The sequence below is a fragment of the Alitiscatomonas sp. genome, assembly GCF_037242085.1.
Taxonomy (GTDB): Bacteria; Bacillota; Clostridia; order Lachnospirales; family Lachnospiraceae; genus Alitiscatomonas; species Alitiscatomonas aceti.
Map to the genome: position 1 here is coordinate 1 of NZ_JAXXBR010000075.1, position 57,671 is coordinate 57,671.

The window sequence follows — 57,671 nt, forward strand, 5'->3', positions numbered from 1 at the left end:
TCCAAAATCGGTATTTCGTTTTTAATAATAGCCATACTATCTCTCCGTCAAATTCGAGTTTTCTTTTATTTTGCTCTTTTATTGTACCACACCAAATCTAGATATTCTACCAACATTTATCAAAAATCACCAAACCTCCAAACTATCAATAGCATCGCCTGCATTTCGCCATCTAAAGCAAGTCGAGCCTACTCAAGTGGCTCATCTATTGCCAAAGCATTAAGCGAATTTTGTGAGCAAGGAGTAGTTCTTAATCCATCCTCTACCTTATTACAATCAATCCGTAATATGTAATTCTCAAATGTGGTTATATCAATACTGTTCGTTTGAGGGTTATAGTCTGCATATATCAATCTCATCTTATCAATCCTTTCATAGAAATGTATTATAAGCATTTCATCCAGTCCCAACTGTCACTTTTATAATTTGTTATAAGTTGTTACCAGATTTTCTTTCCCTTGTTTTTTCCCTTATCAGAGGTCATAACCAAGGGTAAAACGATATAACACGATACAAGATGTGACGGAGAGGACACCCATAAAAACTTTAGTATTTTCAAGGGTTTGACGAGATTTTTATAACAAGATATAACAGTTATTAAATCCCTAAAAATACCTCAAGTGAGAATTCAAATTTCCTATTGACATTTGGAAAGGAATCGGCTAGTATATTGGCTGTAACTCAACGGCGGCTCCTGGCTGCCGGAAAACAAAATAAAAAAGTTCGTAGAATATTCAGTTTTATCCCTTATTCAGAGTGATGGAGGTACATAGGACCTGTGAAGTCACGGCAACCCCTGTTAATCGCGGTGCGAGAGGGCAGGAAGGTGCCAGCCTGAGCGAGAAATCGAGCAATAAGAGGATTTGATGGAGTAGCTTTGTCAAGTCCGCTTATGAATGTGAGCGGACTTTTTTTATGCGCGGGATACAGAAAGAGGAGCTGGCAGACAGTGCCGGCGTGCCCTGCGCGCCCCTGAAACCAGAGAGGAGAAAAAATGGAAAAGAGACTTTTTACATCTGAGTCCGTAACAGAGGGACATCCGGATAAAATGTGCGACGCGATCTCTGATGCGATCCTGGACGCACTGATGGAGAAGGACCCCATGAGCCGTGTGGCATGTGAGACCTGCGCCACCACAGGCCTTGTGATGGTCATGGGTGAGATCACCACCAACGCATATGTGGACATCCAGAAGATCGTCCGCGAGACGGTCCGCGAGATCGGCTACGACCGGGCCAAATACGGCTTCGACTGCGATACCTGCGGCGTTGTGGTCGCCATCGACGAGCAGTCCACGGATATTGCCATGGGCGTAAACAAAGCCCTGGAAGCCAGAGAGAAGACCATGACCGAGGATGAGCTGGATGCCATCGGCGCCGGAGACCAGGGTATGATGTTCGGCTTTGCCAGCAACGAGACAGAGGAATATATGCCCTATCCGATCTCCCTGGCCCATAAGCTGACAAGGCAGCTTACCAAGGTGAGAAAGGACGGCACACTTAAATATTTAAGACCCGACGGAAAGAGCCAGGTGACGGTGGAGTACGACGAAAACGGAAAGCCGTACCGTCTGGACGCTGTTGTTTTATCCACCCAGCACGATGATGCTGTGACTCAGGAGCAGATCCATGAGGACATTAAGAAGTATGTGTTCGATCCGGTGCTTCCGGCAGGAATGGTGGACGAAAACACGAAGTTTTATATCAATCCCACAGGCCGTTTCGTGATCGGAGGACCCCACGGCGACAGCGGACTGACTGGAAGAAAGATCATTGTTGACACCTACGGCGGATATGCCCGTCACGGCGGCGGCGCATTCTCCGGTAAGGACTGCACCAAGGTGGACCGTTCCGCAGCTTATGCGGCCCGTTATGTGGCCAAGAACATGGTTGCTGCCGGACTTGCCGATAAGTGTGAGGTCCAGCTTTCCTACGCCATCGGCGTGGCCCATCCCACTTCCATCGAGGTGGATACCTTTGGAACCGGAAAGCTTTCCGATGACAGGCTCGTGGAGATCATCCGCGAACACTTTGACCTCCGCCCGGCCGGGATCATTAAGATGTTAGATCTCCGCCGCCCCATCTACAAGCAGACTGCGGCTTACGGCCATTTCGGAAGGACCGATGTGGATCTGCCGTGGGAGAAGTTAGACAAGGTGGATGTGCTGAAGAAATATCTGTAAGAACAGAATATAGAAGAAAAAGGCTTCTGGAGCCAGCCCCACAGCGGCGTTTGCCGGGGCTGGCTCTCTGTTTTATCTGGGTGCCCCCGCCCATTTCCCTGCCCAGGAAAAAAGCTGCTCCGACATGGCATCAAAGGCAACCGGTCTTCCGCCCTTCAGTTCCATAAAGGTCTGGAGAACGGCGCTTTCCTCTGGGGGCAGGACAGATACCAGATCCGCCATATGCCGTACATAAACTCCGGTCCTCTGGAAGTGGACCGCCTGGAGGACAAAGGAGGCAGATTTATAGAGTCCCTTTAAAATATCCTCACTTTTTTCATAGAGCATATTGTGGACACAGCCGTGGTAGACGCCGCAGGCGCCGGACTTTATGGCCCGGGCTATATCGGCGCTGGTGACAGAGGAGAGCACCTGGTCCAGGCTTCCTCTTATGGGGGTGGTGTCGCGGCAGAACTGGAAAAGCTCCGAGGGCTCCCAGTTTTCCAGCTCCTGTCTTCCGGACAGGAAGCCGCAGATAAGCTCCCGGCAGGGAAGGGTATCCAGCATGGCGTCATAGGTATGGATATCGCTGGCGGAGAGCTGGTCCAGGATCACCACCATATCAATGTCGCTGGCTTCTGTGGCCTCCCCGCGGCCGTAGCTCCCCTGGAGTCCGGCAAACCAGACGCGGTCCGGAAAGGCCTGATCCAGGGCAGCCATATATTTTTTAATAAATTCAGTTATTTCAATCATTTCCGTTAATTCTCTCTTTTCAATTCCGGGAGCCTTTCCCATTCCTTCTGGTAGGCCACGTCTCCATTCTTTATGACAGTCTCCACCAGGTTGATCCCCGTATGGTAGGGCATAAAGTGGATGGACGGGTATTTTAAGATGACCACATCGGCTTTTTTGCCCTTTTCCAGGCTTCCGATGCAATCAGCGCGCCCAAGGGCTGCGGCCCCGTTGATGGTGAGGGCAGTGATCACCTCCTCAATGGACATATTCATATAGATGCAGCCCAGGGCTATGAGAAGGGGGATGCTGTTGGTAAAGCAGCTTCCGGGGTTCAGATCCGAAGCCAGGGCCACGGCACAGCCGGAATCGATCATCTTTCTCGCCGGGGCGAAGGGCTCTTTTAAGCAGAAAGCGGTGGCCGGCAGCAGCGTACTGATGACGCCCGCCTTTGCCATCTGGCGGATCCCCTCGTCGGAGGCCTTTAAAAGGTGGTCAGCGGAATACGCGCCTGTGCGGGCGGCCAGCTCTGCGCCTCCCAGAGAGTTCATTTCATCGGCATGGACCTTCAGCTTGAAGCCCATTTCCTTTGCCCTGGTCAGATAGTATTCAGAATCTTCAATGCCGAACACGCCCTTTTCGCAGAAGATATCGGCAAACTCTGCCAGTCCCTCCTCCTTGACCACAGGCATTACGTCCTGTAAGAGCATATCGATGAATTCCCGCTCCTTTCCCTTATACTGGGGCAGGACGCTGTGGGGGCCCAGGAAGGTAGTCACGATATCCACCGGATGGGAGGCGTCCAGCTCCTTCATGGCCCGGAGCTGCTTTAATTCCGTATTCCGGTCCATGCCGTAGCCGCTTTTTCCCTCAACGGTGGTCACGCCGAACTCCAGCATCCGGTTCATCCGTTCTCTTCCGACAGAAACCAGCTCCTGGATGGAGGCGTCCCTGGTGGGGCCGACGGTGGCGTTGATGCCGCCTCCCCGCTCCATGATGGACATATAGGTGTCGCCCTTTAAGCGCCAGGAAAACTCCTCGGCCCGGTAGCCGCCGAAGATAAAGTGGGTGTGGGAATCCACGAAGCCAGGAAGAACGGTCTTTCCGGAGGCGTCCAGGACCGTATAGCCAGAGGCAGTTTCCGTACATGCGTCAGCCTGACCGGAGCCCTCTTCAAAGCCTGCCAGGAGATCCAGCTCCTCGGTGGTGCCGACGGCAAAGATCCGGTCGTCATGGATCAGAACGCCTCCGTTTTTTATAAGACCGATATCGGCCATTTCCGCGCCTTTTTTGGGAGCGGAGCCCCGGCAGGTCACCAGCTCGGAGGCGCGGCGGATATAAAGTTTTTTCATATAGTCTCCTACTTTCTCTGCAAAGGAACCGCCGGATGCGTTTCCAGGCGGTTCCGGCCTGGGCAGAAGGCTGCTCAGGCCGGGGCAGTATGGTTTATTTACATGCGTTGTTAAATACGCGCTCGATCAGCTCATCGTCGGCGATATAGGGCATCGTGATGGCGTCAGAGCCGGCAAATTTCTTATTATATTCGGCAACGGTCGCAATGGAGTGCTCGTTTCTTGCCCAGCTTCTTCTGGAAACGCCCACCATGGTATCCCACGGGATGGCTTCGCGGATGATCTGGTCCGTGAGCTCGGAGCCGTCTAAGACAAGGCCGAAGCCGCCGTTGATGGCCTTTCCGATGCCGGTGCCGCCGCCGTTGTGGAGAGCCACAAGGGTCATGCCGCGGGCTGCGTTTCCTGCATAGCAGTGGGTCGCCATGTCGGCCGTGAAGTTGGAGCCGTCATAGATATTGGAGGTCTCGCGGTACGGGGAATCCGTTCCGCCGGTATCGTGGTGGTCGCGGCCCAGCATCACCGGTCCGATCTCTCCATTTCTTACCATTTCATTGAATTTTAAAGCGATGTCGCGTCTTCCCAGAGCGTCCTGGTAGAGGATCCGGCACTGGGTCCCCACCACCAGCTGGTTCTTTTCAGCATCACGGATCCAGATCCAGTTGTCCCGGTCCTGGAAGCGGCGGTTGGGATCGATGATCTCCATGGCCGCATGGTCGGTCTTAATAAGGTCCTCATGCTTTCCGGACAGGCAGCACCAGCGGAACGGGCCGTAGCCGTAGTCGAATAACTCCGGTCCCAGGATGTCCTCCACATAGGACGGGAAGATGAAGCCCTCAGAGGTATCCACGCCGTTTTTGGAGATCTCCTTGTTTCCGGCGTCAAATACAGCCTTCATGAAGGCATTGCCGTAATCAAAGAAATAGGAGCCTCTTTCCACCAGAGTCCGGATCATATGGAAGTGGGTGGTCAGGGAACGGTTGACCAGCTCACAGAATTTTTCATGATCATGGTCCAGCATCTCAGTTCTTTCCTCAAAGGTCAGGCCCTGGGGGCAGTAGCCGCCGTCGTAGGGAACGTGACAGGAGGTCTGGTCGGAGAGCAGGTCGATATGGATGTTGTTGTTTACAGCATATTCCAGCAGGTCCACGATATTTCCGTGGAAGGCGATGGACATGGGCTCTTTCTTGTCCATATAGGTCCGGGCTGTACGGAAGGCCTCCTCCGGAGACTCGCAGATCATTTTTACCCAGCCCTGGCTGTGGCGGGTCTCGATCCGGGAGGAATCCACCTCGGCGATGATGCCCACGCCTCCGGCGATCTCGATGGCCTTGGGCTGTGCGCCGCTCATGCCGCCCAGTCCGCTGGTGACGAATAAGTGGCCGGCCAGGTTTCCTTCTGCGGGAACGCCTAAGAACTTACGGCCTGCGTTTAAGATGGTATTGAAGGTACCGTGGACGATGCCCTGGGGGCCGATGTACATCCAGCCTCCGGCTGTCATCTGGCCGTAGGAGGAGCAGCCCATGGCCGTTGCCTTTGCCCAGGTCTCTGGATTATCGCCCTCGCCCACCATAAGGCCGTTGGTGATGACCACTCTGGGGGCCTGCTTATGGGAGTGGAAAAGGCCCAGGGGATGGCCGGACATCACCACAAGGGTCTGCTCGTCGGTGAGGACCTCCAGATATTTTTTCAGGAGCTGGTACTGCATCCAGTTCTGGCATACCTGTCCGGTCTCGCCGTAGGTCACAAGCTCATAAGGATAAAGGGCCACATCATGGTTTAAGTTGTTGTCGATCATTACCTGGAAGGCCTTGCCCTGGACGCAGTTTCCCTTATATTCGTCGATGGGCTTTCCGTAGATCCTTTCCTTTGGCATAAAACGGTATCCGTAGATCCGGCCGCGGGTCAGGAGCTCTTCCATAAATTCGGGGGCCAGAGCCTCGTGGAGCTCCTCGGGCACATAGCGGAGGGCGTTTTTCACTGCCAGCTTCTTTTCATGGTCGGAGAGGGTCAGGTCGCGCATGGGGGCACGGCGGATCCCTTCCTTAAATACAGGATACTCCGGAAGCACCGGATCCAGCTTGATGGTCATGGCAGCGCCGATTTCTTTGTTGGTCATATGCATTCTCATCCTTTCTCTTTATAACAGAAACGTCTTAGTCTTTCTAAAATCTGCGGAACTATTCAGTTACTTAGAGTATATCACCAGAGAGTCAAAAAAACGTCAATAAGCTGGAATAGTTGACAGTTTTTTGGACGTTTTGTATACTTAAAGGCAGAAGAAACCAGCATCCGTGAGGGAACTGCGGCAGTACGGCCGCAAGGGAAAGTGAGGGGATACGGTGAAAAAAATTGAAATACGCCTGTTCGGGACTCCGGCCATCCTGGCAGACGGGGAACCGGTGGGCTTTCCATATAAAAAGGTGGAGGGCTTTCTTTATTATCTCTGTGTGAAAAAGCAGATCACCAGAGAGGAGGCCATCTGTCTTTTATGGGGGGATGAGGATGAGGCCAGCGGAAGGAAAAAGCTCCGGGACGCCATCTACCAGGTACGGAAAAAGCTGGATAAGGACATTATCCTGACTGCGGGCCATACGGGGATCGCCCTGAATCCGGCCTGTCCCGTGTCCATTGACTGGGATCATGTAAAAAAGGGCCATCTGGGAGAGCAAAAGCCGTTCCTGGAATATTTTTACATAAAAAAATGTCTGGAATTTGAAGAGTGGGTCGGCGGGATCCGGGCCATGCAGAGCGAGGAGTCTGTAAAAAATGCCTCTGGGAAATTCCGGGAGGCCAGAGAGAAGGGAGACATGGAGGCGGTCCAGAAATACGGCTCCCTTCTTATAAAAGAGGATCCATATGATGAAGAGATCTATTATGAGCTGATGAGCATTTATGCAGAACATGGCGATTATATCATGGCCATCCGCCTGTACTATGATCTGGAAAAGTGCCTGAAGGAGGAGATGGGGGTGGAGCCGTCCCGGAAGATCCGGGAGCTGTTCCAGCGGGTGTTCCATGTGAAGGAGCATATGAAGGCCGTGGGAGGCCCGGCGGACCTGCCCTTTGTGGGGAGGAAAAAGGAATTATTTTCTGTCAGTGAATTTCTGGAATGGGATCCCTCCGATCCGGTGAACTGCCTGGTGGTGGTGGGAGAGGAGGGAGTCGGAAAAACGGCGTTTCTGGAAAACAGCCTCCGGCTGGCCGCCTCCAGGCAGATGGTGACCTTAAAAAGCTCCTGCTACCGCCAGGGAACGGATTTTTTCCTGAACCCCTGGAGCGATATTTTACAGGAGCTGCGCCAGATCCAGGAAAACGGAGGCCCGGGATTTTTAAAGACCGGGGATGAGGAGCGCCTGTCCATGATCCTTAAGCTGGAAAACGCCGGAGGACCCGACAGCCGCCGTCTCACCTATTCCATGATCGAGCGGGAGATCATGGAACTGTTTTCCGGCCTTGCCCGCCGCTTCCGGGTCCTGCTGGCCTTTGACGATGTCCAGTGGATGGACCGGATGAGCCTCCAGCTTTTAAACCGGCTTCTGGGAAGCGCCTCCGGGGCCGGGACAGCAGTATTGTGTACTTGCAGCAAAAATGGGGAAATGGATGTGATGACATCTCTGGAGCCCCTGGTGCGGGAGGACAGGATCACCGTGGTCCGCCTGGAGCCATTTACAGAGGAAGAGACAGAGGAGATCCTGCGGCGGGAGCTTCCCCAGGTGGCAAAGGAGGCGGGAAAGTGCCGGTCCATCTATAAGACCACCGAGGGGAACGCCTTTTTCCTTCGGGAGATGATCAATCTGATCCGGAAAAAGGGCTTTACCCTGGAAAAATCCGCCAAGACCAATCTGGCCATCCAGACCCGGCTGTCGTCGGTGGGAGCCAGGGAGCGGGAGATCCTGGAATGTATGTCCGTGTTCCCGGAAAAGATCGGCATCGAGGAGCTGGAATATCTGATGAAGGGGACGGACCGGCTGACGCTCTTAAAGCGTCTGGAGAGGCTTTCCGAGGCCTTTCTGATCCAGGAGGTGCTGGTGGGCTGGAACGTGTATTATAAGTTCAGCCACCGCCTGTTCCAGGAATATGTGTATGAAAAGCAGAGTAATGGCAAGACCCTCCAGTACCACCGGATGCTGGCGGAATATTATGGGAGCCAGCCGGACCGGGGCTTCCGGACCCTGGCCCTGGCAGCCTACCACTATGATAAGTGCCATGACCAGGTCCAGGCGTACCGCTATCAGATCTACTATCTGAAGGAATTTTACACGGTCATCAACGAGAATTTCCCGGTGCTCCACAGCCCGATGCCGGAGCAGGGAGACGATTTCGGCGTCATGACCGGGGCGGAGCGGATGCTGGAGCTGGCGGAGCAGGTCATTGGATTAAAGGACGATTCCCCCATGATCCGGCAGATGAAAATGGAAATGCGCTATATCAAGGGACGGTATGAGATCGCCATGGGCGAGTATGACCGGGGAAATTCTGACATTAACTGCAGCATGGCCCTGGCCCTGGGGCTGGGGGACGACGAGGTTTACCTGGCATGCTTAAAACAGCAGATCTTCTGCGGGATCCAGACCGGGAACACAGAGCTGGTGGAGGAGCTGGTGGAGCACGGGCTCCGGTGCCGGGGCGGAGAGAAAAAGGACGAGTATGCCACCCTCATGCGCTTAAAGGGGCTCTGCTATATGCAGAAGGGAAAGTACGATGTGGCGGAGACCATGCTGCTCCAGGCCTTGTCCCTGTTTGAGGAGCTGGACCATGAGATCTACGGCGCGGGCGTGGCGGCCTGCTACAATTATCTGGGAGATGTATACAGGAAGCAGGATCATCTGGACGAGGCCATGGCCTATTATGGCCGCGCCCTGGCGGTGGGCGAGAGCCTGTCCTTTATGAACGGCCTGGGCCAGATCTACTCCAGCATGGGCCAGGTCCACTGTCTCAGAGGCCAGTATAAGGAGGCCATGGCGCTTCTGGAAAAGGCTGTGGAATGCCTGGAACGGAACGGCTACCGCTGGGGCCTGGAACGGGCCGAGGGCTGGCTCGCTCTCACCTGCATAAAGACGGGCGACCTAAAGAGCGCCAGGGAGCATTACAGGAAGGGGAGGGAGATCTCCGATAAGATCCGGAATCCGGAGACGGAACGGCTGCTTTCCGAGGTAGAGAAACGATTGGAGAATCGTCTGACATATTAGCATGATAAAGCGAAAGAGTTTGACGCTTTTTGGACGTTTTTTGTGTATAATGGATCCATATCCGACTGGAACTGGTAAAAATTTCAGCAAAATCACATAAGGAGAGGTAGCATATGCAGAAAGTTGTAATCACAGGCCATGACCTGACCGTGGACCAGATCATCGCCGTATGCCGCGAAGGCGCAGAAGTCGTTTTATCGGATGAGAGCAGAGAAAAGATCCTGGCCTCCAGACAGGTGGTCAACGAGCTGGTGGAGGAGAGAAAGGTCGTATACGGGATCACCACTGGCTTCGGTAAGTTCAGCGATGTGGTCATTTCCCAGGATGAGTGTAAGCTGCTGCAGAAGAACCTGATCATCACCCATGCGGTAGGCGCGGGAGATCCCTTTAAAGAGGACATTGCCAGAGGGATCCTGTTACTTCGTGTCAACAGCCTTTCCAACGGCTTTTCCGGCATCTGCCTGGAGACCGTGGAGACCATGATCGCCATGTTAAATAAGGGTGTGACTCCGTTTATCCCGGAAAAGGGCTCCCTGGGCGCATCCGGAGATCTGGCTCCCCTGTCCCATATGGTCCTTCCCATGATCGGTCTTGGAATGGCCTGGTATAAGGGCGAGCTGCTTCCGGGCGCTGAGGCCATGGAGCGGGCCGGGATCCCGGTGATCGAGCTGTCTGCCAAAGAGGGGCTTGCCTTAAATAACGGGACCCAGGCCATGACCTCTGTGGGTGCCCATGCTCTTCATGACGCCATTACGCTCTTAAAGACCGCCGACATCGCCGCTGCCTTATCCTTTGAGGCCCAGAACGGCGTTGTGGACGCCCTGGATGCAAGAGTCCACCAGGTACGTCCCCATGCAGGCCAGATGGCCACAGCCAGGAACTTATTAAAGCTCCTGGAGGGAAGCAGGAACGCCAGCCGCCAGGGAGAGATCCGCGTACAGGACGCTTATTCCCTGCGCTGCTGTCCGCAGATCCACGGAGCCAGCAAGGATGCGGTCAACTATGTGGGCGGCCGTGTGGACATTGAGATCAACGCCGTTACGGATAACCCGCTGATCTTCAGGGAAGACAGAAGCGGGATCTCTGGAGGAAACTTCCACGGACAGCCCATGGCTTTAAGCTTTGACTTCTTAAAGATCGCAGAATCCGAGCTGGCCGACGTTTCCGAGCGCCGGATCGAACGTCTGGTGAACCCGGCGTACAGCGGCCTTCCTGCATTCCTGACACCCAACGGCGGCGTAAACTCCGGCTTTATGATCGTCCAGTATTCGGCTGCCGCCCTGGTTTCTGAAAATAAAGTCCTGGCCCATCCGGCCAGCGTGGACAGCATCCCGTCTTCCGCAGGCCAGGAAGACCATGTGAGCATGGGGACCATCGCCGCAAGGCAGGCCGGCGAGATCGGCCGCAATGTGCGTCGTGTACTGGCCATGGAGCTGATGGTAGCCTGCCAGGGCATCGACATGAGAGGAAATAAGGGACTTGGAAAGGGGACCCAGGCGGCCTATGATCTTGTCCGCAAATGCGTGGCCCGTCTGGATGAGGACCGGGAGCTTTATGAGGACATCAACTACTGCGAAAAGATCATCGAGGACGGCTCTCTGGTCCGTGCCGTTGAGGAAGCCCTGGGAGCAGAGATCGAGTATTAAATATGAACATGGAGATAAAAAAGATCGGAAGAGATGCATGCCGCGTCTCTTCCTGGTCCGGCGGGACCACCACCGAGCTTTCCATCGCGCCGGAAAACGGGAATTACCAGAGCCGGGACTTTCTGTGGCGCTTAAGCTCCGCCACCGTGGAGCTGGAGGAGAGCACCTTTACGTCTCTCCCGGATTTTGACCGGATCATCCTAACCCTTGAAGGGGAGATGGACATATGCCACGACGGGGGACCATGGATCCATCTGGAGGAGTTTTCGCCCCATCGGTTTGACGGGGCCAGTGAAACTAAAAGCCAGGGACGGGTGACGGACTTTAATCTGATGTTAAGGAAGGGAGCCTGTACAGGGGACCTGGAGGTCCTTTCCGGTTCTGGAAGTGAACAGACAGAGGATGTGTACAGGACCCTGTTCTTTTACTGCCATGAGGGCCGGATGGAGGTCCTGGTTTCTGGACCGGAGCCAGTGATCCTGGATGAAGGCCAGGGGCTTCTGTTGCGGGGAATGCCGTCCGGGAGCCGGATCGCCTATGAGATGAGGCCAGGGACCCGGGCTGTGAAGGCAGAGATCCATGAAAAACATGAAAATGATAAAAATTAAAACAATCACAATAACAGAAAAACTGGAGGATGGGATCAATGGGAAATAAGTTGATCGAATGCGTACCCAATTATAGTGAAGGCCGCGATCTGGAAAAGATCGAAAAGATCGTAGAGTGCTTCCGTGCAAAAAAAGGCGTGCGGCTTCTGGATTACCAGACCGACCCCAACCACAACCGCCTGGTGGTCACTGTGATCGGTGAGCCAGAGCCTCTCCGCGATGCGGTGGTAGCTTCCTTTGGAAGGGCTGTGGAGCTGATCGATATGACGAAGCATGAGGGCCAGCATCCAAGAATGGGAGCCGTGGACGTGGTTCCGTTCATTCCGTGCCGCAATGCGACCCTGGAGGAGGCCGATGCCCTGGCCAAGGAAGTGGCAAAGACCGTGGGCGAGCAGTACGGGATCCCCTGCTTCTTATACGAGTCTTCCGCGACGGCTCCCCACAGAGCGAACCTGGCCAGCATCCGCAAGGGCCAGTTTGAGGGAATGGCAGAGAAGATGCAGGATACAGAAAAATGGGCTCCGGATTTCGGACCGGCCGCTCCCCATCCCACAGCAGGCGTCAGCGCAGTGGGAGCCAGGATGCCGCTGGTGGCCTATAACGTAAATCTGGGCACCGATAATCTGGAGATCGCAAACCAGATCGCAAGACGCGTAAGGAATATCAACGGCGGCTACCATTACATCAAGGCCATCGGCGTGATGCTGGAGGACAGAAATCTGGCCCAGGTATCCATGAACCTGACTGACTATACAAAGACGGCCGTATACCGTGCCTTCGAGGCTGTGAAAATGGAGGCAAAGCGCTACGGCGTTCCGGTGCTGGAAAGCGAGATCGTGGGACTCCTTCCCATGCAGGCTCTGGTGGACTGCGCCGAGTATTATCTCCAGGTGGCAGGCTTTGATCCGTCCCAGATCATGGAAAACCGTCTTTTAGAGGAGGAATAAACCGTGGCAGACTTAAAAAATTTATCTGTGGAAGAATTTGCGGCAGTGACCGGCTCTGACGCTCCGGCTCCAGGCGGAGGAAGTGTTGCGGCCTTAGCCGGAGGTCTGGGAGCCGCTCTGGCGGAAATGGTGGCGAACCTGACCATCGGGAAAGCGAAATATGCAGATGTGGAAGAGGAGATGAAGGGCCTGGCGGCAGAGGGAGCGGCTCTCAGAAAAGAGCTGATCGATTCCATCCAGAAGGATACGGAATCCTTCACCGCGTATATGAACGCCCTGGGTATGCCGAAAAATACCGATGAAGAAAAGGCGGCCAGAAAAGAGGCCATGCAGAACGGCTTAAAGGAGGCCGCAGAGGTGCCTCTGGCAGTTGCAGAAACGGCCCTTAAGATCTTCCATGTGGCTGGGGCTGTGGTGGAGCGAGGCAATGCCAACGCCGTTACAGACGGTCTGGTGGCTTCCATGATGGCCAGGACCGCGGTCCTCAGCGCCCTCCTTAACGTAAAGATCAACCTGGGCTCCATCAAGGACGAGGAATTTGTGGCCCGTATGGCGGCAAAGGTGGCAGAGCTTGAAAAGGCGGCCATGGACGGTGAAAAGGCGGTCATGGAGCTTTCCGCACTGACCAGGGATCTGGTGTAAAAAATACGAATATTAAAAAAATTGGAGACCCCGGGCGCTTTTTCCGCGTTCCGGGGCCTTCTTTCTGCCATTTTTTATAATAGTTTTATAAATAAGGTGGGAAAGTATGGTATAATAAAAAAAACATGTGAAAAAGGGGGAGCGGCGTTTATGAAGATCCGTACAAAGCTTGCCATCGCATTCCTCACCATCACAGTCGTTCCCATCACGCTGATCTATATGGCCATCATCGGGCTCAACAATTACCAGGCCAGGGTATTCAGCGAGACCTACGGCGTTTCAGAGGATGTGGATCTGTTTTCCGGCGCATCCATCCGGGTCTTCAGCCACTTAACGGAGTCCATCCAGAAGGAGATCGATAAGGTACTGGAGTCGGATACGGGGAAGTTCAGCAATGAGACGTACCTGGCGGATCTGAACGGGAGGCTTTCCATGAAGCACTCGTTCCTGGTGGTGCGGAAGGCGGAGGATCTGCTCTTTGTGGGCGATACAGCCACTGTGGAGGAGCTGAAGCAGGAGTTTTTCGGTTACGAGGACGCAGCAGCCCCGTCGTCCTGGAGAAATTTCCTGGACAAGGATACGGAGCACCTTTTAAAGATCCGGGAGTTCACCTTTCCGGACGGAGATGACGGCGGCGTCTATCTGGTGACCAATGTAATGGATATGGTACCGGAGGCCAAGTCCATGATCTTTGAGATGCTGGTCACCAGCGTAATGATCCTGTTCATCACAGGGGCGGTGCTGACGGTCTGGGTATACCAGTCCATTCTCCGGCCCATTGGAAAGCTCCAGGAAGCCACCAAGAAGATCCGGGATGGAAACCTGGACTTTACCCTGGAGGTGGAGGATGACGATGAGATCGGACAGCTCTGCCAGAATTTTGAGGAAATGCGGATCCGGTTAAAGGAGAGCACGGAGGAAAAGGTCCAGTACGATAAGGAAAGCAAGGAGCTGATCAGCAATATCTCCCATGATCTGAAGACTCCCATCACGGCCATCAAGGGGTATGTGGAGGGGATCATGGACGGCGTGGCCTCATCGCCGGAAAAGCTGGACAAATATATACGTACCATCTACCATAAGGCTAACGACATGGACCGGCTCATCGACGAGCTGACGTTTTATTCCAAGATCGACACCAACAAGATCCCCTATACGTTTTCCAGGATCAATGTGGCCAACTACTTCCGGGACTGCATCGACGAGGTGGGCCTGGAGCTGGAGGCCAGGGGCGTGGAGCTGGGATATTTCAATTATGTGGATGAGGACGTATACGTCATCGCCGATGCCGAGCAGATGAAGCGGGTCATCAACAATATTATTGGAAATTCCTTGAAATACATGGACAAGAAAAAAGGGATCATCAATATCCGGATCCTGGATGTGGGTGATTTCGTCCAGGTGGAGATCGAGGACAACGGAAAGGGCATCGGTCCCAGAGAGCTGCCGTATATCTTTGACCGGTTCTACCGGACGGATTCCTCAAGAAATTCAGCCAAGGGAGGAAGCGGCATCGGACTTTCCATCGTAAAGAAGATCGTGGAGGACCATGGAGGCAGGATCTGGGCCACCAGTAAAGAAGGGATCGGCACAGAGATCCATTTTGTACTGAGGAAGACAAGCGTGTAAAAGGAGAAGGTTATGAGCAGAATTTTGATCGTAGAAGACGAAGAGAGTATTGCGGAGCTGGAGAAGGATTATCTGGAGCTTTCGGGCTTTGAGGTGGAGATCGAGAACGACGGGGAATCCGGGCTTAAGAGAGCCCTGGAGGAGGAATTTGATCTTTTCATCCTGGATCTGATGCTGCCCGGCGTGGACGGCTTTGAGATCTGCAAGAGGATCCGGGAAAATAAGAACACCCCGATCATTATGGTGTCGGCCAAGAAGGACGACATCGACAAGATCCGCGGTCTGGGCCTGGGAGCCGACGATTATATCACAAAGCCCTTCAGCCCCAGCGAGATGGTGGCCCGGGTAAAGGCCCATATGTCCCGGTATGAGCGCCTCATCGGCAGCGGGATGCCGGCCAACGATATCATCGAGATCCGGGGCCTTAAGATCGACAAAACAGCCAGACGGGTCTATGTAAATGGGGAGGAAAAGAATTTTACCACCAAGGAATTTGATCTTCTGACCTTCCTGGCCCAGAATCCCAACCATGTGTTCACCAAGGAGGAGCTGTTCTCCAAGATCTGGGATATGGAGTCCATCGGCGATATCGCCACGGTCACGGTGCATATCAAAAAGATCCGTGAGAAGATCGAGATGAATACAGCCAAGCCCCAGTATATCGAGACGATCTGGGGCGTGGGGTATCGGTTTAAGGTATAAATACAGTTTAAAGACAGGATTTCCTTGTATTTGCAGGGAGATCCTGTTTTATATGGAAAAGTGTTCTGACAGAGCGGAGATTTTCTGCGTGAGCATAAAACAAGTTCATGCAAACTTATTGGAAAATTCACGTTTTCGTGATATGATGGTTTTTATGCAAGGAGGGATTCACTATGGCTATAACCTATAAAAAATTATTTCACCTTCTGATTGATAAAGGTATGACCAATGCCGAGTTGATGGAGAAGGCAGGTTTTAGTGCCAATATTATTACACGTATCAAACGGGACAATTATATTTCACTTGATAGTATTGAGAAGATTTGCAAAACTCTCAACTGTGGCGTTGACGATATTCTGGAATTTATACCTGATAAAAAGGAGAACGGGAACAATGGTTGATATAAAGAAAGAACAAGAGCGTGATGAGCTGCACCGTGCGATATGGGCAATCGCTGATGAGCTCCGTGGCGCCGTGGACGGTTGGGATTTCAAGAACTATGTTCTTGGCACGATGTTTTACAGGTATATTTCCGAAAATCTGACCAATTACATTAACTCCGGAGAACAGGATGCCGGTGATACTGATTTTGATTATGCCAAAATATCCGATGCCGGAGCAGAGGAAGCCCGTGAGGGACTGGTTGAAGAAAAAGGATTTTTCATTCTGCCGTCTGAACTATTCTGCAATGTAAATCTCAAAGCCGACAATGACGAAAATCTGAATGAAACCCTGGAGCGTGTGTTCAACCATATTGAAACATCCGCAAAAGGTTCTTCCTCTGAAAGCAGCTTTGCCGGACTGTTCGACGATTTTGATGTGAACAGCAACAAGCTCGGTTCTACCGTTGCAAAGAGAAACGAGCGCCTTGCAAAACTTCTGCATGGTGTAGCTGATATGAACCTTGGCGATGTGAAAGACCATGATATTGATGCCTTTGGCGATGCTTATGAATATCTGATGACCATGTACGCATCTGGAGCAGGGAAATCCGGCGGTGAGTTCTTTACCCCTGCCGATGTTTCCGAATTGCTTACCAGACTCGGCACGGTGGGCAAAACTGAAATCAACAAAGTTTATGACCCTGCGTGTGGATCTGGCTCGCTGCTTCTGAAAGCGGAAAAGGTTCTCGGCAAGGATGCCGTCAGAAATGGCTTCTACGGACAGGAAATCAACATCACTACTTACAATCTCTGCCGTATCAATATGTTCCTGCATGATGTTGGCTTTGATAAGTTCGATATTGCCTGCGAAGATACTTTGACAGCACCGCAGCATTGGGACGATGAACCGTTTGAGCTGATTGTTTCCAATCCCCCTTATTCTATCAAATGGGCTGGCGATGATAACCCTCTGCTGATCAACGACCCTCGTTTCTCTCCGGCTGGCGTTCTCGCACCGAAGTCCAAAGCCGACCTTGCATTTATCATGCACTCCCTTTCCTGGCTTGCATCCAATGGCACGGCGGCGATTGTCTGCTTCCCCGGTATTATGTACCGTGGTGGTGCGGAGCAGAAAATCAGAAAGTATCTGATTGATAATAACTTCATCGACTGCATCATCCAGTTGCCGGGCAATCTGTTCTTCGGAACTTCCATTGCTACCTGCATTATGGTTCTGAAGAAAGGGAAAGCCGACAACAAAACCCTGTTTATTGATGCTGCGGGCGAGTGCATCAAGGTCACGAACAACAATAAGCTGACACAGGAAAATATTGAAAGAATTGTGGAGACCTTTGCAAATCGAACCGAGGAGCCACATTTCTCCCATCTGGCAGGCTATGGGGAAATCGCAGAAAATGACTATAACCTTTCCGTATCTGCATATGTGGAAGCAGAGGACACCAGTGAGAAAATAGATATTGTAAAGCTCAATGCAGAAATCAAAGAAATTGTAGCTCGTGAGCAGGTGCTCCGTGATGAAATTGATAAGATCATTGCAGAAATCGAGGTGGGCGTATGAGTGGTGAATTTCAGTTTTTAATATACCAGTCTTCCGAGGAAGATGTTTCGGTAAATGCGGTAATTCGTGATGAAACAATTTGGCTGACGCAAAAATCCATGGCGGAATTATTTGATGTAGATGTACCTGCGATTTCCAAGCACCTGACTAATATATATGCTGACGGAGAGTTGATGAAAGATTCAACTATTTCCAAAATGGAAATAGTTCAACAAGAAGGTACCCGCCATGTAAAAAGAGAGCAGAATTTTTATAATCTGGACGCTATTATTTCCGTTGGTTATCGTGTTAATTCCCGTAGGGCAACACAGTTCAGGATTTGGGCAACAAGCGTCTTAAAAGAGTATATGATCAAGGGCTTTGCAATGGACGATGATCGCTTAAAGCAAGGGAAAACAGTGTTTGGCAGGGACTACTTCCGTGAATTGCTGGAAAGAGTCCGTTCTATCCGTGCCAGCGAGCGTCGCATTTGGCAGCAAATCACGGATATTTTTGCTGAATGCAGTATCGACTATGATAAGAATGCACAGATTACCCATGACTTTTATGCAATGGTACAGAATAAATTTCATTATGCTATCGTAGGGCAGACTGCGGCAGAAATTGTGTATACTAAAGCAGACAGGACCAAAGAAAATATGGGACTGACAACATGGAAAAATGCACCGGAAGGTCGTATTTTGAAATCTGATGTAGTGGTTGCGAAAAACTATCTGGAGGAAAAGCAGATTCGCCAGCTGGAACGAGCCGTAACCGGATATTTTGACTATATCGAAGACCTGATAGAGAGAGAAAATACTTTTACCATGGAGGAATTTGCTGCCAGTGTGAATGAATTTCTGGCATTCCGAAGATATGATATTCTGCGTGACAAGGGAAAAATCTCCGGTAAAATGGCAAAAGAAAAGGCTGCTGTTGAATATGCAGAATTTAATAAGACACAAAAAATCACTTCTGATTTTGATAAGGCGGTCAAACGGATGTTGAAGGCAGGTGATCAGGAATGAACAGGCTGGATGAACTGATTCAAGAGTACTGCCCGGATGGGGTGGGATATAAAACGCTTGGCGAAATCGCAACCGATATTTTCCGTGGGTCAGGGATAAAGCGTGACCAGGTTACCGAAGATGGAATTCCTTGTGTTCGTTACGGAGAAATCTACACAACTTACGATTTTCAGTTATTCAGCAAACGAAGATGACCCAGAAGACCTGCCTGCCGGACAGGCAGGTGTTCTGCAGGAAGAAGGCTTTGACACGGAAGCTTTGGATCAGACTTCCAGAGATTTTCTTGAAAGTGTCATTGCGGATTATAATGCTGCGTTTAACACCAACTTTGACACTTCCGCTGATAAGTTTCAGAACTACTACAAGGATTTGTCTATGCGAGTGAAGAACCGTGAAGTGGATTTGCTGATTGTCGTGAATATGTTCCTCACAGGCTTCGATGCCACAACGCTCAACACCTTGTGGGTGGACAAAAATCTGAAAATGCACGGACTGATCCAGGCCTATTCCAGAACCAACCGTATTCTGAACTCGGTCAAGACATATGGCAATATCGTCTGCTTCCGTGATTTACAGAAAGCCACAGATGATGCAATCGCTCTTTTTGGCGACAAGAATGCCAGCGGCATAGTTCTTCTAAAGAGCTTTAGGGATTACTGGAATGGCTATGAGGACAACAACGGTAAGTATCATCCTGGTTATGTTGATTTGCTGGAAAAGCTGGAAACAGAATATCCTCTTGGTACTCAGATCGTTGGAGAGCAGATAGAGAAAGATTTTATCAGACTGTTCGGCTCTATCCTTAGTATGAGAAATATACTTTCGTCCTTTGATCAGTTTGAAGAAATGGACAGTATTGCTGCAAGGGATTTGCAAAATTATCAGAGCATCTACCTTGACCTGTATGATAAGTACCGTAGAAAAGATGAAGCTGAAAAAGAAGATATCACGGATGATATTGAATTTGAAATTGAGCTTATCAAGCAAGTGGAGATCAATATCGACCACATCCTGATGCTGGTTGAAAAATATCACGAGGGCAATTGTGAGGACAAAGAAATTCTCATTTCTATCCGCAAAGCAGTGGATGCAAGCATACAGCTTCGGAGTAAGAAGGAGCTGATTGAAGCCTTTATCAGCCGTGTCAATGTTGATACCCGGGTTACTGCTGACTGGCGTAAATTTATCCTGGAGCAGGAAGAAAATGATTTGACTGAAATTATCACGAACGAAAAACTTAAGGCAGAGGAAACAAGAAGGTTTGTTGATAATGCGTTCCGTGACGGAGCATTGAAGACGACAGGAACGGAGATAGACAAGCTCATGCCCCCTGTTTCACGCTTCGGCGGTGGTGGCAGAGCCAGGAAGAAGCAAGGTGTCATTGAAAAATTGAAAGCTTTCTTTGAAAAATACTTTGGGCTTGGAATTGCAGAGTTCAGAACCAGGGAACAGGAGCAGTCAGTTGTTTATGAAATCGAGCCGGCCTATCAGATAGCAGCCGAAGAGCGTGCACCGTATGGAACGAAAGAAAATTAAACAATAGCTGGCCTGATATGCGGCCAGAAACCCTGTATTCCAATGGAATTTTTCTGTATTTTATGCAAAAATATAAATATCGGTTGAACATTCTGCCTGAAAGAATTATAATAAGAACAGTGAGAATTTTTTGGAAAAGGAAAAGGGGATTATGAAGTACAAAACGCGGTTCTTTCTATTCTTTTTTGTGATGGTACTGTTTAATCTGGCGGCAAATTTCGCCCATCCGGTGACTCCGACGGTGATCCAGGATCTGAATCTCCATGATTACATGTTCGGACTGGCCCTGGCGGCCATGATGCTCACCAACTTCCTTCTGTCGCCCTTCTGGGGAAAGATCAACGAATACATATCCTCCAGAATGTCTCTTCTGATCTGCTGCATGGGCTACGGCGTCGCCCAGATCTGGTTCGCCTACGCCACCACAGAGCTTCAGATCGTCCTGGCCAGGATGTTCGCCGGACTTTTTACCGGCGGTATTTTTGTGAGCTTCCTGACATACATTGTAAATACGGCGGCTCCGGAGGACCAGGGAAAATATCTGACCATCAACGCCACCATAAAAAGCGTGGCCAGCGCCTTCGGCTATATGATCGGCGGCTTCCTGGGGGAATTTTCTGTGAAGCTGGCGTTTCTGGCCCAGGCGGCCCTTCTGATCGCCGTGGCTGTGGGCTTTTATCTGATCTGTCTGCCGGATGGAAAGACCAGCTTAAAGCAGGTGCCGAAAAAGCAGCTGATGAAGGAGGCCAATCCCTTCCAGGCCTTTGCTGACAGCCGTAAATTCATGAGCGTGGCCTTTGCCATGCTGTTTGCAGTGAATATCCTGATCAACTTTGGAAACACGGCTTTTGACCAGGCGTTCAACTACTACTTAAAGGATGTGCTGGGGCTGACCTCGTCCTATAACGGGATCATCAAGGCGGCTGTGGGTCTGGTATCCTTTGTGGCCAATACGACGCTCTGTATCTGGATCATCACAAAGACAAAGATCCGCCGGTCCATGGCAGTGATCATTGCCGTCTGCACAGTATCGGCCCTGGGAACGGCCCTGGTGCCCAATATCGGGATCTTCATCGCCCTGGGCGTGATCGTTTATGCGGGATATTCCGTCAGCGTGCCGGTGCTCCAGAGCATGATCACCGTCCAGTCCAGACCGGAGCAGAAAAACCTGGTCATGGGATTTTTCAACGCCACCCAGTCTCTGGGCAGCATTGCCGGTTCCCTGACAGCCGGATTTATCTATTCGGTCCATGCAAAGCTCCCGTTTTTCTGTACCTTTGTGATCTATGGCTTTGGAATGCTGGCAGCCATTGGATATATGAGATACAGGGGAGGGAAAAACGCGGCAGAGTAAGGACGGACAGCCGCCGATGGAAACGCTGTTGTTCCATATGAAAAGATGCCGCTTGACACATGGCGGCAGAACTGTTATAGTATCATACGAATGAAACTGGGGAAGATTCGGGGAAGGCCTGGATCTTCTCTTTTTTGCTGGCAAAACCGCCCTGGACGGCGGGGAGCCATATATATGGAAGTTAAACAAAGAAAAGGAAATCAGACAATGGAAACAGTAAGATTTGACGAATTAAATTTAGATGAGCGCATTCTGCGCGCAGTGACAGACATGGGCTTCGAGGCTGCCTCCCCGATCCAGGCCCAGTCTATCCCCGTCCAGGCAGAGGGACTCGACATGATCGGCCAGGCCCAGACCGGTACGGGAAAGACGGCGGCCTTCGGCATCCCGCTGCTGGAGAAGATGGATCCGGAAAGCAGAAAGACCCAGGCCATGGTCTTATGCCCCACCAGGGAGCTGGCCATCCAGGTGGCTGAGGAGATCCGCCGCCTGGCGAAATACATGTCCGGGATCAAGGTCCTTCCGGTCTACGGAGGCCAGGAGATCGTAAAACAGATCCGTTCCTTAAAGGGCGGAGTCCAGATCATCGTGGGAACTCCGGGACGCGTCATGGATCACATGAGGAGAAAGACCATCCGCACCGATGAGATCCGGACCGTGGTGCTGGACGAGGCCGACGAGATGTTAAACATGGGCTTTCTGGAGGATATGGAGACCATCTTAAGCGCTCTTCCCGAGGAACGGCAGACGGTGATGTTCTCTGCCACCATGCCCCAGGCCATTGCAGACATTGCAAAGAAGTTCCAGAAGGATCCGGTGATGGTGCGGGTGGTAAAAAAGGAGCTGACCGTTCCCAAGGTGACCCAGTATTATTACGAGGTGAAGCCCAGGAATAAGGTGGAGGTCATGTGCCGTCTGCTGGACCTGTATTCCCCTAAGCTGTCTGTGGCCTTCTGTAATACGAAGAAGCAGGTGGATGAGCTGGTGCAGGCCCTCCAGGGCCGCGGCTATTTCGCCGAGGGCCTTCACGGGGATCTGAAGCAGGAGCAGAGGGACCGTGTCATGGACAGCTTCCGGAACGGAGCCACAGAGATCCTGGTGGCCACGGATGTGGCGGCCCGGGGCATCGATGTGGATGATGTGGAGGCAGTGTTCAACTATGACATCCCCCAGGACGACGAGTATTACGTCCACCGGATCGGCCGGACCGGCCGTGCAGGAAGGGAAGGCCGCGCCTTCAGTCTGGCTGTGGGCAGCGAGGTCTATAAGCTCAGGGATATCCAGCGGTTCTGCAAGACGAAGATCGTGCCCCAGTCCATCCCGTCCTTAAACGATGTGACGGCCATCAAGGCGGAAAAGATCCTGGATGAGGTCCAGGAGATCATGAATGACGGAGAGCTGGAGCGGATGACGGCCATCATTGAAAAGCGTCTTCTGGCTGAGGATTATTCCTCTCTGGAGCTGGCAGCCGCCTTCCTTAAAATGTCCATGGGCGACGATTATGAGGATATTGCCGAGGATGTGAGACCTCTGAGGGATCTGGAGGATCTGGGCAGGAGAGGCGGATCCCGGGGCCGCGACGGCCGGGGCCAGAGAGACGGCCGCGGAAATTACCGGGGAGGCCGGGGAGGACGCTTTGACGATCTGGACGAGTACGAAGGCCGCCGGTCGGGCAGGAGCGGTATGGCAAGCCTCTTTATCAACCTGGGAAAGAACCAGAATGTGAAGCCGGGAGATATCCTGGGAGCCATTGCGGGAGAGACCGGGATCCCGGGCCGTATGGTGGGGAGCATCGACATGTATGATAAATATACCTTTGTGGAGGTTCCCAAAAACCAGGCGGAAATGGTCATGGAGGCCATGAAGCAGGTGAAGATCCGCGGAAAAAATGTCCGGGTGGAGATCGCCAACCGGAAATAGGGTATTTTCTATATTTTGTATAAATTTTCGTTCACAAATATCCTGGAATATGGTAAAATATACATAACTGTCCGGCGGCTTTACAGTTTTGTGCAAAAAAAACCGAACAGGGATTTCGTCCCATGCGGGGGAAATATCTAAAGCAAGATCCGGGAGGAACGATCTATGACTGGAAAATACATGGCTTATGTTGGTTCTTATTCTTATACGGGAAAGGCCAAGGGGATCACGGTCTACGATGTGGACGTGGAAAAGGGGAAATTCATCTACCGCTGCGAGGTGGAGGTGGATAATTCCTCTTACCTGACCGTATCCAGGGATAAAAAAATGCTGTACTCCATTGCCGACGAGGGCGTGGTCTCGTTCCGCATCCTGCAGAACGGCAGCCTGTCCAGGGTGAACAGCGCAAATATCAAGGGAATGCGGGGGTGCCAGATCTCCACAAGCCCCGAAAACGACTATATTTTCGTGTCCGGCTACCACGATGGAAAGGTGACGGTGCTCCGGCTGAACCCGGACGGTTCTGTGGGCCATATCACCGACGGCGTATTCCATAAGGGACTGGGGAGCGTGGCAGAACGGAATTTCCGTCCTCACGTGAGCTGCAGCCGTATGACGCCGGACAAGAAGTTTTTAATGGTGGCGGATCTGGGGATCGACCAGGTCAAGGTGTACCGGTTTGACAGAGGAGAGGGCCGTATTGCCCAGGTGGACACCATAAGGAGTGAGCTGGAGTCGGCGCCCCGTCATTTTGTATTCAGCAGCGACGGAAAATTTTTCTATCTGCTGCATGAATTAAAAAACGTGATCGACGTATATTCATACCAGACCGGAGACAGGACGCCCCAGGTGGAGAAGGTCCAGACCATTGCCACCACCGGCGACGATCCCAACCAGCTTACGGCAGCCTGTGCCATCCGTCTTTCCCCGGATGAGAATTATCTGTTCTGCTCCAACGCCGGGGACAATTCGGTATCCATGTATGAGAGGGACACAGAAACGGGAATGCTCACGCTGAAGTTCTGTCTGCCCATCAGCGGGGAATACCCCAAGGACATTGCCATTTTCCCGGACGGCCAGCATCTGGCAGCCATCAACCACGGGGGAAATATTTCCTTCTTCCATATCGACTATGAGAAGGGGCTTCTGGTTATGAGCGACCGGAGCGTTGCGGTCAATGAGCCCAACTGCTGTGAAATCGTAAAAATAGGTTAGGAGATGTAGATATGGCGGCTGGATCGACCATTGGAACATTATTTAAAGTGACCACCTGGGGAGAATCCCATGGAAAGGCCATCGGCGTGGTGGCCGACGGCTGTCCTGCGGGACTGGCTCTCTGTGAGGCAGATATACAGGCTCTCCTGGACCGGAGAAAACCGGGCCAGAGCAGATTTACCACCCAGCGGTCCGAGGGCGACCAGGTGGAGATCTTATCCGGCGTATTTGAAGGAAAGACCACGGGAACGCCCATTTCCATGATCGTGTGGAACCGGGACCAGCGCTCCAGGGACTATTCGGAGATCGCCGGCTGCTACCGGCCTGGTCATGCGGATTATACCTTCGATGAGAAGTTTGGCTTCCGGGATTACCGGGGCGGCGGCCGGTCCTCCGCCCGGGAGACCATCGGCCGGGTGGCGGCCGGGGCCATTGCAGAAAAATTTTTAAAAGCCCTGAATATTTCTGTCTGCGCCTACACCCGCTCCATCGGTCCTGTGGAGATCTCCTCCGGGCCGCTGGCGCCGGGTGCGGAGGCGCTTAAGACGGCGGCGGAAAACCCCTTATATATGCCGGATCCAGAGGCCGCAGAGCGGGCTGCCCGGTATCTGGAGGAGCGGATGGCAGACCAGGATTCTGCCGGAGGCGTGGTGGAGTGCGTGGTGTCGGGGCTCCCGGCGGGGTTGGGAGAGCCGGTGTTTGAAAAGCTGGACGCGAACCTGGCCAGGGCCATCCTTTCCATCGGAGCCGTAAAGGGCTTTGAAATAGGAGACGGGTTCGCGGCCGCCAGATCCAGGGGATCGGAAAATAACGACGGCTACCGCATGGCGGCAGACGGCTCGGTGGTAAAGACGGCCAACCATTCCGGAGGCGTTCTGGGAGGGATCAGCGACGGCAGCGATCTGGTATTCCGGGCGGCCTTTAAGCCCACACCGTCCATTTCCAGGAGCCAGGAGACCGTAAGCCGCACTGGGGAAAACATAGAGCTTTCCATTAAAGGCCGCCACGATCCTGTGGTGGTGCCGCGGGCAGTGGTGGTGGTGGAGGCCATGGCCGCTCTGACCGTGATGGACATGCTCCTGGTGTCCATGAGCTCCCGGCTGGATATGATCCAGCTGTTCTTCCAGGTGGAGAACGTGGAGGGAACGGACACAGAGGGGAATTGATCCCGGAGGATTGCCGGAAACCCGGAAGACGGGGCTGTCATGAAAACGGCAGAGGCCGGTGAATAAAAGAATGGAGGAAATGAGCATGAAGATCGTCATTGGAAACGACCACTCCGCAGTGGAGTTGAAAAACATCATCAAAGCGCATCTGGAGGAAAAGGGCTATGAGGTCATGAACGTAGGGACCGATACCTCTGATAGCTGCGATTACCCAGTATATGGAGAAAAAGTGGGCCGGGCCGTGGCTTCCGGCGAAGCAGACCTGGGCATTGCCATCTGCGGCACCGGCGTGGGGATCTCCCTGGCTGCCAACAAGGTAAAGGGGATCCGGGCCTGCGTGTGCAGCGAGCCCTATACGGCAAAGCTTTCCAGAATGCACAATAATTCCAACGTTCTGGCCTTTGGGGCGCGGGTAGTCGGAAGCGAGCTGGCAAAAATGATCGTGGATGAGTGGCTGGCCGCTGAGTTTGAAGGCGGACGCCATCAGAGACGGGTCGATATGATCATGGATATAGAAAACCGCTAGAAGGTTGAAAAAGGACTGGAGCCGGGAGGGCGCCAGTCCTTTTTGAGTGAGTATAAAAGGGAGTTATATAAAGGGGAATTATGGGATTTAGAAATCTACCTCTGTTCCATAGTAGGTGCAGACGAAGAGCTTTTCCATCTGCTCCGGTGTGATGGATCTGGGGTTGGAGCCTGTGCAGGCGTCGCCCACGGCGTTTGCTGCGATCTCAGCCACTTTTGACTTGAACTCTGCTTCGTCGATGCCGAATTCTTTTAAAGTGGACGGGATATTTAAAGTCCGGTTGAATTCTTTGATCTTCTCGCAGAGAGCGTTTACCTGGGATTCCTCAGAGGTCCCGCCAAGGCCCACTCTTCTGGCAATGTCTGCATAGCGGCGTTTTGCTTCCGGCTCATGGGCATTGTATTTGATCACATAGGGCAGGTAGATGGCGTTGGCACATCCGTGGGGGATATGGCCTGTGGAGAAGGCTGCGCCTGTCTTGTGGGCCATGGAATGTACGATTCCTAAGAGGGCGTTGGAGAACGCCTGGCCTGCAAGACACTGGGCATAGTGCATCTGCTCTCTGGCATCCTGGTTGCCGTTATAGGAGGCCGGAAGGAAATCCAGCACCATTTCGATGGCCTTGATGGCTAACGGATCCGTAAACGGGGAGTTTAAGGTGGAAACGTAGGCCTCGATGGCATGGGTCAGAGCGTCCATACCGGTGTAAGCTACCTGCTTTGCCGGAAGGGAGGCAACCAGCACGGGATCCAGGATGGCAACGTCCGGTGTGATCTCAAAGTCTGCCAGCGGATACTTGATTCCTTTGGAGTAATCTGTGATAACGGAGAAAGCAGTTACCTCTGTGGCAGTTCCGGATGTGGTGGGAATGGCGCAGAAATGTGCTTTCGTGCGCAGCTTCGGGAAGTTAAAGGGAACGATCAGATCCTCGAAGGTGGTATCCGGATGCTCGTAAAAGGCCCACATTGCCTTGGCAGCATCAATGGGGGAGCCGCCGCCGATGGCTACGATCCAGTCGGGCTCGAATTCCTGCATGGCCTTTGCGCCGCGCATTACGGTCTCTACGGAAGGATCCGGCTCAACGCCTTCAAAGAATCTCACTTCCATGCCGGCTTCTTTTAAGTAGCCCTCAATCTGATCCAGGAAGCCGCCCTTTCTCATGGAGCTGCCGCCGGAAACTACGATGGCTTTTTTTCCGGAAAGGTTCTTTAAGTCCTCTAAAGCGCCTTTTCCGTAGTACATGTCTCTCGGTAATGTAAATCTCATCATAACTGCATACCCTCCTAAAAGATTCGGAAATTCATATGTTTACCTTATAGTTAATATTTTAACGATATTTTTGCCAAATGTCAAGTACCTGGAGAGAAAATGTGAAAAAAATAACATTTGCAAACCACGGACCGCCATGCTATACTGGATAAAACGCAATGGACGTTAAAAACTGAATAAAACAGCGGGTGTCAGACCGGATGTGATCCGGGTCTGGTGAAAAGGGAAACAGGTGTGAATCCTGTACGAACTCGTCACTGTATTTAGGGAGCGGAGGCCATGTTCTGCCACTGGGAAACCGGGAAGGCGGCCGATGCGATGATCTATGAGCCAGGAGACCTGCCCGGCTGTTGTACGGGAACTTGCAGTTCCGGACCACGAGTAACTGGTAGTACGGTGATTTTTGTGCAGGGGCCCCTTTACTTATTTTTAATAAGCAGAGGGCTTTCTTTATGTGCGCGCCTGACCCTGGACCATATGGGCAGCAGGCCTGGGATCCCTGTATTTTCCGGCTCCATTTCCTCCGTCCGGAATACGCCCGGCGCGCGGAAAATAAAAATGGAGGAATGAAGAATGAGGAAAAACAAAATGGCAGGATTGATGGCAGGTGTGCTGGCGGCAGCCCTGTGGATGACCGGGTGTTCCGGAAACGGAGGTACAGAAACGAAGCCGGCGGCGGCAGGCGCGGAGACGGGGACAGAAACGGCAGGAACGTCTGCGGAGAAAGAGGGATCCCAGGCTTCCGGAGAAGAGAACAAGGAAAAGGAGGGGGCTGCATTGACAGAAAATAAGGAAACAGGAAAAAGAGCGATCCTGGTGGTGAGCTTCGGCACCAGCTACAACGAAAGCCGGGAGGCTACCATCGGCGCCATTGAGAAGGCCATCGCAGAGGCATTTCCGGAGACAGAGACACGGCGGGCCTTTACCAGCCAGATCATCATTGATAAATTAAAGGAACGGGACGGCCTGGAGATAGACAATGTAAAGGAAGCCCTGGACCGAGCGGCGGCAGACGGGATCACGGAGCTGGTGGTCCAGCCCACCCATCTGATGGACGGCTTTGAATACATGGATCTGGCAGAGGAGCTGGAGGAGTATGAAGGGAGCTTTGAACAGGTGGTCCTGGCGGATCCGCTGCTGACCAGCGATGCGGATTTTGACGCTGTGGCAAAGGCCATTACAGAGGCCATGGCGGAGTACGACGACGGGAAAACGGCGTTCTGCTATATGGGACACGGAACCGAGGCCGATTCCAACCAGGTATATCCCAGGCTCCAGGAAACCCTTAAGGAGGCAGGATATACGGATTACTTCATCGGCACAGTGGAGGCAGAGCCGTCTCTGGAGGATGTGACCGCTTCTTTAAAGGAAGCCGGCGGTTATAAACGGGTGGTGCTCCGGCCGCTGATGGTGGTGGCAGGCGATCATGCCAATAACGATATGGCCGGTGATGACGAGGACTCCTGGAAATCGGTCCTGAATAAAGAGGGATACGAGACGGAGTGCGTCCTGGAGGGGCTTGGACAGATCCCGGCCATCCGGGAGCTCTATGTACAGCACACGAAGGCTGCCATGGACAGCCTTGCCAGATAGGAAGCGGGGAGAGGCGGATGAAATATGTAAGGAACAGCCTGGCGGCTCTCCTTGCGGCAGCAGCCGGCATGGTCTTCATGCCGGCTGCTGCTTATGGGGCGTCAGAAGGCCGGGAGGCCGCAGAGGCCATTGGACAGGAAAGTGCCGTCCCTGTACCCGGATATGCGCTGAAGGACGGGACGTATCCCATTGAGGCAGAGTCCAGCTCCTCCATGTTCCGGATCGTCCGGGCAGAGCTTACGGTGAAGGATGGGAGTATGAAAGCAGCGGTGACCCTGGGCGGAAAGGGATATCTGAAGCTGTTCATGGGAACGGGAGAGGAGGCTCTGGACGCTGATCCGTCCCAGTACATAGGATTTTCGGAGGACGCAGACGGAGCCTATACGTATGAGCTTCCGGTGGAGGCCCTGGACCAGGGGCTGGAATGCGCGGCCTTCAGTAAAAGAAAGCAGAAATGGTACGACCGGCAGATCGTTTTTAAAGGAGATACCCTTCCAAAGGAAGCCTGGGTCCTTCCGGCAGAGGCCGGACTGGAGGACGGGAGGTACTGGATCGACGCAGCCCTTTCCGGAGGAAGCGGCCGGGCGTCAGTGGAGTCTCCGGCGGAGCTTACAGTAAAGGACGGCCAGGCATCGGTGCGGATCACATGGAGCAGCTCCGCCTATGACTATATGGCGGTATATGGGAAAAAGTACCTTCCGGTCAGCGAGGAGGGCAATTCAGCCTTCCAGATCCCGGTCTATGTGTTTGACGGCCCCATGCATGTGGCCGCGGATACCACAGCCATGGGGGATCCCCATGAGATCCAGTATACCCTGACCTTTGACCGGAGCACAGTGAGAGCCATGAAAAAAACGGCGGGGACCGGTTTCTGGATGGCGGCGGGAGCAGCTTTTCTGGCGGCGGGAGCCAGCGGCTGGTTCTGGATAAGAAAAAAGAGGAGGGCGGCATGAAGAGGAGCTGGAAGGCAGGGATAAAAAAACAGGCGGTCATCCTGGGGATCTGGGCGGCGGCGGGAGCGCTTTTAACGGGCTGTAAAGCGGCCGGAGGATCCGGAACCGGGAACAGGCTCCGTCCCCTGGAGCTTTCTTCCCTGGAATATACAGGGCGGCTGGAGCTGGAGTATGCAGAGCAGTTTGCCGTGGATCTTTACCAGGACGGCTTCCAGGTGCTGACTGTGGCCGACGGGAGCCGTATGCTCCTGGTGCCGGAAGGGAAGGAGGCCCCGGAGGATGTGCCGGAGGAGACGGCTGTGGTATACCAGCCGGTGAAAAATATCTATCTGGCGGCTTCGGCGGCCATGGACATGTTCCGGGCCCTGGACGCTTTGGATACGATCCGGCTTTCCGGGACGGATGCAGACGGCTGGTACATCAAAGAGGCCAGGGAGGCCATGAAAAGCGGGAAGATCCTTTATGCCGGAAAATACAGCGCCCCGGATTATGAGCGGATCCTGGCGGAGGGCTGCGGCCTGGCTGTGGAGAATACCATGATCAGCCATGCGCCGGAGGTAAGGGAAAAGCTGGAAAGCTTCGGGATCCCGGTGGCAGTGGACTATTCCAGCTACGAGACTGAGCCTCTGGGCCGCATGGAATGGATCAAGTTTTACGGAGCCCTCACAGGAAAAGAGGAGCAGGCGTCCGCTGCATTTGACGAACAGAAGGCAGCTATGGAGGCGGCGGCAGGAGGCAGCGAAGAGGCGGCTTCCGGAGACGGCGCAGATGTGGATCCGGCCCGCGGAGCAGAGGGGGGACGTGTTCCGGAGGAGGGCAGAAAAAAGACCGTTGCGTATTTTTATATTACGGCCGCCGGTATGGTCAATGTGAGAAAGTCCTCGGATTATGTGCCGAAGCTCATCGAGCAGGCGGGCGGAGAGTATATTTTTAAGGATCTGGGGACTGGAGAAAGCCGCAGCTCGTCTGTGAACATGCAGCTGGAGGAATTTTATTCCTCAGTAAAGGACGCGGACTTCCTTATTTATAACAGTGCCGTGGACGGCGGGCTGGAAACGGTGGAGGAGCTTTTGGGAAAGAGCGGGCTGCTGGCGGACTTTAAGGCGGTTAAGGAAGGAAATGTGTGGTGTACGGCCAGGGACCTTTATCAGAGCTCCATGGCTCTGGGGACCTTTGCAGAGGACATCCGGGCCATGCTGACGGGCCGGGGGGAAACGGTCTACCTTTACCGGCTCCCGGCCGGAAGAGAGGAGGAGCAGTGAACAGAAAGCGGAACGGGCATTTAAAATATGGACTGGATTTTGCGGCGCTCCTGGCGCTGCTTCTTCTTTTCCTGGGCTGGAGCCTGTGCGCCGGAAGTGTGGAGATCCCGTTGGAGGAGGTGGCGGAAGTATTTGCCTGGAAGCTGGGATGCGCTCCGGCTCCCGGCGCTTCGTCTGCGGCCGGGATCGTCTGGGAGATCCGGTTCCCTCGGGCTCTGGCAGCCATCCTCTTAGGCGGAGCCCTGGGGCTTTCCGGCTATCTTCTCCAGACCTTTTTCCGGAATCCCATTGCAGGTCCCTTTGTTCTGGGGATCTCCTCCGGGGCAAAGCTTCTGGTGGCATGTCTGATGGTGTTCTCTCTGGGCCATGCTGTCCGGGTGACATCTGCGGCCATGATCCTGGCGGCCTTTGCTGGAGCCCTGGCCTCCATGGGACTGGTGCTCCTTATGGCCGGAAGAGTGGAGCAGACGGCGGGGCTGATCCTTGGAGGCACCATGATCGGTTATATCTGCTCGGCAGCTACGGACATCCTGGTGACCTTTGCTGACGATACAGATATCGTAAATCTGCACAACTGGTCCCAGGGCAGCTTTTCAGGCATTTCCTGGGAGAATACGGCAGTCATGTGCCTGGTGGTGCTTCCCGCCTCGGCAGCCGTATTCCTTCTCTCTAAGCCGGTGGCTGCGTACCAGATGGGAGAGGTCTATGCAAAAAGCATGGGGATCCATGTGGGCCGTCTCCGGGCCTGGATGGTGCTCTTATCCAGTCTTTTATCAGCCTGTATCGTGGCCTTTGCCGGTCCGGTGTCCTTTGTGGGGATCGCCGTGCCCCATCTGGTGAGGAGCCTGTTTGGGACCTCCCGGCCTCTGGTGCTGATCCCGGCGTGCTTTCTGGGAGGGGGCGTGTTCTGCCTGTTCAGCGATCTTCTGGCCAGGACTCTTCTGGCGCCGGCAGAGTTCAGCATCAGCACAGTGACCGCGGTGCTGGGAGCTCCGGTGGTGATCGCCGTTATGATGAAGAAATACCAGAGGAGGGGATAAAGGTGGGAAACGGCTGTTTTTATGCGGACCGGCTGGCGGCCGGATATGGGAAAAGGCCAGTAGCGGAGGGACTTTCCTTTCATGCTGGCCGGGGAGAGATCGTGACCCTCATAGGCCCCAACGGAGCCGGAAAGTCCACGATTCTTAAGACGATCTCCGGCGGACTTGCGCCGATGGGAGGGGAGCTGGTGCTGGACGGCGTTCCCATGGAACGGATCCCCAGGAAAGAACGGGCCAGGAAGCTGGCGGTGGTGTTTACGGAAAAACTCCAGGGGGAGCTTATGACCTGCCGGGATGTGACGGCGGCGGGGCGGTATCCCTACACCGGGCGGCTGGGACTTTTATCAGAGAAGGACCAGAGAGCCGTGGATCAGGCCCTGGAGCTGGTCCATGGAACCGACCTGGGGGACCGTCCCTTTGACCGGATCAGCGACGGGCAGCGCCAGCGGATCATGCTGGCCAGGGCGCTCTGCCAGGAGCCGGAGATGATCCTTCTGGACGAGCCCACCTCCCATCTGGATGTGAAGTATAAGCTGGAATTCCTTTCCCTGCTCCGGGAAATGGCCAGGAAAAAGGAGCTTTCAGTGATCATGTCCCTCCACGAGCTGGATCTGGCGGAAAGGATCTCGGACCGGGTGGTGTGCATAAAGGACGGACGCATGGACCGGTGCGGAACGCCGGAGCAGGTCTTTACACCGGGATATGTGGAGGGGCTGTTCGGGATGACTGCCGGGAAATTTGACGCGGCTGGGGGATCTGTGGAGTTTTCTGTTCCTGGAGGCGCTGTAAAGCCGGAGGACCTCCCGGAAAATGCGGTATTTGTGATCGCGGGGAACGGCTCGGGGCGGCAGGTATTCCGGAAGCTCCAGAGAGAGAACGTGCCCTTTGTCACAGGGATCCTGTTTGAAAATGATCTGGATCTCCCGGCGGCGGAGGCCCTGGCTGCCCATGTGGTGAAGGTTCCCCTGGGGCCAGTGCCGGAGGAGGCTGTGAGGGAGGCCAGGGCGTGGATCCGGCGGTGCCAAAGGGTGATCTGCTGCCGGACGGGCTTTGGAGTATGGGAGAAGGAAAACGAAGATCTGTTTAAGTATGCAGAGCGGTCAGGAAAGACCGCAGGAGAATCGTAACAGACAGCCGTGTGGGAAGACGCCCGGCTGGACTGTTACGAATAATAAAAGCGGCTTCCGAATAGAATGGTAACGACCAATTCATAGGGAGCCTTTTTTATGGCAGTGAGAATGAAACGGCCGGGAAAACGCGTCCTGGCGCTTTTGGGGATCCTGGCGGTATTTGCCGCCGGCTGCATTGGCTTTACGGGCTGCCAGGGCGGCAGCGGGGATACGGAAAAGATCCGGGATCTGGAATTTACAGTGACGGGAGAGGGGGAGGTCCCCCAGGCCCTGGCAGAGCTCATCGGAAAAAAGAGGGAGAAGCCCTTTAAGCTTACATATGCGGACGGGCAGGATATGTATATCGTCATCGGGGAGGGCCCCCAGACCGGAGGCGGATACAGCATTACCGTTAAGGAGCTGTATCTGACAGAAAATTCAGTGGTGATACGGACCGAGCTTCTGGGGCCGGAAAAGGGGGAGGCCACGGGAACGGATCCGTCCTATCCGGTGCTGATCGTGAAAACAGAGTTTTTAGAGGAGCCGGTGGTATTCCAGTAGGCGGATGCAGGAAGGTGCCCTTTGCTGTCCCGGCAGCCGGGAAGCTGGGACGCCGGGATGCCTGTCCTCCGGGCCGTACGGAAGCCTTTGGCCGGAAACTGCTTTACCGCGGCCGGATTTTCTGGTAGAATGGGGAAACATACGGATAAAAGAAAACAGGAGAGGTACAGGATGGAGACACGGTACGAGGAGGAGGGCCTTAAGGAAAGGACCAGAGAGATCGAAAAAAGCATTATCAAACGGTTCCGGAAGGAGATCTGGAGGCCCTTTGTGAAGGCACTCAACGAGTATGAGATGATACAGGAGGGCGATCAGATCGCAGTCTGTATTTCCGGCGGAAAGGATTCCATGCTCCTTGCCAAGTGCATGCAGGAGATCTTAAGGCACGGAAAGATGGAATTCGGGTTAAAGTTTCTGGTGATGGATCCGGGCTACCGGGAGGAAAACCGGAAGCTGATCCATGAGAACGCCAGGATCCTGGGGATCCCGATCCACGTGTTCGAGACGGAGATCTTTGACACGGTGGTGGATGTGGAGGACTCCCCCTGCTACCTCTGCGCCAGGATGCGGCGGGGAAACCTGTACGCCAACGCCAGGGAGCTGGGCTGCAATAAGATCGCCCTGGGCCACCATTTTGACGATGTGATCGAGACGATCCTCATGAGCATGCTCTATGGGGCCCAGATCAATACCATGATGCCCAAGCTCCACAGCACCAATTTCCAGGGCATGGAGCTGATCCGCCCCCTGTACCTGGTGAAGGAGGCGGATATCCTGGCATGGAAGGAATATAATCAGCTTCAGTTCTTACAGTGCGCCTGCCGGTTTACGGAGGAGAGCAGCCGGAGACAGAACGAGGAGCTGTCCAAGAGGAAGGAAATGAAGAAGCTGATCGGGGAGTTCCGGAAGACCAGCCCGTATATTGACATGAATATTTTCCACAGCGTGGAAAATGTCAATACAGACGCCTGCATCGGATATATACGCCGGGGAGAGCGCCATCATTTCCTGGAGGAATATTAAGAAGGACGCCATCATACATTTTTGTAAAGCAAAGGCTTTGGAAAGGTGTGGTGGCGTTTTTATGATGGAGCTGGTGAAAAAGCATATCCATATGAACCGGAGAAGCGGCAGCGTTGCGTCCCAGATGACCCTGGACGATGATTTTAACGTGCCGGATACCATGGAGGACGTGGAGCAGCTGATCTTAGAAAGAGGAGAGATCCAGATCGAGTCGGCGAAGAACCAGGGGGAAAAGGTGGAGGTCCGGGGACGGCTGGATTTCCGGGTGCTGTACCGGACGCCCGGCGGACAGGTCATGACCCTGGCCGGAAACCTTCCCTTTGAGGAGCGGGTGAATATGCCGGGTCTCCTGGAGAACGATCATATCCAGGCCGGCTGGGAGTTAGACGATCTGAAGCTGGGGATCATCAATTCCCGGAAGCTGAACGTAAAGGCCCTGGTGACCTTAAAGCTCCAGGCGGAGACCCTTTTCGACGCCGAGGCGGCGGAGGACGCGAGATTTGACGGGGACGTGGAGACCTTAAAGAAAACCATAGCTGTGGCGGCCTTAAGCGCCCGGCGGAAGGATACGTTCCGGGTCCGGGAGGTACTGTCCCTTTCGGGAAATAAGCCGGATATCGACACCCTTCTGTGGCAGGACATACGCCTGCGGGGCGTGAATACGAGGCCCCTGGACGGGAGGATACGCCTGGACGGGGAGCTGATGGTGTTCGCCATTTATTCCGGGGAGGCCGGTCAGGTGCCGGTCCAGTGCCTGGAGGAAACGGTGCCGTTTTCCGGCGAGGTGGAGCTGGAGCCCTCAGTGGAGGAAATGATCCCCTTTATCACGGTGCGTCTGGTACATAAGGAGCTGGAGGTGAATCCGGATTCGGACGGAGAGATGCGGGAGCTGTCCGTGGATGCGGTCATGGAGCTGGATATGCGGCTTTATGAGGAGAAGGAGCTGGAGATCTTAAACGATCTGTACGCCCTGGACCGGGAACTGGATATGGATACAGGAGAGGCGTGCTTTGACCAGATCGCCGCCAGGAACCAGCTGAAGACCAGGCTCCAGGAAAAGGTGGATCTGCCGGTGGGGCAGCGGATCCTGCAGATCTGCCACAGCGACGGAGACGTGAAGCTGGATGAGGTACAGATCCGGGACGGAGAGCTGTCCATGGACGGCGTTCTGGAGGTGCAGCTTCTGTATCTGACTGCCGACGACTCCTCTCCGGTGGGAGCGTCCACAGAGGTGCTGCCGTTCCATATGACGGCCCAGGTACCGGGGATCACAGAGGACAGTGTTTACCAGATGGAGCCGGGACTGGAGCAGATCTCTGCCGTGATGCTGGGCGGCGACAGCGTGGAGATCAAGGCGTCGGTGACCATGGATGTGCTGGTGCTGAACCAGGTCTGCGGCCAGGTGATCCTGAATGTGCGGGAGGAGCCCCTGGATACGGAACGGCTGAAGCAGATCCCGGGGATCGTGGGCTATGTGGTACAGCCGGGGGATTCTTTGTGGAAGATCGCCAGAAAATTCCATACCAGTGTGGATGCGGTCATGGCAGACAACGGGCTTACGGATCCGTCCATCCAGCCTGGAGATAAGCTGATCATCGTGAAGGCGGTGGGGGAACGGGCCTAGGCGGTGCCGGTCTGGCGGGCAGTATCCCCGTCAGGCCGCATATAAGGCGGCAGGGATCTGAAAAATGAAAGAATGTCTGGTTGCATTTCGGGCAAAATACCATATAATAGAGTATAAGCCGGAAGACAAAAGCGGACTCACACAGGAAAACGCATCCGGCCGGTGCTTGATATAGATCCGGAACCAGTGCCCGAAGGGCTGTCCTGGCCGGGGCGGCGATGGCAGCCTTAAGATGCCGTTGCCGTTTACATAACATGAGGACGGATGGATATGAACTACACATATCTGCTGGAATGTGCGGATAAAACCTTTTACTGCGGCTGGACCAACGATCTGGAAAAGCGTGTGAATACCCATAATATGGGACGCGGGGCCAAGTATACGAGGCCCAGAAGGCCGGTGGTCCTGGTCTATTATGAGGCCTTTGAGACCAAAAGGGAGGCCATGAGCCGGGAAGCCGCCATTAAACGGATGACGAGAAAAGAAAAAGAAGCCCTTGTGAGAACACAGGATAAGACAGCAGGAGGAACCAGGTGAAACATAAAACAAAGAAATTACTATGCAGCGTGCTGGCATTCTGCCAGCTTTTTGCCATGACGGCCTTTGCACGGCCCGACTGGCCGTCGGATACGGGGATCCAGGCCGAGGCCGGGGCCCTGATGGACGTGGATTCGGGGACCATGATCTTTGGCCAGAACAGCCATGTGGAATATCCGCCTGCCAGCATCACAAAGCTTCTGACTGCCTTGATCGTCCTGGAGCATGCGGAGCTTTCCGACACGGTGACGTATTCAGAGACCGCCATGAACAGCGTGGAGGCGGACAGCGGCAATAAATACAGCCTGGCCATCGGCGATACAATGACGGTGGAGGACTGCCTGTACGCCCTTCTTCTTTCGTCGGTGAATCAGTCGGCCAACGCCCTGGCAGAGCATGTGGCGGGAAGTATCCCGGCGTTTGTGGATATGATGAACCAGAAGCTGGCGGAGCTGGGCTGCAATGAGAGTCATTTTGAGAATCCGTCGGGTCTCAACGGAGATACCCAGAATGTGTCGGCCTATGATATGGCAAAGATCGCCTGCGCGGCGTTCCAGAATGAAAAGCTCCTGGAGATCAGCTCCTCTGTGTCCCATGAGGTCGGCCCCACCACTAACAATCCCAACGGCTTCACCGTGCGCCAGGAGCACCGTCTGGTGATCACCGAGGATACGGCCAGCGAGTTTTACTGTCCTGAGGCGGTGGCTGGAAAGACCGGGTATCTTTTAAAGGCAGGAAATACGCTGGTGACCTATGGGGAAAAGGATGGAAGACGGCTGGTGTCTGTGATCTTAAAGGGGAGTCCCCGCCAGTATTTCCTGGACGGCAAGGCCCTTTTACAGTTCGGCTTCGACCGCTTTCAGAATGTGGGGATCGCAGAAAACGAGACCCGGTATGTGACCGGGGAGGAGGCCGTGGACATCGGCGGCACGTCCTATAACCCGGCAGATCTGATGGTGGAGGAAGGAAAAGTGGTGACTCTGCCGGAGGAGGCCTCCTTCGGTGATGCAGAGCTTTCCCTGGAAGCCCTTCCGGAAGGAGCGCCTGCCAATGCGGTGGCCCTCCTCCAGTACGTTTATAATGAAAGAAAGGTGGGACAGGCCTACCTCCTGGATAAGACGATCCAGGTACCGGCTGAAACGGAGCCTTCCGGCGGAGACGCCGCAGAGCCTGGAGCAGAGGATGGAAGCGGGGAGACCGGAAGCGCCGCCCAGGAACCGGAGGATACAGAGGAGCCCACAGAGACGGCCTCTGTGGATCCGGAGAAAACAGACGGAAGGTTTTCCATGAAGCTTCCGAAGGCGGTGATCCCTGGTGTGATCCTGGCGGTCCTGGCAGCCCTTGGGGCCGGTCTCTGGATGGTCTGGATCCGGAAGAGAAGGAAAGAAGAGGCGGAGGCAGCCGCCCGGAGACGGGAACGCCGCCGGCAAAGACTGATGGAAGAGGGGCCGGAGGCAGCGGCAGAGTTTAACCGCCTGCTGGAAGAAAAGAAAAACAGGAGCCAGGGCCGGGGACACCGGCGCTAGCTCCCTGGATCAGGCTGCGGCCAGATAGCCATACATCATCATATAGTGACAGAAGCTCCCGCCCATGACGAACAGGTGAAAGATCTCGTGAGACCCGAAATTTTTATGCCTGGAGTTGAAAAGCGGGAGCTTTAATGCATAAATGACGCCTCCGGCGGTGTAGATGATCCCTCCGGCCAGGAGCCAGCCGAAGGCGCCTGGAGTCAGGGAGGACAGGATCTGTCCAAAGGCTGTCACACAGATCCATCCCATGGCGATATAAATACAGGAGGAAAACCACTTGGGACAGCTGATCCACAGGGCGTTGATCAGGATGCCCACGGCTGCAATGGCCCACACCAGGGCCAGGAGCCGGTATCCGGCAGAATTTCCCAGAACGATGAGGCATACCGGCGTATACGTTCCTGCGATCAGGACAAAGATCATCATATGGTCGATCTTCCGGAGGAGCCGGTTGACGCCTTCAGAAATATCGAAGGTGTGGTAGACGGTGCTGGCAGCGTATAAGAGGATCATACTGACGATAAATACAGCCAGGGCCGCCACGTGGAGCCGGTCGGTGAAAAACGCGGCCTTCAAAAGCAGGGGAGCCGCAGCCAGGACCGCCAGGATCATTGCGATAAAATGGGTAAGGGCGCTGCCGGGATCCTTAACACTGAGTTTCATACACATACCTCCAATCAGAAAATGGAATATAATTTTTAATAATATATAATGTAGTTTTAAAAACTACATCTAACTTTTTTATATACTATATCACTTTGCCTTAAAATATGCAAGGGGTTCGGAAAATATTTTTATCATCAAAGTAAATGGACAGAAGGAAAGGAAGGACCATGGTACAGGTATTATATGCAGATAAGGATATTCTGGTGGCGGTGAAGCCTGCGGGAGTGGAATCCCAGGCGGCGAAGCGGTTTGCGCCGGATATGGTCAGCGAGATCCGGAAATATCTGGTTATCCACAAGTTATGCACGCCGGGAAAGGAGCCCTATGTGGGAGTTATCCACAGACTGGATAAGCCTGTGTCAGGGGTAATGGTGTATGCATTGTCTAAAAATGCTGCCGCAGCCTTGAGCAGACAGGTCCAGGACCGGAAGCTGGAGAAGATCTATGGGGCTGTTGTATGTGGAAAGCCGGAAAAAGATGTGGATAAGCTTGTGGATTATCTGGAAAAATCCGTGGATGGAAATGAATCCTATGTTGTGGATCATGGTGGAAAATGTGGAAAACGGGCTGAACTGTCCTATGAGGCTCTGGAAAGCCTGGAGGACGGGGGAAACGGGATCCTGACGCTTTTACGGATCCGTCTGGAGACCGGACGCCACCACCAGATCCGGGTCCAGTTTGCATCCAGGGGCCTGCCGCTCTTTGGGGACCGGAAATACGGAACAGGAGCGGCCGCCGCAGCAGGGCCCCTGGCTCTCTGCGCCATGTCCCTTTCCTTTGTCCATCCGTCCACAGGAAAGCCCATGACCTTTTCCGTGCCTCCGTCCGGCGGCGCATTTTCAAAATTTAAATTTTTCCAGGACGCATAAGGAAAGGAATCCGGCCCATACTAAGTGGTGTACAAAGGAAGTACAAAACAGAAACGGGTGATTCCATGGGTAAGCCGGGCAAAAAACTGAAGAAGATCTTTCTGATACTGGGAATTACCGGGGCAGTCTACGGAGGCTTCAAATACCTCCTGCCCCTGGTGGTTCCCTTTTTGTGCGCCTACCTGGCGGCCATGTGGATGGGACCGTCGGTCCGGTATTTTGAGCGGAGGCTCACGATCCGGCTGGGCGGGAAGGAGCGCAGGATCCCTGCGGCGGTCATCGGCGGCGTGGAGCTTCTTTTTATGGGAGCAGTCCTGGGCTGGCTTTTTTATCTTGGCAGCAGCCGGCTTCTGGCCCAGGCCAGGCTTTTCATGGTCCGTCTTCCGGAATGGCTTTCTGAGGCCGACCGGGTCCTTACAGGCCTGTTTTTAAGCCTGGAGGAGAAGATGGGGCTGATGCCGGAAAGCCTTGTGGGCCTGGCCAGGGAGCTGGTCCGCGACGCGTCAGAGGCCGTGCGTCAGGCCTCCCTTCCTCTCCTTATGACCAATTCTGTCAGCGTCCTGGCCTGGGCGGTCCGGGCTGTGGTATTTCTGGTGCTCTTTTTTGTGGCCGCAGTCATGACCCTGGAGGAAATGGATGAGATCCGGGAGAAAAAGAGCGGATCCATCTTCCACCGGGAATTTTCTGTCCTGGGAAGACGGATCGCGTCGGCGGGCAGCGCATGGTTTAAGACCCAGCTTGTGATCATGGCGGTGACGGCCATGATCTGTACCCTGGGACTGACCCTTCTGGGGAATCGGTATTCGGTGCTGCTGGGCCTGGGGATCGGGCTCCTGGACGCCCTTCCGGTGTTCGGGACCGGAGCGGTGCTGGTCCCCTGGGGAGCCTTCCTTCTCCTGGAGCGCCAGTGGTGGAGGGGGGCGGTGCTCCTTTTTATTTACGGCCTCTGCTATTTTATCCGGCAGTTCCTGGAGGCAAAGCTCATGGGAAGCCGCATGGGCCTTTCGGCGCTGGAGACCCTGTTCTCCATGTATGTGGGCCTGGAACTGTTTGGCGTGTCCGGCTTTTTTTTAGGGCCTGTGGGACTGCTCATCATTGAGGATCTGGTGAAGCTCTACGGAGAGGATGGGGAAAGCCGTTGACTTTACTCATCTGACGTATTATCATAGACGTATTCCGGGTCCTCTGGCAGCCGGAGTTTCCGGAGCCGGGGACCATTGATCTGTTTACGCGGGGGAGAAAGAAAATGAATGAGAGATCTGGATCGAATCTGAAGGCCAAGCTGATCCTCTTAGCCGGAGTGTTCAGCTGTTCCATGTCGTCGGCGTTTTTCCGGTATATGACGGCGCCCAGTACCATTGCAGCCACCTACCGGCTGGGCTGGACGGTGCTTTTGCTGACGCCGCTTATTTTTTCCAAAAGGGAGACCAGGAAAGAGCTGCTTTCCTTAAAAGGGAAGGATCTGGCCTTCTGCGGCCTTTCGGGCCTGTTCCTGGCCATGCACTTTGTGGTATGGTTTGAGTCCCTGAGCAACACGTCCATTGCCAGCTCCACGGTGTTAGTCAATACGGAGGTGGCCTTTGCGGCCTTCGGATACCTGATCTTTTTCGGAAAGAAGATCCGGAAAAAGGAGATCCTGGCCATCGGGATCGCCTTTCTTGGAAGCGTGGTCATCGCCATGGCCGATACGGGAGGCGGAGCCGGAAAGAACGCAGTCTTAGGCGATATCCTGGCGCTTTTAGCGGCCTTTTTCTCGGCCTGCTATACGCTGATCGGGACCAGGGAGCGGAGCCATATGAGCACCATGGTGTATACATACGTCCTTTATTGGGGCTGCTTTTTATCCCTGCTGGTCTTCGACGCCGTTTCCGGCGTGCCCATGACCGGCTATGAGCCCATTAACTGGATCATGAGCCTGTGCCTGGCTGTGTTCTGTACCCTTTTGGGCCACAGCGTATTCAGCTGGAGCCTTAAGTTCTTAACGCCCACCTATGTGAGCACAGTGAAGCTGGCGGGGCCGGTATTTGCCTCCGTATCCGCGATCCTTCTGTTCGGGGAGATCCCGGGACTGATCCAGGTGGCGGGAGCTGCGGTGGTGCTGGCGGGCGTCTATCTGTACGCGAAAAATTCGTAGGAGGAGGACCATGGATCAGTTGGAAAAAGTGGGAAAAAAGCTCCTGGGCTCCCAGATCGAGGATTCTCTGATGGAGTACATATTAAATGAGCCGGTGGCCATCGGTGAAAAGCTCCCCAATGAATTCGAGCTGGCGGAGAAGTTCGGCGTGGGACGGAGCACCATAAGGGAGGCAGTGAAAAGCCTGGTATCAAAGGGCGTCCTGGAGGTGCGGAGGGGCTCGGGAACGTATGTGGTGAGTACCAGCTCCCTGGAGGAGGATCCTCTGGGGCTTGGCCGGTTTGAGGACAAATACCACCTGGCCCTGGAGCTTTTTGAGGTGAGGCTCATGCTGGAGCCGGAGATCGCCGCCCTGGCCAGCGAGTACGCGTCGGAGGAGGAGAAGGCGCAGCTTGAGTCTCTCTGCGACCAGGTGGAGCGCCAGTATACTGCCGGGATCAACCATATTAAAAAAGACATTGAATTCCATACCTGCATTGCAAAGTGCAGCCGGAACCGGGTGGTGGAGATCCTGATCCCCCTTATCAACTCCAGCGTGTCCACCTTTGCGACCCTGACCCGCCGGCAGCTGATGAAGGAGACCATTGAGACCCACCGGGCAGTGACCAATGCCATCCTGAAGGGAGATTCGGTGGGGGCCAGGTGCGCCATGATCATGCATCTGACCTATAACCGGCAGAAGCTCCTGGAGCTTCTGGAGGCCCAGGAAAAGGACTGGGAAGGCCGGAAAGAAGGGGAATAGGGCCAGGGGGCAGACGTCTGATGAATGACGGCAGATGTCCGGCCGGACGTATTGTGCAGAATGAATGAAAACAGCGGGTCCCAGACGGGAGAAACCGCTGTTTTTTTGTGCGAAAAAGAGAAAACCAAGGAAGAACATCTGATGTATTGACAATAATAGTCAAAATAAGTACAATGAAACCAGGATGTCATAAGACATCTGATGTATTTAAGAGTGAATCCAAAGAGGTATGTAAAAACGGGAGGTATGTTCACTATGGAAGCTGTAGCTTTAAACCCCGGCAGGCTGGTAGCCGCCGCTGTGATCGGACTGGTACTGCTGCTGGTCCTGATCATCAAATTTAAGGTGCAGGCAATGGTAGCGATCCTGATCGGCGCCATCGCCATCGGTCTTCTGGCCGGAATGCCCTATGAGCAGATCGTAACAGCCGTCAATGACGGTATCGGAAACACATTAAAGGGAATCGCCCTGTTAGTGGGCCTTGGATCCATGTTCGGCGCGATCCTGGAGGTCTCGGGAGGCGCCCAGACCCTGGCTGTGACCATGGTAAAGCGGTTCGGTGACCAGAAGGCCGCATGGGCCCTGGGTATCACAGGCCTTGTGATCGCCATGCCGGTATTCTTTGACGCCGGCCTGATCATCCTGATCCCCCTGGCCTTCTCTCTGGCCAAGAGGACGAAGCGTTCCTCTCTGTTTTATGCGATCCCGCTTTTAGCGGGTCTTGCGGTGGGCCATGCGTTCATTCCGCCCACACCGGGTCCGATCCTGGTGGCCAACATGTTAAATGTGGACCTGGGCTGGGTCATCGGCGTCGGGATCTTCTGCGGTATCTTTGCCATGATCGTGGCAGGACCGGTATGGGGCTCCATCTGCGGAAAGAAATATATGGTTCCGGTCCCGGAGCATGTGGCAAACCAGGCAGATATGGATGAATCCAAGCTCCCTGGCTTCTGGACCATCGTCGGGATCATTTTGATCCCCCTGGTACTGATCATCCTGGACTCTGTGGCTGGAGTGGTCCCGGCCATGGAAAGCCTCCGTCCGATCGTAGGCTTCCTGGGTGAGCCCTTTGTGGCCCTTCTGATCGCCACCGTTGTGGCAATGGTGATCCTGGGCGTAAAACATGGATATACCATGCCGGAGCTGGAAAAGATCATGACAAAATCCCTGGAGCCCACAGGACTGATCCTTCTGGTAACAGCCTGCGGCGGCGTGCTCCGCTATATGCTCCAGTATTCCGGCCTTGGCGATATCATCGGCCAGGCAGTATCCTCTGCAAACCTTCCCATCGTTGTGGTGGCCTTTGTGGTGGCAGCCCTGGTAAGGATCTGCGTGGGTTCCGCAACTGTGGCTATGACCATGGCGGCCGGGATCATCGCGGCCATGCCGGAGATAGCGGGCCTGTCCCCCTTATATCTGGCCTGCACCACGGCGGCTGTTGCCGGAGGGGCCACTGTCTGCTCCCACTTTAACGATTCCGGCTTCTGGCTGGTAAAATCCCTGGTGGGAATGGATGAAAAGACAACGCTTAAAACATGGACCATCATGGAGACCCTGGTGGGAGGAACCGGCTTCCTTGTGGCCCTGATCATTTCATTCTTTGCATAAATAGTTCAGTTTTTCTCAGATTAGAAAAGGAGCGGCAGTTATGAAGTTAAAAAGTCAGGAAATGCGGGAGCTGGCTCCAGAGCTGGATCCCTTACGTATCGGTACGGGCTGGAAGCCGGAGGATCTTTCCAAGCCCCAGGTTATGATCGAGAGCACCTTTGGAGACAGCCATCCGGGCAGCGGCCATCTGGATATCCTGGTGGAAGAGGTAAGAAAGGGCGTGGAAGAGGCCGGAGGCCACGGAGCCCGGTATTTCTGCACGGATATCTGCGACGGCGAGAGCCAGGGGACCGACGGCATCAATTACAGCCTTGTGAGCCGTGAGATGATCGCCAGCATGATCGAGATCCATGCCAATGCCACGCCCTTTGACGCCGGCGTATATCTGGCAAGCTGTGATAAGGGGCTTCCGGGAAATCTCATGGGCCTGGCCCGGGCTGACGTTCCGGCCATCGTGGTCCCCGGCGGCACCATGAACGCCGGTCCGGATATGCTGACCTTAGAGCAGTTAGGCAAGTACAGCGCCAGATACCAGCGGGGCGAGATCGACGAGGAAAAATTAAACTGGGCCAAATGCAACGCCTGTCCCAGCTGCGGAGCCTGCTCCTTTATCGGAACAGCATCCACCATGCAGATCATGGCCGAGGCCCTGGGCCTGGCCCTTCCGGGAAGCGCGCTGATGCCGGCCACCAGCCCGGATCTTCTGGATTTTGCCAGGGAAGCCGGCCGTCAGGCCGTGAAGCTGGCGCTGACTCCGGGAATGAAGCCCAGCGAGATCGTGACTCTGGAGAGCTTTGAAAACGCCATTCTGGTCCATGCGGCTATTTCTGGAAGCACCAACTGTCTTCTTCATATCCCGGCCATTGCCCATGAGTTTGGGATCGAGATCACAGGAGATACCTTCGACCGTCTCCACAGGGGCGCCCACTATCTTCTGGATGTACGTCCGGCGGGAAGGTGGCCGGCAGAGGTGTTCTATTATGCAGGCGGCGTTCCGGCCATCATGGAGGAGATCAAGGCGCATCTCCACCTGGATGTGATGACCGTTACAGGAAAGACCCTGGGCGAGAATCTGGAGGAGCTGAAGCAGAACGGCTTTTATGAGAGATGCGGAAAATGGCTTTCCGAGTTCAACAGCCGCTATGGCGTGGCTCTGACAAAGGAGGATATCATCCGTCCCTATGATAAGGCCATCGGCACCGATGGAAGCATCGCCATTCTCCGGGGAAATTTAGCGCCGGAGGGGGCAGTGATCAAGCACACCGCCTGTCCCAAGGAAATGTTCAAGGCCGTTTTAAATGCAAGGCCCTTTGACAGCGAGGAGGAGTGCCTGGATGCAGTATTAAAGCACAAGGTCCAGAAGGGCGACGCAGTGTTTATCCGCTACGAGGGCCCCAAGGGCAGCGGAATGCCGGAGATGTTTTACACCTCTGAGGCCATCAGCAGCGATAAGGAGCTGGGCCGCAGCATTGCCCTCATCACCGACGGACGGTTTTCCGGCGCGTCCACCGGCCCAGTCATCGGTCACTGCAGCCCCGAGGCTGTGGACTGCGGTCCCATCGCACTGGTGGAGGAAGGCGATCTGATCGAGATCGACGTGATGGAGAGAAAGCTCAATATCATCGGGATCCATGGAGAGAGAAAGACCATGGAGGAGATCGACGAGATCTTAAAGGAACGGAGAAAGAACTGGAGACCCAGGGAGAAGAAATACCAGAAGGGAGTGCTGCGGCTGTTCAGCGAGCATGCGGCAAGTCCCATGAAGGGCGCATACCTGGAGTTTTAAGGGAATAAAAATGAGAGGGGCAGGTCCGCCATGGACCTGCCCCTTTGGCTGTTATTTACGCGGAAACCGTGTTTTTTATGGTTCCAGCAGCTCCAGATTGATGGATTTTTCTGTAAAGCCGTATTTTCTATACATTTCATACGCCGCCGTATTTTTTGCGTTGACCTGCAGCTCAATGGCGTCCATATTTTTTTCCGCCTTTAATCCTTTCAGAAAATCAAACATTTTATGTCCAACACCGGCTCCCCGATATGCTTCGTCCACAGCCATCCGGTCCACAAAAATAAGATCACGGGTGGTATGCGACGGACCTTCCACATGCTTAAACATGATCTGGAGGATCCCGATCACCTGGTTCTTTTCGTTTTCCGCAACGAAGAACGTATGGTCCTCTGCGGCCTGCTGAAACTCTTCCATTGACATCAGATGACTGGTATGTCTGTAAATATCCGGTCTCCATTCCACATGCATATCCTGTACCTGTGAAAGTATTTTTACAGCTGCATCGTAGTCCTGGGCCATGGCTGCCCTGATCTGAATCTGCATGATCCTCCGCTCCTTCTATAAAGTTTTTACGGATCCGTGAACCCTGTACGCGCCCAGGTCTTGCCGCCTTGCCGGCCGCCGGTCCAGGGAAAGCTCCTGCGCTGCAGGGCAGGTACCCGCTGGGATCATTTTAGCATAGGGAAAGGGGATTGTCCATGGAGATGAGCCGGAGGAAGGTGGATGGCGGAACTGTTATAATTGACAAGGGTAGAAAAAGGAATATAATAAAAGAAAGTTCTGGGAAATCCAGGGAATCGGGGCGGTTCATTATGTGGATGCTGTTTGCAGTACTTTCTTCGATATTTGCGGCGCTGACCTCCATTCTGGCCAAGGTGGGGATCGAGGGAGTGAATTCCAATCTGGCGACGGCGGTGCGGACGGTCGTTGTGCTCATCATGGCCTGGGGAATGGTATTTCTCACAGGCGGACAGTCCGGGCTTTCCAGTATCGGGAAAAAGAGCTGGCTCTTCCTGATCCTGTCGGGCCTTGCCACCGGGGCATCCTGGCTGTGCTATTATAAAGCCCTCCAGATGGGAGACGCGTCCAAGGTGGTGCCCATTGATAAAATGAGCGTTGTGATCACACTGATCCTGGCGTTTGTGTTTCTTCATGAGAGCGTCACGCCGAAGACCGTTCTGGGCTGTGTCCTGATCGGTGCGGGAACGCTTTTGATGGTGGTGTAGAAATCGGGCATACAAAGGAAGGGAGGAATCTGGATCATGATCTATGAGGGACAGATCTGCCGGGGACCCATGGAACGGTCCTCATTTATGCTGCCAGTGGCTGTGGGGTGCTCCTATAACCGCTGCCGGTTCTGCAACCTGTTTAAGCATCTGAAATACCGGCAGCTTCCCATGGAGCAGGTGGAGGAGGAGATCCTCCGGGTACAGGCCCTGGGAGGCGACCCGAAAACCGTATTTTTAGGGGATGGAAACGCCTTTGGCCTGGAGACAGGCCATCTGCTGGAAATTGCCGGGAAGATCCGGCGCTCCTTTCCTTCCTGCCGTTCCATCAACATGGACGCGACAGTGACCAATATCCGGCTGAAAAGCGATGAAGAGCTGAGGGCTCTGGCTGCGGCGGGAGTGGGTCATCTGTATCTGGGCATTGAAAGCGGCCTGGACGACGTTCTGGGGATCATGGAAAAGGACCACACCCTGGAACAGGCCTATGAGCAGATCCAGCGGCTGCGTGCTGCGGGGCTTATTTATGACGCCCATATCATGACCGGCATCGCCGGAAGAGGGAGAGGACTGGAAAATGCAGAGGCCACGGCGGAGTTCTTTAACCGGACCAGACCGGAGCGGATCATTAACTTTTCTCTGTTTCTGATGGCCGGAACACCGTTATATGAGGATGCGAAGGCCGGACGTTTTTTTCCGGCCAGCGAGCTGGAGAATCTGGAGGAGGAGCGGAGGCTTTTGCAGCTTATGGAGTGGGAGGGCCAGCGCGTGGCCTACGATGGATTCCACGACTGTATCACCTTCCGGGTCCGGGGAAGGCTTCCCGGGGAAAAGGAGAAGATGCTCGGAAAGCTGGACGGAGCCATAAAAGTGTGGAAAGAGAAGGAACCGGTCTTTGCGTGGGCGGAGAGGATACCGGACGCAGTGATCCTGAAAGAGTGACTGGGCGGTATGAGAAATCATCAGAAGGTTTGACATAACCGGTTCTGTTCATTATAATAAGTACAGATGCAGCCATCGCCTGCCGCCCGTTCTGGGGACAGGCGATGTGCCATATTACAGGAATAAGGAGCAAAAACTATGACATTTACTTACCCGGCGGTATTTACCCCCCATAAAAACGGAAAGGGCTACCATGCATTTTTCCCGGACCTGGAGTGCTGCGAGGCAGACGGGCCGGATCTGGAGGACGCCATCGAGAACGCCAGGGATGCGGCCTGCAACTGGATCACCGTGGAGATGGAGGAATTTGACAGCGATCTTCCGTTTTCTACCCATGTGGAGGATATAAAACTGGAAGAGGGACAGCTGGTGAAAATGATCTCTGTACGGATCAAGCTTCTTCCGGATAACGATTAAGCTTCCGGACGCCGTATATAGGGCGGCCGAAGAAATAATGACACGCTGCAGTCCCTGCCTGGACCGGGAGGAGTATATACTGGTCTGTGGGACAAAAGCCAGAAGAAAGAGAGGTATGGTTTTGAAGAAAAAGATCAATGTGTTCGACTATGCGGGAGACATCATGAAGGCTCTGGATAAGGGAGTCCTTATCACCACAAAGGCAGACGGGAAGGTGGATTCCATGACCCTGGGCTGGGGGACCCTGGGGATCGACTGGTCCCTCCCTGTGTTTACGGCTTATATCAGAAAGAGCCGCTTCACAAAAGAGCAGCTGGAGAAGAATCCGGAGTTTACCGTGAATGTTCCTTATGGGGCGTTTGATCCGAAGATCCTCGGGGTATGCGGCTCTAAATCCGGCCGGGATATGGATAAGGCAAAGGAGCTGGGACTTACGCTGGTGGATCCGGAGGTGATCTCTGTTCCGGCGGTCAAAGAGCTGCCGCTGACACTGGAGTGCCGGGTGGTCTGCGTGGAAAAACAGGATACAGATACCATGCCGGAGGAGATCTTAAAGGAGCATTATCCCAGTGAGAAGCCGACTCCCTTTGGCGGCTCCCTGGAGAATTACCATTACGCCTTTTATGGCCAGATCGTAAGCGCATATATGATTGAAGACTAAAATGATATAGGGGCAAAAGGCCGATCCATCCAACGCAGGCCTGCCTGCGGGAGGATGTCTGAACTTAAAATGGAACAGGATAAAAACAGGAGAAAAAACGATGAATGTAAAAATCTATAAAGAAGCAGTCCCGTCCTTTGATGCAGCTGTGATCCCGTTTTCTGATGAGCAGCTTCTAAGTACAGAGCTTCCGGAGGTGATCTCCGGTCCGGTGAAGGCTGCCCTTTCTGCTGGCAAGCTGGCAGCCGCCTGCGGCTCGGTTTATGATCTGAATCTGTATCTGGATGGTTCCTTTAAAAAGGTAGTCCTGGTTTCACTGGGAGATGGAAGCTCCACCAACCGGGAGGTGTTCCTGGCCTTTGCAAAGGCATTAAAGCGCTGTAAGGACGCGTCTGCGGCCGTGACGGAGATATTCCTGGACAATGCGGCGGAAATCACCCATGATCCGGAAATGGCCAAGAAGATCATGGAGCTCCCGCACCTGGTTTCCTATCAGTTTAACCATTACCGGTCGGTTCCAGTGGTAAACGGGATGGAGGAAGCGGCGGTAGTGACTTCCGCCGCTGGTATGGAAAGGCTTGCCAGGGAGGCTGCCCATGTGGCGGAAAGCACCATGCTTGCCAGGGATCTTGTGAACCATCCGTCCATGTTCATGGATCCGGAGCAGCTTGCAAAGGAGTGTGAGGCCCTGGCAGAAGAGCTGGGCATCGAGGTCCAGATCTATGATAAAAAACAGGCAGAAGAGATGAATATGGGGGCGTTCCTGGCCGTTGGAAGAGGATCCGCGGCAGAGCCCAGGCTTATTGTCCTCCGCTATAAAGGCGGAAAGGAGGAGGAGCCTCCGGTGGCCCTGGTGGGCAAGGGGATCATGTTCGATTCCGGCGGATACAGCCTGAAATCCAGAATGGAGACCATGCATGGGGATATGGGAGGCGCGGCAGCAGTGATCGGAGCGATCCGTGCCATCGCGCTGGAAAAGCTTCCCGTAAATGTAATCGCAGTGGTTGCTGCATGCAAAAACATGATCTCTGGTGATGCATATGTTCCCGGTGATATTTTATTTTCCATGAACGGAAAGAAGATCGAAATGCTCAATTCGGATGCAGAGGGCCGTCTGACCCTGGCGGACGCACTGACCTATGCGATCCGGAAAGAGAACGCCGGTTCCATCATCGACATCGCCACTCTGACAGGGGCTGCCCAGGGAGCAGTGGGCGTCAGGAGCTCGGCTGTGTTTTCCAATGATGAGGAGCTTTACGCAGAGGTGGAAGAGGCTTCAGAGCGGGCCTGCGAAAAGATCTGGCGGCTTCCGCTGGACAAGGAGCTTTTCCCTGTGATCGAATCTGAGGTGGCAGACATCCAGAACAGCGCCCAGGGAAGCACCATGGGCGGCGGCGCCATTGTAGCGGGACTCTTCCTCCAGGAATTTGTGGAGGATCATTCCTGGGTCCATGTGGATATTGCGCCAGTCAGCTGGGAGTCAAAGGATATAGACTATTCCATCAAGGGCGCCACCGGCTACGGCGTGAGCCTTTTGTATGAGACAGTGAAGGTAATGGCAGAATAAAGGCAGATCCTAGAGGGGGTGTTGCAGAAAGAGGAAGACAAAAAGTGAGTCCCTCCGATGCAGCACTCCCTTGATTTTTAGATTCGCAATAGATGGGCGCATATAGATTCCACATTATGGAAAAAATCCCGTATTGTAGAAAAATACAAGAAGAAACAAAGAAATAAAAATATAGTTATGCAAAATGCTCATAAAATTTCAGATTAGACTTGACAAATCTGGGCAAAGAGTTCTATACTATTGACAAACAATTATCGAGTTATAGTAAAAGTGAAAACACGGACTGGAGCCGTGTTTCCATTTAGCCCCGGAGGTTATACGAATAACCAAAACAATCTGGAAAATATGGATGAAACGAAGAAAGCATCCTGGGAAAAGGGACAGAAAAAGCCCCCCGGCATGGAATGACGGAGGGCAGTGAGAGAGCCGGATCAGAACCGGGTGGAGTCCCCATGAAGGAGGAGACATTCAAAATCCTTTTCTGGAACGGGCGCATCCTGAACCAGAGATACCATCAGCTCCGCTGCATAATACCCCATCTCAAATAAGGGGATATGGATGGACGAGATCTGCGGATACACGTTCAGCAGAAAAGGGGACGATGCCAGACAGATATGCTTAATGGTCTGGGGGACCCGGAAATCCTTCTGGAGCAGACATTTCTGGGCCAGAAGCCCCATTCTCTGATTGGGAGTAAGGGCGATGTCAAAGGTATGATCCCTCAGATAGCTGCTGATGGGGACTGTGATCTCTTCATCGGGGCCGTTGACTGTGGTGGCACAGACAATGCGTTTAAAACTGCATTCCGGATAGATCTGCCGGATCGCTTTAACGATCAGATCATATTTATTATGGGGATGCAGATGGTTGATGGAACGGGTGAAGTAGCAGATCTTTTCGAGATTGTGATCCCGGCAGAACTGGATACAGTCAAAGATGACCCGCTCAAAGGCCTTTTTCTCGGCCATACCGGGACAGGTCACTCCGTTTTCGCTGATGATCACGTAGGGGATGCCGTTTTTCTCCAGGGCTTCGGTCTCGATGGTCTGGTTATCAAAGGCCAGAAAGATCACGCCGCAGATGATATGGGAGTAATAGTAACGGAGGATTTCCGTACTTTCCGGATCCCGGCTGTCACTTAAGAGAGTCAGGGTATAGCCGATGGAATCCAGGTGGGTTTTGATCCCCTTCAGAGTTGGGCCAAATCCGGCATTGTTATAGTTGTTGCCTGGAACGAGCCCTACGGAAGTACAGTCCTGCTGACGGATATTCCGGGCGGATGCATTGGGAAAATAGTTGAGGCGTCTGGCAGTCTCTAAGATCTCCTGGCGTTTGGCCTCGCTTACCCGCTTCCCTGCGGTATTGTTGACGACATAAGAGACAGTGGCCTGGGATACGTTGCACTCCCTGGCGATGTCTTTGGCTGTGATTCCTTTATGGACATTTTTTTTCATGGCGGATACCTCGATTCTGGTGCCGGAAAGGGAAAACAAAGTGGGAATTTAGAAGCTATTGTATCAGATAAGAAGGAAAATAGCAATGGTTAAACGTATAATCAATAAAATGGGACGCAGATAGAGAAAAAATCCCGATGAAATACGCGGACCGGAGCTTAAAAAAGATAAAAGGAGAGGATGTATATGAAAAAAAGGATGCTTGCGGCAGCCATGGCAGCAGTTATGGCTGTATCTCTGGCCGGATGCTCTGGCGGGGATAAGACCACAGAAACGCCTGCGGGAAACGCAGGAACAGAAGCAGGAAAGGAAAACAGCGGGTCAGAGATCGAGAGAAAGGAGTACACCCTGGTCTATGCGGCTGAGCTGGCCCATATCAACTATTTAAAGTCCTCCTTGAGCACCTGTACCAGGTTTACGGAAAACTACATCGACGGTCTGGTGGGCTTTGATAAGTACGGCGTTGTAAAGCCGGCTCTGGCCACCAGCTGGGAGGTTTCCGATGACGGTCTCACCTACACCTTCCATTTAAGAGAGGGCGTCAACTGGTACACCTGCGACGGAGACGAATATGCGCCTGTGACCGCCAACGACTTTGTAGCTGCGGCCCAGTGGCTTTTGAACAAGGATAACGCCTCCACTACCTCCAATATTTTCTATAACGTGGTGAAAAACGCAGAAGCCTATTTTAACGGCGAGATCACGGATTTCAGCCAGGTGGGGATCAAGGCTGTGGATGACTACACACTGGAATATACCTTAGAGCAGCCGACTCCGTACTTCCTTAAGATGACCGCTTATGTCTGCTTCCTGCCGGCCAACGGCCAGTTCCTGGAGGAATGCGGAGAGGCCTTCGGCACCAGCGCGGACACTATGCTGAGCAACGGCGCTTATATCCTTTCCACCTTTGAGCCGGAGAGCCGCCGGGTACTGGAGATGAATGAAAATTACTGGGACAAGGACAACATTTTTATTTCCCGGATCAACTACAACTATAATAAAGAAGCAAAGACCCTGGCTCCGGAGCTGTTCCTCAGAGGAGAGGTTTCCGAGGCGGATATTCCGGCTGAGATCTTAGACGAGTGGATGGCAGACGAGGAGCGGAAGAACATGATGATCAACACGCCGCCCAGCACCTCCAGCAACTTCCTGGGATTCAACTTCGAGCCCATGTATGAGGAAGAGTATGGACCGGATAACTGGTTAAAGGCAGTCAACAGCGAAAACTTCCGTAAGTCCATCTATTATGCCCTGGACCGGGAGGCCGCTGTCATGACCAGCTATCCTTACAATTATGAGGGACAGATGCTGAACACCATCACCACAAAGAATTTCGTGGATGTGAACGGTGTGGATTATACCCAGCTGGAGCCCTTAAAGGAGCTGACCAATACAGACCAGCACCAGGAGGACAAGGCCCTGGAATATAAGGCTGCAGCCCTGGAGGAGCTTTCCGGGACCGTGGATTTCCCGGTAACAGTGGTAATGCCGTACAGCACCGGAAACTTAGGTCTTACCAACCGGGTACAGGTGGAAGAGCAGCAGCTGGAGGGAGTTCTGGGAACCGATTACATCGACGTGGTCTTAGTACCCTATCCGCCCACCAACTACCTGAAGGAATCCAGAAGCTCCGGCATGTTCTCCTTAATGGAAATGGGCTGGGGACCGGACTATACGGATCCGGCCGGTTATGTGGAGGTCATGACCTCCGATACTTCCATCGGCACCAAGTACAGCCGTCCCTATCTTGCAGAGGGATTAAAGGATGAAAACGGAAACAGCATTTATGAGACCATGGTCAACGCTGCAAGAGCAGAGACAAAGGATATCAACCGCCGGTATGAGCTGTTTGCCGAGGCGGAGCAGTATCTGATCGACCATGCACTGGTGATCCCGCTGTATGCATCCGGCGGCGGCTACCGGGCTACTTACCTGGATCCATTCTCCGGAGACTGTACCCAGTTTGGACGCAGCATGGATAAGTTTAAAGGAAAAGTCGTTTTAGACAAGCCCATGACCCAGGAAGAGTACAAGGCCGCTGAGGAAAAATATATGGAAGAGAGGGAGGCAGCCTTAAAGGCAGCAGCCCAGGCAGAGTAGCAGGAAGGACCGGAAAAGGCTGCATGTTCTGCAAACGGTATTTTTTGCAGCAGCAGTCCTTTCCGGTTTTTATGAAAAGGAGGATCATATGAGGAAAAAAGTCGCAGCATTATTGACCGTATCTTTACTGGCTGTATCCCTGGCTGGATGCTCCGGCGGCTCAGATAAGCCCGCATCGGGCGGGGAAGCCCAGGCAGAAGAAAAGAAAATGACCGAGTATTCCACCGTGTATACGGCAGAGATCGATACCTTAAACTACTTAAAGACCACCAACAGCGACAGCATTGCCCTGTTTTACAACATCCTGGATGGACTGGTGGAATTTGACCGGTTCGGAGAAATGATCCCGTGTATCGCAGAGAAGTGGGAAGTTTCTGACGATGAGCTGACCTATACCTTCCATTTAAGAGACGATGCCAAATGGTACGACTGGAAGGGAAATGAGGTAAGGAACGTAAAGGCCCAGGACTTTGTGGACGGGATCCAGTGGATCTTAAATAAAGACAATGCGGCCAGCACCAGTAAGACGGTCTATGATGTGTTAAAGAACGCCAAAGCCTATTATGACGGCCAGGTCACAGACTTTTCCCAGGTGGGCGTAAGAGCCGTGGATGACCAGACCGTGGAATATACTTTGGAAAAGCCCACTCCGTACTTCTTAAAGTAGCTGTCCTTCCCCTGCTTTTTCCCGGTAAACGGAGAATTTATGGCAGAGCAGGGCGAGATGTTCGGTCTGGACAAGGAAACGACCCTGTACTGCGGCGCATACCTGCTGACCAGCTTCGAGCCCCAGAGCGAGCGCGTGATGGAAGCCAATCCGGATTACTGGAACAAGGACATCATCTCCATCGGCCGTTTAAATTATAAGTACAATGCCGAGGCAAACTCCATCGGAGCCGAGCTGTTCTTACGGGGCGAGATCAATGATTTCGCACTTCCTGGAAGTATTCTGGACGAGTGGATGAACGATGAAGAGAAAAAGGAAATGATGCGCCCCAACAACCTGACCAATATGTCCTATTTTATCGGATTTAATTTTGACCCTGACTACGACGAGCAGTACGCCCCCGGAGACTGGAAGATCGCAGTGAACAACGAAAATTTCCGGAAATCCCTGTTCCATGCCCTGGACCGGGAGGCTGCGATCCTGACCGTGGAGCCCTATGATCCCCAGAGCAAGCTGTTAAACACCTTCACCAGAAAGAATCTGGTCCAGGCAGACGGCGTGGACTACACCATGATGGGCGGCCTTAAGGCCTATACCGAGGGTGATTCCTTCGACGAGGCCAAGGCAGTGGAATACAAGGCAAAGGCCATGGAGGAGCTTTCCGGCCAGGTAGCCTTCCCGATCCAGGTGCTCCTTCCCTTCAGCACGGCCAAGGTGGACACCGGAAACCGGATGCAGGTCATCGAGCAGCAGATGGAGGGCGTCCTGGGAACGGATTACATTGACATTATCCTGGAATCCCATCCATCCACGGGCTTTTCCAAGCAGGTAAGGACGCCCGGCGCCTACTCCATTATGGAAATGGGCTGGGGCTCCGACTTTGCAGACCCACTGGGAATGATGAATCCAGTCCATACAGCCGCTCTGGATGAGAACTATATGACCGTCAGCCAGTGCCAGGATCTTCTGGACGCAGATGGCAACAATGTCTTTGAAAAGGCCCTGGATGAGGCGGATGCGGAGACAAAGGACTTAAAGAAGCGCTATGAGATGTTTGCAGAAGCGGAGACCATGCTCTTAGACCATGCAGTCCTGATCCCCTTCTACACCTCCGGCGGAGGCTATAAGGCATCCTATCTGGATCCCTTCTCCGGCTACACCAGCCAGATGGGAAGGAACGGAGCCATCAAATTAAAAGGCGCAGTGATCTTAGACGAGCCCATGGGCATGTCCGATTACCCCGCCGCACTGGAACAGTATGAGAAAGACCGGGAAGAAAGGATGAAGCAGTAAATGTTTAAATACGTCTGCAAACGGCTTCTGCAGTCCATGGTCACTCTGGTCATCGTCGCAACAACAGTTTTCCTGCTGCTGCGGCTGATGCCGGAGGAGGGATATTTTGCAGAGGGATATGACAAAATGGATGAAGCGCAGATCGAGGCAGCCCTGACCGACATGGGCTTACGGGATCCGCTTCCGATCCAGCTTAAGAACTTCTTTGTGGGCCTGCTCCACGGCGATCTGGGAAAATCCATCGTTTTCCGTCCCAAGGTGCCCATTACAAAGATCATTGGACCGAAGATCCCGTATTCTCTCTACTTCGGTCTGGCCTCCATTGTGATCTCTCTGGGTCTGGGTATCCCACTGGGTATGTTAATGGCCCGGTTTAAGGGAAAAGCTGTGGATAATCTGGGCTCTGCCTATGTGGTCGCCATAAAAGCGGTGCCGGCGGCCGTATACTTCCTGTTCTTACAGCTTTATGTGTCCAGCGCCCTGGGCGTGCCCATGCTGTTTGACGAGAGGAAGCCCGTCAGCTGGATCCTTCCGGCGATCTGTATGTCCTTAGGAGGCATTGCCAACTATGCCATGTGGATCCGCCGGTATATGGTGGATGAGTTAAATAAAGATTATATCAAGCTGGCCCGTGCCAAGGGGCTGAAAAATTCCCTGGTAATGTCCAGGCACGTGATCCGCAACGCCTTCGTGCCCATGGCCCAGCAGCTTCCCACCAATATTTTAATGACGATCTCCGGTT

Annotated in this window: 47 protein-coding genes, 2 pseudogenes and 2 riboswitches (1 of these 51 running past the window's edge); of the genes and pseudogenes, 41 read left to right on the forward strand and 8 right to left on the reverse strand. The window is 53.7% G+C overall.

From position 1 onward, the window contains the following. Positions 1-126: 126 nt before the first annotated feature. A pseudogene (locus tag WIH05_RS06860) lies at positions 127-359 on the reverse strand (DUF6061 family protein). Between the two features lie 385 nt (positions 360-744). Continuing rightward, a riboswitch (SAM riboswitch) is annotated at positions 745-860 on the forward strand. A 134-nt stretch (positions 861-994) separates the two neighbouring features. On the opposite strand from WIH05_RS06860, the gene metK reads away from it, so the two are divergent. Then, entirely contained in the window at positions 995-2,182 is a 1,188-nt protein-coding gene (gene metK, locus WIH05_RS06865; protein WP_022273272.1) for a methionine adenosyltransferase, read from the forward strand. A gap of 72 nt (positions 2,183-2,254) precedes the next feature. Here metK and WIH05_RS06870 read toward each other — a convergent pair whose 3' ends face one another. The 3 genes from WIH05_RS06870 to WIH05_RS06880 form a co-directional block, all read right to left on the reverse strand. Continuing rightward, complete coding sequence (locus WIH05_RS06870; protein ID WP_022273271.1) at positions 2,255-2,914, reverse strand: nucleotidyltransferase domain-containing protein; 660 nt, start codon at positions 2,912-2,914, stop codon at positions 2,255-2,257. Between the two features lie 5 nt (positions 2,915-2,919). Then, positions 2,920-4,245 carry an imidazolonepropionase gene (gene hutI / locus WIH05_RS06875; protein WP_022273270.1) on the reverse strand — a complete coding sequence of 442 codons (1,326 nt, stop codon included), beginning with the start codon at positions 4,243-4,245 and terminating at the stop codon, positions 2,920-2,922. Positions 4,246-4,339: 94 nt separating this feature from the next. Then, positions 4,340-6,361, reverse strand: coding sequence for a urocanate hydratase (locus tag WIH05_RS06880; RefSeq protein WP_337425165.1), 2,022 nt, complete (start codon positions 6,359-6,361; stop codon positions 4,340-4,342). Between the two features lie 223 nt (positions 6,362-6,584). Here WIH05_RS06880 and WIH05_RS06885 point away from each other — a divergent pair, with 223 nt between their 5' ends. The 16 genes from WIH05_RS06885 (at position 6,585) to rpiB (ending at position 26,294) form a co-directional block, all read left to right on the forward strand. Then, the gene (locus WIH05_RS06885) at positions 6,585-9,434 is read left to right on the forward strand and encodes a tetratricopeptide repeat protein (protein WP_022273268.1); all 2,850 of its coding nucleotides are present in this window, start codon (positions 6,585-6,587) and stop codon (positions 9,432-9,434) included. Positions 9,435-9,547: 113 nt separating this feature from the next. Continuing rightward, complete coding sequence (gene hutH, locus WIH05_RS06890) at positions 9,548-11,080, forward strand: histidine ammonia-lyase (RefSeq protein WP_337425166.1); 1,533 nt, start codon at positions 9,548-9,550, stop codon at positions 11,078-11,080. Between the two features lie 2 nt (positions 11,081-11,082). Beyond that, positions 11,083-11,688 carry a HutD family protein gene (locus WIH05_RS06895; protein WP_215655017.1) on the forward strand — a complete coding sequence of 202 codons (606 nt, stop codon included), beginning with the start codon at positions 11,083-11,085 and terminating at the stop codon, positions 11,686-11,688. Positions 11,689-11,726: 38 nt separating this feature from the next. Next, a complete protein-coding gene (ftcD, locus tag WIH05_RS06900; protein ID WP_022273265.1) occupies positions 11,727-12,635 on the forward strand; it encodes a glutamate formimidoyltransferase in 909 nt (302 codons plus the stop codon). 3 nt (positions 12,636-12,638) lie between these two features. Continuing rightward, positions 12,639-13,277: a cyclodeaminase/cyclohydrolase family protein gene (locus tag WIH05_RS06905; RefSeq protein ID WP_022273264.1), complete on the forward strand. Its 639-nt coding sequence runs from the start codon at positions 12,639-12,641 to the stop codon at positions 13,275-13,277. 150 nt (positions 13,278-13,427) lie between these two features. After that, complete coding sequence (locus WIH05_RS06910; RefSeq protein ID WP_022273263.1) at positions 13,428-14,906, forward strand: HAMP domain-containing sensor histidine kinase; 1,479 nt, start codon at positions 13,428-13,430, stop codon at positions 14,904-14,906. A gap of 12 nt (positions 14,907-14,918) precedes the next feature. Beyond that, positions 14,919-15,608, forward strand: coding sequence for a response regulator transcription factor (locus WIH05_RS06915; protein ID WP_022273262.1), 690 nt, complete (start codon positions 14,919-14,921; stop codon positions 15,606-15,608). Positions 15,609-15,781: 173 nt separating this feature from the next. Beyond that, positions 15,782-16,009, forward strand: coding sequence for a helix-turn-helix transcriptional regulator (locus tag WIH05_RS06920; RefSeq protein WP_022273261.1), 228 nt, complete (start codon positions 15,782-15,784; stop codon positions 16,007-16,009). Next, complete coding sequence (locus tag WIH05_RS06925; protein WP_022273260.1) at positions 16,002-17,570, forward strand: type I restriction-modification system subunit M; 1,569 nt, start codon at positions 16,002-16,004, stop codon at positions 17,568-17,570. Before WIH05_RS06920 ends, WIH05_RS06925 begins: the two co-directional genes overlap by 8 nt. Then, a complete protein-coding gene (locus WIH05_RS06930) occupies positions 17,567-18,577 on the forward strand; it encodes a virulence RhuM family protein (RefSeq protein WP_022273259.1) in 1,011 nt (336 codons plus the stop codon). Before WIH05_RS06925 ends, WIH05_RS06930 begins: the two co-directional genes overlap by 4 nt. 120 nt (positions 18,578-18,697) lie before the next feature. Next, on the forward strand, positions 18,698-20,113 hold the full coding sequence (locus WIH05_RS06935; protein ID WP_337425167.1) for a hypothetical protein: 1,416 nt from the start codon (positions 18,698-18,700) through the stop codon (positions 20,111-20,113). Between the two features lie 151 nt (positions 20,114-20,264). Then, a complete protein-coding gene (locus tag WIH05_RS06940) occupies positions 20,265-21,467 on the forward strand; it encodes an MFS transporter (RefSeq protein WP_262427058.1) in 1,203 nt (400 codons plus the stop codon). Positions 21,468-21,674: 207 nt separating this feature from the next. Beyond that, positions 21,675-23,387, forward strand: a complete 1,713-nt coding sequence (locus WIH05_RS06945) for a DEAD/DEAH box helicase (protein ID WP_022274101.1) — start codon at positions 21,675-21,677, stop codon at positions 23,385-23,387. A 165-nt stretch (positions 23,388-23,552) separates the two neighbouring features. Continuing rightward, positions 23,553-24,602, forward strand: coding sequence for a lactonase family protein (locus WIH05_RS06950; protein ID WP_022274102.1), 1,050 nt, complete (start codon positions 23,553-23,555; stop codon positions 24,600-24,602). 11 nt (positions 24,603-24,613) lie between these two features. Continuing rightward, complete coding sequence (gene aroC, locus WIH05_RS06955; protein ID WP_022274103.1) at positions 24,614-25,768, forward strand: chorismate synthase; 1,155 nt, start codon at positions 24,614-24,616, stop codon at positions 25,766-25,768. A gap of 85 nt (positions 25,769-25,853) precedes the next feature. Next, the gene (gene rpiB / locus WIH05_RS06960) at positions 25,854-26,294 is read left to right on the forward strand and encodes a ribose 5-phosphate isomerase B (protein WP_022274104.1); all 441 of its coding nucleotides are present in this window, start codon (positions 25,854-25,856) and stop codon (positions 26,292-26,294) included. A gap of 87 nt (positions 26,295-26,381) precedes the next feature. Here the strand turns inward: rpiB and WIH05_RS06965 are convergent, their stop codons facing one another. Beyond that, positions 26,382-27,563, reverse strand: a complete 1,182-nt coding sequence (locus WIH05_RS06965; protein ID WP_022274105.1) for an iron-containing alcohol dehydrogenase — start codon at positions 27,561-27,563, stop codon at positions 26,382-26,384. Between the two features lie 169 nt (positions 27,564-27,732). Then, a riboswitch (cobalamin riboswitch) is annotated at positions 27,733-27,925 on the forward strand. Between the two features lie 211 nt (positions 27,926-28,136). Between WIH05_RS06965 and WIH05_RS06970 the strand changes: the two genes are divergently transcribed. The 10 genes from WIH05_RS06970 (at position 28,137) to WIH05_RS07015 (ending at position 38,791) form a co-directional block, all read left to right on the forward strand. After that, positions 28,137-29,156: a sirohydrochlorin cobaltochelatase gene (locus WIH05_RS06970; protein WP_022274106.1), complete on the forward strand. Its 1,020-nt coding sequence runs from the start codon at positions 28,137-28,139 to the stop codon at positions 29,154-29,156. Positions 29,157-29,173: 17 nt separating this feature from the next. Beyond that, complete coding sequence (locus WIH05_RS06975; protein ID WP_337425168.1) at positions 29,174-30,109, forward strand: hypothetical protein; 936 nt, start codon at positions 29,174-29,176, stop codon at positions 30,107-30,109. After that, positions 30,106-31,371, forward strand: coding sequence for an ABC transporter substrate-binding protein (locus tag WIH05_RS06980; RefSeq protein ID WP_022272851.1), 1,266 nt, complete (start codon positions 30,106-30,108; stop codon positions 31,369-31,371). The genes WIH05_RS06975 and WIH05_RS06980 overlap by 4 nt, the downstream gene beginning before the upstream one ends. Further along, complete coding sequence (locus tag WIH05_RS06985) at positions 31,368-32,411, forward strand: iron ABC transporter permease (RefSeq protein WP_022272850.1); 1,044 nt, start codon at positions 31,368-31,370, stop codon at positions 32,409-32,411. The genes WIH05_RS06980 and WIH05_RS06985 overlap by 4 nt, the downstream gene beginning before the upstream one ends. Before the next feature lie 2 nt (positions 32,412-32,413). Then, positions 32,414-33,538: an ABC transporter ATP-binding protein gene (locus tag WIH05_RS06990; RefSeq protein ID WP_022272849.1), complete on the forward strand. Its 1,125-nt coding sequence runs from the start codon at positions 32,414-32,416 to the stop codon at positions 33,536-33,538. A 99-nt stretch (positions 33,539-33,637) separates the two neighbouring features. After that, a complete protein-coding gene (locus WIH05_RS06995) occupies positions 33,638-34,081 on the forward strand; it encodes a protease complex subunit PrcB family protein (RefSeq protein ID WP_022272848.1) in 444 nt (147 codons plus the stop codon). Between the two features lie 171 nt (positions 34,082-34,252). Then, entirely contained in the window at positions 34,253-35,104 is an 852-nt protein-coding gene (locus WIH05_RS07000) for an ATP-binding protein (protein ID WP_022272847.1), read from the forward strand. A 61-nt stretch (positions 35,105-35,165) separates the two neighbouring features. Beyond that, positions 35,166-36,728: an SPOCS domain-containing protein gene (locus WIH05_RS07005; RefSeq protein WP_022272846.1), complete on the forward strand. Its 1,563-nt coding sequence runs from the start codon at positions 35,166-35,168 to the stop codon at positions 36,726-36,728. A 270-nt stretch (positions 36,729-36,998) separates the two neighbouring features. Beyond that, positions 36,999-37,265, forward strand: coding sequence for a GIY-YIG nuclease family protein (locus WIH05_RS07010; protein ID WP_022272845.1), 267 nt, complete (start codon positions 36,999-37,001; stop codon positions 37,263-37,265). After that, the gene (locus tag WIH05_RS07015; protein WP_022272844.1) at positions 37,262-38,791 is read left to right on the forward strand and encodes a serine hydrolase; all 1,530 of its coding nucleotides are present in this window, start codon (positions 37,262-37,264) and stop codon (positions 38,789-38,791) included. The genes WIH05_RS07010 and WIH05_RS07015 overlap by 4 nt, the downstream gene beginning before the upstream one ends. 9 nt (positions 38,792-38,800) lie before the next feature. Here the strand turns inward: WIH05_RS07015 and WIH05_RS07020 are convergent, their stop codons facing one another. Beyond that, positions 38,801-39,457: a hemolysin III family protein gene (locus WIH05_RS07020; protein ID WP_022272843.1), complete on the reverse strand. Its 657-nt coding sequence runs from the start codon at positions 39,455-39,457 to the stop codon at positions 38,801-38,803. Positions 39,458-39,627: 170 nt separating this feature from the next. Between WIH05_RS07020 and WIH05_RS07025 the strand changes: the two genes are divergently transcribed. The 6 genes from WIH05_RS07025 (at position 39,628) to ilvD (ending at position 46,599) form a co-directional block, all read left to right on the forward strand. Next, positions 39,628-40,329, forward strand: coding sequence for an RluA family pseudouridine synthase (locus WIH05_RS07025; RefSeq protein WP_022272842.1), 702 nt, complete (start codon positions 39,628-39,630; stop codon positions 40,327-40,329). 65 nt (positions 40,330-40,394) lie between these two features. Continuing rightward, positions 40,395-41,471, forward strand: a complete 1,077-nt coding sequence (locus WIH05_RS07030) for an AI-2E family transporter (RefSeq protein WP_337425170.1) — start codon at positions 40,395-40,397, stop codon at positions 41,469-41,471. A 104-nt stretch (positions 41,472-41,575) separates the two neighbouring features. Continuing rightward, a complete protein-coding gene (locus tag WIH05_RS07035; RefSeq protein WP_022272840.1) occupies positions 41,576-42,463 on the forward strand; it encodes a DMT family transporter in 888 nt (295 codons plus the stop codon). 10 nt (positions 42,464-42,473) lie between these two features. Next, the gene (locus tag WIH05_RS07040; protein WP_022272839.1) at positions 42,474-43,205 is read left to right on the forward strand and encodes a FadR/GntR family transcriptional regulator; all 732 of its coding nucleotides are present in this window, start codon (positions 42,474-42,476) and stop codon (positions 43,203-43,205) included. A gap of 255 nt (positions 43,206-43,460) precedes the next feature. Beyond that, entirely contained in the window at positions 43,461-44,813 is a 1,353-nt protein-coding gene (locus tag WIH05_RS07045; protein WP_022272838.1) for a gluconate:H+ symporter, read from the forward strand. A gap of 40 nt (positions 44,814-44,853) precedes the next feature. Continuing rightward, on the forward strand, positions 44,854-46,599 hold the full coding sequence (gene ilvD, locus WIH05_RS07050) for a dihydroxy-acid dehydratase (protein ID WP_022272837.1): 1,746 nt from the start codon (positions 44,854-44,856) through the stop codon (positions 46,597-46,599). A 75-nt stretch (positions 46,600-46,674) separates the two neighbouring features. Here ilvD and WIH05_RS07055 read toward each other — a convergent pair whose 3' ends face one another. Continuing rightward, the gene (locus tag WIH05_RS07055; RefSeq protein WP_022272836.1) at positions 46,675-47,145 is read right to left on the reverse strand and encodes an N-acetyltransferase; all 471 of its coding nucleotides are present in this window, start codon (positions 47,143-47,145) and stop codon (positions 46,675-46,677) included. Positions 47,146-47,414: 269 nt separating this feature from the next. On the opposite strand from WIH05_RS07055, the gene WIH05_RS07060 reads away from it, so the two are divergent. The 5 genes from WIH05_RS07060 (at position 47,415) to WIH05_RS07080 (ending at position 51,415) form a co-directional block, all read left to right on the forward strand. After that, the gene (locus tag WIH05_RS07060; RefSeq protein WP_022272835.1) at positions 47,415-47,828 is read left to right on the forward strand and encodes an EamA family transporter; all 414 of its coding nucleotides are present in this window, start codon (positions 47,415-47,417) and stop codon (positions 47,826-47,828) included. Between the two features lie 36 nt (positions 47,829-47,864). Continuing rightward, positions 47,865-48,770 carry a radical SAM protein gene (locus WIH05_RS07065; RefSeq protein WP_022272834.1) on the forward strand — a complete coding sequence of 302 codons (906 nt, stop codon included), beginning with the start codon at positions 47,865-47,867 and terminating at the stop codon, positions 48,768-48,770. A gap of 138 nt (positions 48,771-48,908) precedes the next feature. After that, positions 48,909-49,187: a type II toxin-antitoxin system HicB family antitoxin gene (locus tag WIH05_RS07070; RefSeq protein WP_022272833.1), complete on the forward strand. Its 279-nt coding sequence runs from the start codon at positions 48,909-48,911 to the stop codon at positions 49,185-49,187. Positions 49,188-49,302: 115 nt separating this feature from the next. Continuing rightward, the gene (locus WIH05_RS07075) at positions 49,303-49,848 is read left to right on the forward strand and encodes a flavin reductase family protein (protein ID WP_337425171.1); all 546 of its coding nucleotides are present in this window, start codon (positions 49,303-49,305) and stop codon (positions 49,846-49,848) included. A 100-nt stretch (positions 49,849-49,948) separates the two neighbouring features. Further along, the gene (locus tag WIH05_RS07080; protein ID WP_337425172.1) at positions 49,949-51,415 is read left to right on the forward strand and encodes a leucyl aminopeptidase; all 1,467 of its coding nucleotides are present in this window, start codon (positions 49,949-49,951) and stop codon (positions 51,413-51,415) included. 431 nt (positions 51,416-51,846) lie between these two features. On the opposite strand, the gene WIH05_RS07085 is transcribed toward WIH05_RS07080, so the two are convergent. Beyond that, positions 51,847-52,869: a LacI family DNA-binding transcriptional regulator gene (locus WIH05_RS07085; RefSeq protein WP_022272829.1), complete on the reverse strand. Its 1,023-nt coding sequence runs from the start codon at positions 52,867-52,869 to the stop codon at positions 51,847-51,849. Between the two features lie 186 nt (positions 52,870-53,055). On the opposite strand from WIH05_RS07085, the gene WIH05_RS07090 reads away from it, so the two are divergent. The 3 genes and pseudogenes from WIH05_RS07090 to WIH05_RS07100 all read left to right on the forward strand — a co-directional run. Beyond that, complete coding sequence (locus WIH05_RS07090; RefSeq protein ID WP_022272828.1) at positions 53,056-54,969, forward strand: peptide ABC transporter substrate-binding protein; 1,914 nt, start codon at positions 53,056-53,058, stop codon at positions 54,967-54,969. A gap of 340 nt (positions 54,970-55,309) precedes the next feature. Beyond that, positions 55,310-56,929 (forward strand): annotated as a pseudogene (locus tag WIH05_RS07095) (peptide ABC transporter substrate-binding protein). Next, a protein-coding gene (locus WIH05_RS07100) for an ABC transporter permease (RefSeq protein WP_022272826.1) crosses the window boundary here: on the forward strand, positions 56,930-57,671 show its 5' portion. The gene runs 203 nt beyond the window's last position; only the first 742 of its 945 coding nucleotides appear in the window; it begins with the start codon at positions 56,930-56,932; its stop codon lies beyond the right edge, outside the window.

Excerpts from the sequence above, each read along its gene's own strand:
- WIH05_RS07005 (WP_022272846.1), top strand. The coding sequence starts at position 35,166 with ATGATGGAGCTGGTGAAAAAGCATATCCATATGAACCGGAGAAGCGGC.
- ftcD (WP_022273265.1), top strand. The coding sequence starts at position 11,727 with ATGGGAAATAAGTTGATCGAATGCGTACCCAATTATAGTGAAGGCCGC.
- hutI (WP_022273270.1), bottom strand. The coding sequence starts at position 4,245 with ATGAAAAAACTTTATATCCGCCGCGCCTCCGAGCTGGTGACCTGCCGG.
- WIH05_RS06945 (WP_022274101.1), top strand. The coding sequence starts at position 21,675 with ATGGAAACAGTAAGATTTGACGAATTAAATTTAGATGAGCGCATTCTG.
- WIH05_RS07080 (WP_337425172.1), top strand. The coding sequence starts at position 49,949 with ATGAATGTAAAAATCTATAAAGAAGCAGTCCCGTCCTTTGATGCAGCT.
- WIH05_RS06920 (WP_022273261.1), top strand. The coding sequence starts at position 15,782 with ATGGCTATAACCTATAAAAAATTATTTCACCTTCTGATTGATAAAGGT.
- WIH05_RS07060 (WP_022272835.1), top strand. The coding sequence starts at position 47,415 with ATGTGGATGCTGTTTGCAGTACTTTCTTCGATATTTGCGGCGCTGACC.
- WIH05_RS07085 (WP_022272829.1), bottom strand. The coding sequence starts at position 52,869 with ATGAAAAAAAATGTCCATAAAGGAATCACAGCCAAAGACATCGCCAGG.
- WIH05_RS07045 (WP_022272838.1), top strand. The coding sequence starts at position 43,461 with ATGGAAGCTGTAGCTTTAAACCCCGGCAGGCTGGTAGCCGCCGCTGTG.
- WIH05_RS07065 (WP_022272834.1), top strand. The coding sequence starts at position 47,865 with ATGATCTATGAGGGACAGATCTGCCGGGGACCCATGGAACGGTCCTCA.
- WIH05_RS06965 (WP_022274105.1), bottom strand. The coding sequence starts at position 27,563 with ATGATGAGATTTACATTACCGAGAGACATGTACTACGGAAAAGGCGCT.
- rpiB (WP_022274104.1), top strand. The coding sequence starts at position 25,854 with ATGAAGATCGTCATTGGAAACGACCACTCCGCAGTGGAGTTGAAAAAC.
- aroC (WP_022274103.1), top strand. The coding sequence starts at position 24,614 with ATGGCGGCTGGATCGACCATTGGAACATTATTTAAAGTGACCACCTGG.
- WIH05_RS06970 (WP_022274106.1), top strand. The coding sequence starts at position 28,137 with ATGAGGAAAAACAAAATGGCAGGATTGATGGCAGGTGTGCTGGCGGCA.
- WIH05_RS07070 (WP_022272833.1), top strand. The coding sequence starts at position 48,909 with ATGACATTTACTTACCCGGCGGTATTTACCCCCCATAAAAACGGAAAG.
- ilvD (WP_022272837.1), top strand. The coding sequence starts at position 44,854 with ATGAAGTTAAAAAGTCAGGAAATGCGGGAGCTGGCTCCAGAGCTGGAT.
- WIH05_RS07030 (WP_337425170.1), top strand. The coding sequence starts at position 40,395 with ATGGGTAAGCCGGGCAAAAAACTGAAGAAGATCTTTCTGATACTGGGA.
- WIH05_RS06910 (WP_022273263.1), top strand. The coding sequence starts at position 13,428 with ATGAAGATCCGTACAAAGCTTGCCATCGCATTCCTCACCATCACAGTC.
- WIH05_RS06930 (WP_022273259.1), top strand. The coding sequence starts at position 17,567 with ATGAGTGGTGAATTTCAGTTTTTAATATACCAGTCTTCCGAGGAAGAT.
- hutH (WP_337425166.1), top strand. The coding sequence starts at position 9,548 with ATGCAGAAAGTTGTAATCACAGGCCATGACCTGACCGTGGACCAGATC.
- WIH05_RS07075 (WP_337425171.1), top strand. The coding sequence starts at position 49,303 with ATGGTTTTGAAGAAAAAGATCAATGTGTTCGACTATGCGGGAGACATC.
- WIH05_RS06950 (WP_022274102.1), top strand. The coding sequence starts at position 23,553 with ATGACTGGAAAATACATGGCTTATGTTGGTTCTTATTCTTATACGGGA.
- WIH05_RS07025 (WP_022272842.1), top strand. The coding sequence starts at position 39,628 with ATGGTACAGGTATTATATGCAGATAAGGATATTCTGGTGGCGGTGAAG.
- WIH05_RS06915 (WP_022273262.1), top strand. The coding sequence starts at position 14,919 with ATGAGCAGAATTTTGATCGTAGAAGACGAAGAGAGTATTGCGGAGCTG.
- WIH05_RS06880 (WP_337425165.1), bottom strand. The coding sequence starts at position 6,361 with ATGACCAACAAAGAAATCGGCGCTGCCATGACCATCAAGCTGGATCCG.
- WIH05_RS07020 (WP_022272843.1), bottom strand. The coding sequence starts at position 39,457 with ATGAAACTCAGTGTTAAGGATCCCGGCAGCGCCCTTACCCATTTTATC.
- WIH05_RS06895 (WP_215655017.1), top strand. The coding sequence starts at position 11,083 with ATGAACATGGAGATAAAAAAGATCGGAAGAGATGCATGCCGCGTCTCT.
- WIH05_RS07035 (WP_022272840.1), top strand. The coding sequence starts at position 41,576 with ATGAATGAGAGATCTGGATCGAATCTGAAGGCCAAGCTGATCCTCTTA.
- WIH05_RS06935 (WP_337425167.1), top strand. The coding sequence starts at position 18,698 with ATGGAATTCCTTGTGTTCGTTACGGAGAAATCTACACAACTTACGATT.
- WIH05_RS06975 (WP_337425168.1), top strand. The coding sequence starts at position 29,174 with ATGAAATATGTAAGGAACAGCCTGGCGGCTCTCCTTGCGGCAGCAGCC.
- WIH05_RS06995 (WP_022272848.1), top strand. The coding sequence starts at position 33,638 with ATGGCAGTGAGAATGAAACGGCCGGGAAAACGCGTCCTGGCGCTTTTG.
- WIH05_RS06980 (WP_022272851.1), top strand. The coding sequence starts at position 30,106 with ATGAAGAGGAGCTGGAAGGCAGGGATAAAAAAACAGGCGGTCATCCTG.
- WIH05_RS07055 (WP_022272836.1), bottom strand. The coding sequence starts at position 47,145 with ATGCAGATTCAGATCAGGGCAGCCATGGCCCAGGACTACGATGCAGCT.
- WIH05_RS06870 (WP_022273271.1), bottom strand. The coding sequence starts at position 2,914 with ATGATTGAAATAACTGAATTTATTAAAAAATATATGGCTGCCCTGGAT.
- WIH05_RS07010 (WP_022272845.1), top strand. The coding sequence starts at position 36,999 with ATGAACTACACATATCTGCTGGAATGTGCGGATAAAACCTTTTACTGC.
- WIH05_RS07000 (WP_022272847.1), top strand. The coding sequence starts at position 34,253 with ATGGAGACACGGTACGAGGAGGAGGGCCTTAAGGAAAGGACCAGAGAG.
- WIH05_RS07040 (WP_022272839.1), top strand. The coding sequence starts at position 42,474 with ATGGATCAGTTGGAAAAAGTGGGAAAAAAGCTCCTGGGCTCCCAGATC.
- metK (WP_022273272.1), top strand. The coding sequence starts at position 995 with ATGGAAAAGAGACTTTTTACATCTGAGTCCGTAACAGAGGGACATCCG.
- WIH05_RS06940 (WP_262427058.1), top strand. The coding sequence starts at position 20,265 with ATGAAGTACAAAACGCGGTTCTTTCTATTCTTTTTTGTGATGGTACTG.
- WIH05_RS07090 (WP_022272828.1), top strand. The coding sequence starts at position 53,056 with ATGAAAAAAAGGATGCTTGCGGCAGCCATGGCAGCAGTTATGGCTGTA.
- WIH05_RS06925 (WP_022273260.1), top strand. The coding sequence starts at position 16,002 with ATGGTTGATATAAAGAAAGAACAAGAGCGTGATGAGCTGCACCGTGCG.